General features: G+C 50.2%; 70 protein-coding genes and 2 pseudogenes. 46 read left to right on the forward strand and 26 right to left on the reverse strand.

Annotation, left to right across the window (positions count from 1 at the left end; translation table 11 throughout):
* Positions 1–94: 94 nt before the first annotated feature.
* The 6 genes from GKO28_RS18485 to GKO28_RS18510 form a co-directional block, all read right to left on the reverse strand.
* Positions 95–364, reverse strand: coding sequence for a hypothetical protein (locus tag GKO28_RS18485; RefSeq protein ID WP_182077545.1), 270 nt, complete (start codon positions 362–364; stop codon positions 95–97).
* A gap of 145 nt (positions 365–509) precedes the next feature.
* Positions 510–782, reverse strand: a complete 273-nt coding sequence (locus GKO28_RS18490; RefSeq protein ID WP_182077546.1) for a hypothetical protein — start codon at positions 780–782, stop codon at positions 510–512.
* A gap of 87 nt (positions 783–869) precedes the next feature.
* On the reverse strand, positions 870–1,124 hold the full coding sequence (locus tag GKO28_RS18495; RefSeq protein ID WP_182077547.1) for a hypothetical protein: 255 nt from the start codon (positions 1,122–1,124) through the stop codon (positions 870–872).
* A 12-nt stretch (positions 1,125–1,136) separates the two neighbouring features.
* A complete protein-coding gene (locus tag GKO28_RS18500; RefSeq protein ID WP_182077548.1) occupies positions 1,137–1,406 on the reverse strand; it encodes a hypothetical protein in 270 nt (89 codons plus the stop codon).
* 67 nt (positions 1,407–1,473) lie between these two features.
* Positions 1,474–1,680, reverse strand: a complete 207-nt coding sequence (locus GKO28_RS18505) for an XRE family transcriptional regulator (protein ID WP_182077549.1) — start codon at positions 1,678–1,680, stop codon at positions 1,474–1,476.
* A gap of 37 nt (positions 1,681–1,717) precedes the next feature.
* Positions 1,718–2,398: a site-specific integrase gene (locus tag GKO28_RS18510; RefSeq protein ID WP_182077550.1), complete on the reverse strand. Its 681-nt coding sequence runs from the start codon at positions 2,396–2,398 to the stop codon at positions 1,718–1,720.
* Positions 2,399–2,602: 204 nt separating this feature from the next.
* Here GKO28_RS18510 and GKO28_RS18515 point away from each other — a divergent pair, with 204 nt between their 5' ends.
* The 6 genes from GKO28_RS18515 to GKO28_RS18540 all read left to right on the forward strand — a co-directional run bounded on the left by GKO28_RS18515 (position 2,603) and on the right by GKO28_RS18540 (position 4,873).
* Positions 2,603–3,337 (forward strand): division plane positioning ATPase MipZ, encoded by a 735-nt coding sequence (locus tag GKO28_RS18515; RefSeq protein ID WP_182077551.1) that lies wholly within the window; start codon positions 2,603–2,605, stop codon positions 3,335–3,337.
* Positions 3,334–3,630, forward strand: a complete 297-nt coding sequence (locus tag GKO28_RS18520; protein ID WP_182077552.1) for a hypothetical protein — start codon at positions 3,334–3,336, stop codon at positions 3,628–3,630. Before GKO28_RS18515 ends, GKO28_RS18520 begins: the two co-directional genes overlap by 4 nt.
* 69 nt (positions 3,631–3,699) lie before the next feature.
* Positions 3,700–3,951: a hypothetical protein gene (locus GKO28_RS18525; protein WP_182077553.1), complete on the forward strand. Its 252-nt coding sequence runs from the start codon at positions 3,700–3,702 to the stop codon at positions 3,949–3,951.
* A gap of 34 nt (positions 3,952–3,985) precedes the next feature.
* Complete coding sequence (locus GKO28_RS18530) at positions 3,986–4,345, forward strand: hypothetical protein (protein ID WP_182077554.1); 360 nt, start codon at positions 3,986–3,988, stop codon at positions 4,343–4,345.
* A 25-nt stretch (positions 4,346–4,370) separates the two neighbouring features.
* Positions 4,371–4,646 carry a hypothetical protein gene (locus tag GKO28_RS18535; protein WP_182077555.1) on the forward strand — a complete coding sequence of 92 codons (276 nt, stop codon included), beginning with the start codon at positions 4,371–4,373 and terminating at the stop codon, positions 4,644–4,646.
* Positions 4,647–4,717: 71 nt separating this feature from the next.
* Positions 4,718–4,873: a hypothetical protein gene (locus GKO28_RS18540; RefSeq protein WP_182077556.1), complete on the forward strand. Its 156-nt coding sequence runs from the start codon at positions 4,718–4,720 to the stop codon at positions 4,871–4,873.
* A gap of 478 nt (positions 4,874–5,351) precedes the next feature.
* Here the strand turns inward: GKO28_RS18540 and GKO28_RS18545 are convergent, their stop codons facing one another.
* The 14 genes and pseudogenes from GKO28_RS18545 to GKO28_RS18605 form a co-directional block, all read right to left on the reverse strand.
* The gene (locus GKO28_RS18545) at positions 5,352–6,095 is read right to left on the reverse strand and encodes a hypothetical protein (RefSeq protein ID WP_182077557.1); all 744 of its coding nucleotides are present in this window, start codon (positions 6,093–6,095) and stop codon (positions 5,352–5,354) included.
* A gap of 627 nt (positions 6,096–6,722) precedes the next feature.
* Positions 6,723–6,926, reverse strand: coding sequence for a hypothetical protein (locus tag GKO28_RS18550; RefSeq protein WP_182077558.1), 204 nt, complete (start codon positions 6,924–6,926; stop codon positions 6,723–6,725).
* A gap of 16 nt (positions 6,927–6,942) precedes the next feature.
* Entirely contained in the window at positions 6,943–7,596 is a 654-nt protein-coding gene (locus GKO28_RS18555) for an HNH endonuclease signature motif containing protein (protein ID WP_182077559.1), read from the reverse strand.
* 139 nt (positions 7,597–7,735) lie between these two features.
* Positions 7,736–8,455 (reverse strand): hypothetical protein, encoded by a 720-nt coding sequence (locus GKO28_RS18560; protein ID WP_182077560.1) that lies wholly within the window; start codon positions 8,453–8,455, stop codon positions 7,736–7,738.
* Complete coding sequence (locus GKO28_RS18565; protein WP_182077561.1) at positions 8,452–9,000, reverse strand: hypothetical protein; 549 nt, start codon at positions 8,998–9,000, stop codon at positions 8,452–8,454. The genes GKO28_RS18560 and GKO28_RS18565 overlap by 4 nt, the downstream gene beginning before the upstream one ends.
* The gene (locus tag GKO28_RS18570) at positions 8,993–10,093 is read right to left on the reverse strand and encodes a hypothetical protein (RefSeq protein ID WP_182077562.1); all 1,101 of its coding nucleotides are present in this window, start codon (positions 10,091–10,093) and stop codon (positions 8,993–8,995) included. Before GKO28_RS18570 ends, GKO28_RS18565 begins: the two co-directional genes overlap by 8 nt.
* Positions 10,090–10,251: a hypothetical protein gene (locus GKO28_RS18575; RefSeq protein ID WP_182077563.1), complete on the reverse strand. Its 162-nt coding sequence runs from the start codon at positions 10,249–10,251 to the stop codon at positions 10,090–10,092. Before GKO28_RS18575 ends, GKO28_RS18570 begins: the two co-directional genes overlap by 4 nt.
* A gap of 115 nt (positions 10,252–10,366) precedes the next feature.
* Entirely contained in the window at positions 10,367–10,585 is a 219-nt protein-coding gene (locus tag GKO28_RS18580; protein WP_182077564.1) for a hypothetical protein, read from the reverse strand.
* The gene (locus GKO28_RS18585; protein WP_182077565.1) at positions 10,582–10,959 is read right to left on the reverse strand and encodes a hypothetical protein; all 378 of its coding nucleotides are present in this window, start codon (positions 10,957–10,959) and stop codon (positions 10,582–10,584) included. Before GKO28_RS18585 ends, GKO28_RS18580 begins: the two co-directional genes overlap by 4 nt.
* Positions 10,956–11,153 (reverse strand): annotated as a pseudogene (locus GKO28_RS20735) (DNA translocase FtsK); the annotation flags it as partial. The pseudogene GKO28_RS20735 and the gene GKO28_RS18585, both read right to left, overlap by 4 nt.
* A 117-nt stretch (positions 11,154–11,270) precedes the next feature.
* Positions 11,271–11,777, reverse strand: a pseudogene (rdgC, locus tag GKO28_RS20740) (recombination-associated protein RdgC); the annotation flags it as partial.
* A complete protein-coding gene (gene rdgC, locus GKO28_RS18595; protein WP_182077567.1) occupies positions 11,710–12,108 on the reverse strand; it encodes a recombination-associated protein RdgC in 399 nt (132 codons plus the stop codon). The gene rdgC (GKO28_RS18595) and the pseudogene rdgC (GKO28_RS20740), both read right to left, overlap by 68 nt.
* Positions 12,109–12,117: 9 nt before the next feature.
* Positions 12,118–12,408: a hypothetical protein gene (locus tag GKO28_RS18600; RefSeq protein ID WP_182077568.1), complete on the reverse strand. Its 291-nt coding sequence runs from the start codon at positions 12,406–12,408 to the stop codon at positions 12,118–12,120.
* Positions 12,409–12,592: 184 nt separating this feature from the next.
* Entirely contained in the window at positions 12,593–13,264 is a 672-nt protein-coding gene (locus GKO28_RS18605; RefSeq protein WP_182077569.1) for a helix-turn-helix domain-containing protein, read from the reverse strand.
* Between the two features lie 147 nt (positions 13,265–13,411).
* Between GKO28_RS18605 and GKO28_RS18610 the strand changes: the two genes are divergently transcribed.
* The 39 genes from GKO28_RS18610 (at position 13,412) to GKO28_RS18795 (ending at position 46,897) form a co-directional block, all read left to right on the forward strand.
* Entirely contained in the window at positions 13,412–13,657 is a 246-nt protein-coding gene (locus tag GKO28_RS18610; RefSeq protein WP_182077570.1) for a YdaS family helix-turn-helix protein, read from the forward strand.
* Between the two features lie 21 nt (positions 13,658–13,678).
* Positions 13,679–14,206, forward strand: coding sequence for a hypothetical protein (locus tag GKO28_RS18615; protein WP_203564336.1), 528 nt, complete (start codon positions 13,679–13,681; stop codon positions 14,204–14,206).
* 84 nt (positions 14,207–14,290) lie between these two features.
* The gene (locus GKO28_RS18620) at positions 14,291–15,070 is read left to right on the forward strand and encodes a DUF1376 domain-containing protein (protein ID WP_182077572.1); all 780 of its coding nucleotides are present in this window, start codon (positions 14,291–14,293) and stop codon (positions 15,068–15,070) included.
* On the forward strand, positions 15,063–15,482 hold the full coding sequence (locus GKO28_RS18625) for a hypothetical protein (protein ID WP_182077573.1): 420 nt from the start codon (positions 15,063–15,065) through the stop codon (positions 15,480–15,482). Before GKO28_RS18620 ends, GKO28_RS18625 begins: the two co-directional genes overlap by 8 nt.
* A gap of 37 nt (positions 15,483–15,519) precedes the next feature.
* The gene (locus GKO28_RS18630) at positions 15,520–15,954 is read left to right on the forward strand and encodes a Ref family recombination enhancement nuclease (RefSeq protein WP_182077574.1); all 435 of its coding nucleotides are present in this window, start codon (positions 15,520–15,522) and stop codon (positions 15,952–15,954) included.
* Positions 15,947–16,126 carry a hypothetical protein gene (locus GKO28_RS18635; protein ID WP_182077575.1) on the forward strand — a complete coding sequence of 60 codons (180 nt, stop codon included), beginning with the start codon at positions 15,947–15,949 and terminating at the stop codon, positions 16,124–16,126. The genes GKO28_RS18630 and GKO28_RS18635 overlap by 8 nt, the downstream gene beginning before the upstream one ends.
* On the forward strand, positions 16,119–16,502 hold the full coding sequence (locus GKO28_RS18640; protein ID WP_203564337.1) for a RusA family crossover junction endodeoxyribonuclease: 384 nt from the start codon (positions 16,119–16,121) through the stop codon (positions 16,500–16,502). The genes GKO28_RS18635 and GKO28_RS18640 overlap by 8 nt, the downstream gene beginning before the upstream one ends.
* 46 nt (positions 16,503–16,548) lie before the next feature.
* The gene (locus GKO28_RS18645) at positions 16,549–17,328 is read left to right on the forward strand and encodes a hypothetical protein (protein WP_182077577.1); all 780 of its coding nucleotides are present in this window, start codon (positions 16,549–16,551) and stop codon (positions 17,326–17,328) included.
* Positions 17,318–18,625, forward strand: a complete 1,308-nt coding sequence (locus GKO28_RS18650; RefSeq protein ID WP_203564338.1) for a terminase large subunit domain-containing protein — start codon at positions 17,318–17,320, stop codon at positions 18,623–18,625. Before GKO28_RS18645 ends, GKO28_RS18650 begins: the two co-directional genes overlap by 11 nt.
* 1 nt (position 18,626) lies before the next feature.
* Entirely contained in the window at positions 18,627–19,160 is a 534-nt protein-coding gene (locus GKO28_RS18655) for a hypothetical protein (RefSeq protein ID WP_182077578.1), read from the forward strand.
* Positions 19,160–19,318 (forward strand): hypothetical protein, encoded by a 159-nt coding sequence (locus GKO28_RS18660; protein WP_182077579.1) that lies wholly within the window; start codon positions 19,160–19,162, stop codon positions 19,316–19,318. The genes GKO28_RS18655 and GKO28_RS18660 overlap by 1 nt, the downstream gene beginning before the upstream one ends.
* 4 nt (positions 19,319–19,322) lie before the next feature.
* Entirely contained in the window at positions 19,323–19,634 is a 312-nt protein-coding gene (locus GKO28_RS18665; protein ID WP_182077580.1) for a hypothetical protein, read from the forward strand.
* A gap of 136 nt (positions 19,635–19,770) precedes the next feature.
* Positions 19,771–21,861 (forward strand): hypothetical protein, encoded by a 2,091-nt coding sequence (locus GKO28_RS18670; protein ID WP_182077581.1) that lies wholly within the window; start codon positions 19,771–19,773, stop codon positions 21,859–21,861.
* A gap of 54 nt (positions 21,862–21,915) precedes the next feature.
* Positions 21,916–22,092, forward strand: coding sequence for a hypothetical protein (locus GKO28_RS18675; RefSeq protein ID WP_182077582.1), 177 nt, complete (start codon positions 21,916–21,918; stop codon positions 22,090–22,092).
* Between the two features lie 77 nt (positions 22,093–22,169).
* The gene (locus GKO28_RS18680) at positions 22,170–22,748 is read left to right on the forward strand and encodes a Gp49 family protein (protein WP_182077583.1); all 579 of its coding nucleotides are present in this window, start codon (positions 22,170–22,172) and stop codon (positions 22,746–22,748) included.
* 203 nt (positions 22,749–22,951) lie between these two features.
* Entirely contained in the window at positions 22,952–23,773 is an 822-nt protein-coding gene (locus GKO28_RS18685) for a hypothetical protein (protein ID WP_182077584.1), read from the forward strand.
* Between the two features lie 30 nt (positions 23,774–23,803).
* Positions 23,804–24,814: a N4-gp56 family major capsid protein gene (locus GKO28_RS18690; RefSeq protein WP_182077585.1), complete on the forward strand. Its 1,011-nt coding sequence runs from the start codon at positions 23,804–23,806 to the stop codon at positions 24,812–24,814.
* Positions 24,815–24,860: 46 nt separating this feature from the next.
* Positions 24,861–25,247 (forward strand): hypothetical protein, encoded by a 387-nt coding sequence (locus tag GKO28_RS18695; RefSeq protein ID WP_182077586.1) that lies wholly within the window; start codon positions 24,861–24,863, stop codon positions 25,245–25,247.
* Positions 25,248–25,323: 76 nt separating this feature from the next.
* A complete protein-coding gene (locus GKO28_RS18700) occupies positions 25,324–25,965 on the forward strand; it encodes a hypothetical protein (protein WP_182077587.1) in 642 nt (213 codons plus the stop codon).
* Positions 25,962–26,483, forward strand: coding sequence for a hypothetical protein (locus GKO28_RS18705; RefSeq protein WP_182077588.1), 522 nt, complete (start codon positions 25,962–25,964; stop codon positions 26,481–26,483). Before GKO28_RS18700 ends, GKO28_RS18705 begins: the two co-directional genes overlap by 4 nt.
* Positions 26,425–27,444, forward strand: coding sequence for a hypothetical protein (locus GKO28_RS18710; protein WP_182077589.1), 1,020 nt, complete (start codon positions 26,425–26,427; stop codon positions 27,442–27,444). Before GKO28_RS18705 ends, GKO28_RS18710 begins: the two co-directional genes overlap by 59 nt.
* Positions 27,441–30,710 (forward strand): hypothetical protein, encoded by a 3,270-nt coding sequence (locus GKO28_RS18715; protein WP_182077590.1) that lies wholly within the window; start codon positions 27,441–27,443, stop codon positions 30,708–30,710. Before GKO28_RS18710 ends, GKO28_RS18715 begins: the two co-directional genes overlap by 4 nt.
* 7 nt (positions 30,711–30,717) lie before the next feature.
* Positions 30,718–31,236: a DUF4376 domain-containing protein gene (locus GKO28_RS18720; RefSeq protein ID WP_182077591.1), complete on the forward strand. Its 519-nt coding sequence runs from the start codon at positions 30,718–30,720 to the stop codon at positions 31,234–31,236.
* Positions 31,237–31,327: 91 nt separating this feature from the next.
* Positions 31,328–31,582: a hypothetical protein gene (locus tag GKO28_RS18725; protein WP_182077592.1), complete on the forward strand. Its 255-nt coding sequence runs from the start codon at positions 31,328–31,330 to the stop codon at positions 31,580–31,582.
* Entirely contained in the window at positions 31,545–31,940 is a 396-nt protein-coding gene (locus GKO28_RS18730) for a hypothetical protein (RefSeq protein ID WP_182077593.1), read from the forward strand. Before GKO28_RS18725 ends, GKO28_RS18730 begins: the two co-directional genes overlap by 38 nt.
* A 115-nt stretch (positions 31,941–32,055) precedes the next feature.
* Positions 32,056–32,208: a hypothetical protein gene (locus GKO28_RS18735; RefSeq protein WP_203564339.1), complete on the forward strand. Its 153-nt coding sequence runs from the start codon at positions 32,056–32,058 to the stop codon at positions 32,206–32,208.
* A 28-nt stretch (positions 32,209–32,236) separates the two neighbouring features.
* Positions 32,237–33,187 carry a hypothetical protein gene (locus GKO28_RS18740; protein WP_182077595.1) on the forward strand — a complete coding sequence of 317 codons (951 nt, stop codon included), beginning with the start codon at positions 32,237–32,239 and terminating at the stop codon, positions 33,185–33,187.
* A complete protein-coding gene (locus tag GKO28_RS18745; protein WP_182077596.1) occupies positions 33,184–33,684 on the forward strand; it encodes a hypothetical protein in 501 nt (166 codons plus the stop codon). Before GKO28_RS18740 ends, GKO28_RS18745 begins: the two co-directional genes overlap by 4 nt.
* Positions 33,685–33,686: 2 nt before the next feature.
* A complete protein-coding gene (locus GKO28_RS18750) occupies positions 33,687–34,190 on the forward strand; it encodes a hypothetical protein (protein WP_182077597.1) in 504 nt (167 codons plus the stop codon).
* A 46-nt stretch (positions 34,191–34,236) separates the two neighbouring features.
* Positions 34,237–34,884 (forward strand): hypothetical protein, encoded by a 648-nt coding sequence (locus tag GKO28_RS18755; RefSeq protein ID WP_182077598.1) that lies wholly within the window; start codon positions 34,237–34,239, stop codon positions 34,882–34,884.
* 60 nt (positions 34,885–34,944) lie between these two features.
* Positions 34,945–36,957: a hypothetical protein gene (locus tag GKO28_RS18760; RefSeq protein ID WP_182077599.1), complete on the forward strand. Its 2,013-nt coding sequence runs from the start codon at positions 34,945–34,947 to the stop codon at positions 36,955–36,957.
* A 1-nt stretch (position 36,958) separates the two neighbouring features.
* On the forward strand, positions 36,959–38,281 hold the full coding sequence (locus tag GKO28_RS20745) for a hypothetical protein (protein ID WP_247646860.1): 1,323 nt from the start codon (positions 36,959–36,961) through the stop codon (positions 38,279–38,281).
* A gap of 391 nt (positions 38,282–38,672) precedes the next feature.
* Complete coding sequence (locus tag GKO28_RS18765) at positions 38,673–41,768, forward strand: LPD5 domain-containing protein (protein ID WP_247646861.1); 3,096 nt, start codon at positions 38,673–38,675, stop codon at positions 41,766–41,768.
* On the forward strand, positions 41,761–42,996 hold the full coding sequence (locus GKO28_RS18770) for a PLxRFG domain-containing protein (RefSeq protein WP_182077601.1): 1,236 nt from the start codon (positions 41,761–41,763) through the stop codon (positions 42,994–42,996). The genes GKO28_RS18765 and GKO28_RS18770 overlap by 8 nt, the downstream gene beginning before the upstream one ends.
* Positions 42,996–44,072 carry a PLxRFG domain-containing protein gene (locus tag GKO28_RS18775; RefSeq protein WP_182077602.1) on the forward strand — a complete coding sequence of 359 codons (1,077 nt, stop codon included), beginning with the start codon at positions 42,996–42,998 and terminating at the stop codon, positions 44,070–44,072. Before GKO28_RS18770 ends, GKO28_RS18775 begins: the two co-directional genes overlap by 1 nt.
* 116 nt (positions 44,073–44,188) lie before the next feature.
* Positions 44,189–44,452 carry a hypothetical protein gene (locus GKO28_RS18780; protein WP_182077603.1) on the forward strand — a complete coding sequence of 88 codons (264 nt, stop codon included), beginning with the start codon at positions 44,189–44,191 and terminating at the stop codon, positions 44,450–44,452.
* Positions 44,433–44,918 carry a lysozyme gene (locus GKO28_RS18785; protein WP_182077604.1) on the forward strand — a complete coding sequence of 162 codons (486 nt, stop codon included), beginning with the start codon at positions 44,433–44,435 and terminating at the stop codon, positions 44,916–44,918. Before GKO28_RS18780 ends, GKO28_RS18785 begins: the two co-directional genes overlap by 20 nt.
* Before the next feature lie 72 nt (positions 44,919–44,990).
* Complete coding sequence (locus GKO28_RS18790; protein WP_182077605.1) at positions 44,991–45,500, forward strand: lysis system i-spanin subunit Rz; 510 nt, start codon at positions 44,991–44,993, stop codon at positions 45,498–45,500.
* Positions 45,500–46,897 (forward strand): hypothetical protein, encoded by a 1,398-nt coding sequence (locus GKO28_RS18795; RefSeq protein ID WP_182077606.1) that lies wholly within the window; start codon positions 45,500–45,502, stop codon positions 46,895–46,897. Before GKO28_RS18790 ends, GKO28_RS18795 begins: the two co-directional genes overlap by 1 nt.
* Before the next feature lie 66 nt (positions 46,898–46,963).
* Here the strand turns inward: GKO28_RS18795 and GKO28_RS18800 are convergent, their stop codons facing one another.
* On the reverse strand, positions 46,964–47,113 hold the full coding sequence (locus tag GKO28_RS18800; protein WP_182077607.1) for a hypothetical protein: 150 nt from the start codon (positions 47,111–47,113) through the stop codon (positions 46,964–46,966).
* Positions 47,114–47,288: 175 nt separating this feature from the next.
* Complete coding sequence (locus GKO28_RS18805) at positions 47,289–47,666, reverse strand: Arc family DNA-binding protein (RefSeq protein WP_203564340.1); 378 nt, start codon at positions 47,664–47,666, stop codon at positions 47,289–47,291.
* Between the two features lie 432 nt (positions 47,667–48,098).
* Between GKO28_RS18805 and GKO28_RS18810 the strand changes: the two genes are divergently transcribed.
* Positions 48,099–48,716: a recombinase family protein gene (locus GKO28_RS18810; protein WP_182077609.1), complete on the forward strand. Its 618-nt coding sequence runs from the start codon at positions 48,099–48,101 to the stop codon at positions 48,714–48,716.
* 46 nt (positions 48,717–48,762) lie between these two features.
* On the opposite strand, the gene GKO28_RS18815 is transcribed toward GKO28_RS18810, so the two are convergent.
* The 4 genes from GKO28_RS18815 to GKO28_RS18830 all read right to left on the reverse strand — a co-directional run bounded on the left by GKO28_RS18815 (position 48,763) and on the right by GKO28_RS18830 (position 50,212).
* Positions 48,763–49,035, reverse strand: coding sequence for a hypothetical protein (locus GKO28_RS18815; protein ID WP_182077610.1), 273 nt, complete (start codon positions 49,033–49,035; stop codon positions 48,763–48,765).
* 65 nt (positions 49,036–49,100) lie between these two features.
* A complete protein-coding gene (locus tag GKO28_RS18820) occupies positions 49,101–49,322 on the reverse strand; it encodes a hypothetical protein (protein WP_182077611.1) in 222 nt (73 codons plus the stop codon).
* Between the two features lie 256 nt (positions 49,323–49,578).
* Positions 49,579–49,803, reverse strand: a complete 225-nt coding sequence (locus GKO28_RS18825; protein WP_182077612.1) for a hypothetical protein — start codon at positions 49,801–49,803, stop codon at positions 49,579–49,581.
* A 13-nt stretch (positions 49,804–49,816) separates the two neighbouring features.
* Positions 49,817–50,212: a hypothetical protein gene (locus GKO28_RS18830; protein ID WP_182077613.1), complete on the reverse strand. Its 396-nt coding sequence runs from the start codon at positions 50,210–50,212 to the stop codon at positions 49,817–49,819.
* Positions 50,213–50,380: the final 168 nt, after the last annotated feature.

The raw sequence follows: 50,380 nt of genomic DNA on the forward strand, positions 1-50,380 counted from the left end.
CGTTGATAGCGGCTCTACACGCTCGTAATTGCCCTTCCACGCTTCGCGTGCAATTTCGTCCAGATGGTTTAATTGTTCTGCCATGATCTTTCCTTTAATTTGTGACTGATTGAGAAATACCCAAAACAGCGCGAATCTCACTAGCCTTTGTTAGTTGCCCTGCTTCGTGGCCTTTGGCATACGCTATATTTGCGAATTTCAACGCAGTATGGATTTGTTCATCTGTCCAGCTATCAGGGAAAGAACCAAGATAGCCACCGTCACATTCGTACAGTTTGGCGAATGGTGCAGTATGTCCAGCTTCACCGTTTGGCCGAACGATACCCAAGTCTTCGAGGTGACAAAATACAGGCGTTACATTCATCTTTCTTTCCTTTTTAATTGCTTTGCGCTACAGTGCATTGACTGCCGTACAGGCAGCTTAGAAATATGTGCAATTAGTCTTCACATTACTGCCGTACAGGCAGCGCGTTATCAGGGCCGCTAGAGATAGCGGCCTTTACTTTTTCTTATTGAGCAGTCCAAGCAGTTTTACAATCGAACAATTCAACGGCACGAACAAAAAGCGGTTTGCTGTCTGGCTCGCAAAAAGCGGCGTATTTTTCTTTATCCCAAACGAGTGCGCTCACGCCTCGAACCGGTGACGAGTTTGACTCAAGCACAAGCTTGATTTTACCGTCGCTGGTTTCATACGCCGATACGTTGACGTCGCGCCCCAAATTTTTATTATTACGCACGGCAGTTGTTGAAGCCTTGCCGACGATTTCGATGAATTTAGACATGGTTTTTACCTTTTTCAGTGCTGCCAAAATTGGCGCTGCTTGTCCAGCAGTCAACGTTGCCTGGTGAAGCCCCGAAGGGCTTAGGTTTTATTCTTCGTCGATTTCGTTTTCAGTTGCGATGATTTCAAGACCGTAATGCGCCTTCACTTCATCAACCGAATCACCAGTTTTTGCCGCTACTTTTGCCAGCAATTCGTTCAATTCGGTTTCAACAGCGTCACGCGACAAGCTGTCGCCATTGCTTGCAGTTGTTGCATTGACTGCCTCAACAATCGCATCTGCATCAGCAGCGCGAGTACGTGGCATTGAGTGAGTAACGCTAAAAGTCGTAATGGCTGGCATTTTCTTTCCTTTTTATTCGCCACCAAAGAGTTCAGGGGCTAGTTTTTCTAATTTGGCGTAGGTGTTGTCCTGCTTTTTTCTCAGCGACTCAATTTTCTTTTTGGCGCTGGCGGTTAAATGCACATCACGACCAGAAGTCCACGCGGTAATTCCACCTTGGTAATTCCGATAATCACGCTCCATACGTTCGATTTCTTCGTCGATTTCTGAATATTGCGCATTGAGTTCTTTAATCTTTGCGTCTTTCATAGCGACAGCTTTTAAATCGAGAGTAAGTGACATGGTGTTTGCCGTGGGTTGTTTGATTTGATGAACTAAGTATGAACAATAGTTCAAACACAATCAAGCATTAGTTTGAACTATTGTTCAAACCACCGACGAACGGTAGACCGCGAACAGCGTCATCCCAGTGCGTATCACGCTCGGGATTGCTGGCGATTTTGCTAATCCACGTTTCAGATTTGCCCCAGCGCACGGCAAGGGCGCGGCCAGTCCAGCCTTTGCGTTTCATTTCAGCTTTGAATTCATCGGGGAGTAGTGCTTTTACTTCTAACATAAATTCTATACGCCCAACATTTGAACATGAGTTCAAACTATAGCACATCAATAAACGCTTGGCGCAATATCCGCTTGTCTGTGTCCACATAGCGCATCGAGCAGTCAATTGATGCGTGGCCGAGCAGCTGAGCGACCAGTTCCATATCGCCCGTTTTCGCGTGAATTTTGGTGCCAAAACTTCGCCGCCCACTGTGACTAGAGCCGCCCTTGATGCCTGCCTGCTTATAAAGTTTGGTGACATAGCTTTGTAGGCTGTCGGCAGCGAGATAGTCGCGCCGTTCACCGCTGTCCAGCGTGCGTCTCTTGGTGTTGAGTTCGTAGGGGTAGCCGTTGCGTTTGAGTATCACAGGCAGTTTAGGCCGCAAGCCTCGGTATTCTGTAGCGTCCAGCGTCATACCCTGACGTTTAGCAATACGAAAGGCAAGATAGCGCTCAAGCGCTGCGAGCAGCTTGGGTGAGGCAAAATAGATAGTGCGCTGGCGGCAACCTTTTGCGATCACGGCACGAACGGACACTTCGTTTCTGAGCTTGCCGCTTGGAAACATAATGTCTGCGATGGTTATTTGAGAAACTTCGGATATGCGAAGGCCGCAACAAAACCCCAGCAGCAATATGACTGCATCGCGCTCGGGGTGATGGCTGGTGGCTTCTGTAACGCGGAATAGGTGTTTGATCTGGCCTGCCGTTAAAACGGCGGCGCGGGTGATTTTAGGCATTCTCTCTCCGTTTAGGATGAATTAGCGTTCTATTCAGAGAGAGATTTGTGCAGCGTCTTTTTCAAGCTTAACACGGCTTGAAATATGGGTTCAAAGGAAAGTGCGGCAACTCAATATAAAATATATTGCTATGTGTGATAGCTATGATATATATTATAGCTAGCTATCATAGCTATTAAAGTTATCATTCAACGTGGGGTAGTAATGATGGAACAAAACCAAATACAGCGGCGCTGTATCCTGATTGGCAATGAAAAAGGTGGGGTCGGCAAATCGACCTTAACCCGCTCGCTCGCCGTAGCTTGCGCTTTGGCTGGGCATGACTTGGCCGTGGTAGATGCAGATAAACAAGGCTCGCTCACGCTTTGGCTAGACGAGCGCAAAGAGGCCGACCAGCAGCCTTATATTCCGGGCTATCGTCTCGCGGGGCGTTGCGGCACCGAAATCATTGCGTTGGGCAAAAAATATCAAACCTTGTTGGTTGATGTGGCCGGTCGCGATAGCGTTGAGCTGCGCGAGGCGGCGATTGTGGCTGACCTTTGGCTCATTCCTACTTCGGTTGATCCTGATGATGTGGATGCGCTCGCTACGGCATTGACGATCATTCGCAACACCGAGCTAGCCACTGGCAGTAAGCCCAATGCGCGACTACTGATTAATAAGTGCTCGACTAGCTTATTCGATCAAGACGCTAATAGCCTGATCGACGCACTGGATTCTGATGCGTGGCGCGAAGTCTATGAAGCGATGCCGCCCATGTTGAGCCGGATCAGTAATCGCAAAGCGTTTCCTAAATCACGCAGCGACGGGCAAGGCGTTATCGAATACGCCCAGCGCAAAGGCGCAAGCAAAAGCGATCAATCGGCAGCCGCCGAGATTATTGCGCTGTATGAAGAAATATTCGGCGAACCATTTAAAATTGCAGGAGCAACAGCATGAACCCAAAACCACCTCGACAACTGAGCCCAGAAGCGAAGCAAGCCGCATTGCAAGAGGCTGCGCCTATCAATACTGCGGAACTCAACGCCAAAGAAACCGGCGGCAAGCCGTGGCTACTGGCGGATAAGAAAACCAAATTCACCTACTTGGCGCGGCTTGATGGTGATATTAACGCCAAGCTGGAATTTATCCTTGAGCAAATGGGGCGCGGCGCGAGTAAAAATGCGCTGATTAACCAAGCGCTGGATGAGTTTGCTAACAAATGGCTACAACAGAATGGCTTTATTTCTTAATTTATATTGCTATGATAGCTATGATATATATAATAGCTATGTGGTATATCTAATCTTTAGGAGAAAAGCATGCGTAATCTATTTAAAGCCATACAAAAATATGCAGCAGTACGATATGTAGAAAGGCAGATGCGCGCTCATGTTGCAAAAGGTGGCTGGCTTTCTCCTCATTGGGAAAGGTATGTTTCTGGCCCATTTGTGAGTCTACAAGACCGCTACGGTATTGAAGTTTTAGATTTAGCATGGGAGCGATGTGTTCGCAGTGGAGTTATTGGCCAATCCGAGATCAATCTGAAAACGCTTGGAGATGTCCCATTTTGAATTAAATCAATTTAAAAAATCTTAGGAGAAGAACATGGAAAGCCCCTACGTTGAGGCATTAACACTGGTGAAACAACACAACGGCACTTCTGGCCAAACCGCATTGGCCAAGTGCATTTTGTCGCTTTACAACTCGCTCTATGCGTATTCAATGAGCGAGATTCTGGCGCCGCTGGATGAGCGCTATACGCGTGTGGTGCTGGCGATGGTCAATGACTACGCTAAGTTTGGTGAAACACCGGAATTGATTACGGCAGGGCAATGGGTGCGTGATGATTTTCCGCGCATGATGGAAATGGCCATCGTCACACAAGATGCCCGTAATCAATTACGCTCAAAATGGGAACGCGAGCGCGAAGAAGAAAACCGTCGTTTATATCCAGAGGAGTATTAAAAGTATGTGCAATTGTGCAAAAGAAATGATTGATGACTATATCAAACGGTTCACAGCCATAGACCCAATAGGAAAATATGCTGTTGAGGTCAAAGCAGATTACAACTGCGCTAATTTTTATGAGGATAAACCAGGAGAAGTAAAGTTTTGTCCTTTGAATGCCAATGTATTAATTAAATATCAATTTCCAGAAAACGGGGAGTTAGTTGATAAATCGAAAGATGTTGTATTTGAGGTCTACCCGAAATTTTGCCTCATTTGTGGAGAAAAGCTAGAAATTGAAGATGAAGACGAAGATTAATAAAAATTGCCCAAACCATCGTGGGGATGGAATGGGCGGTGTGAGCAGTTCGACAACTTAGGAGAAGCAAAATGTCACAAAGCCATTTTAATGCAAATCAGGCCGCAGCGCCTATCAAAATCCAGCGTAGCGACTGGCAGCGCTTGCCAGCTTGGTTTAAACGCCAAATTGATGGCGTACCTAGCGTGTTATCAGTCGGTGGTTTTGTACCGGTGCAAATTTTGTAAAGATCGATTACAACGCTGCTCATTATTGGGCGGCGTTGTACGCATTAGGCGACTGATTATTAAGTCAGCAACAATAGCGTTTACTGCCAAATAAACTAAGCACCGCCCATCGAGCATCAAGATGGTTAAATGGCCTGCCCATGAGCGGCACGAAGCCGCTCAAACGCTGTATGGCCCCCCGGATGGCTGTTTCAGGCCGCGCCCCAAAAAACCGCGCTCGCTGCCGGTTCAGTTCTCGCACTGCCTTTCCGCGCCTAAAAACTGGTTTTTCGTTGGGTAATGCATTGGGTTTTCGGGCAAAGCCCGCACTTAGCCCGTTGTTTACCACCTCGGGCTTGCCCGAGCGGTAATAGTGCGCCTTGGCGCTACTCATTGCTTCTGTTTTTATCTATGTTTTTAGTCGTCCGGTACGGGCGCACTTATATTAGGTTTTTTAAAACCTTATGTAATAAGGTAGGCAACTGGGCAAAAGTGTTCCTCACGCATAAATACAGGCTTTATTGGTCGATTTTTGGTGCTCCGCGCAGATTTTTTGCACTTGTTGGGCAGTCAACCGCGAGCAATTTGCGGCAAATTCAAACCCATGTTTTTTTGCAATGGTGACTATTTCTAGTATGTAGCTTTCTGTTAGCCTGGCTTTGGCAGGTGGTTGGTCAGCAGGAATCCCCTTGATGCCAATTGCATGTGTCGGGTTGCCTGGCGGTTGTTGGGTGTCGATAACACGCTCTTGCTTGGCTTTGCCGCGCAGCAGGTTCGATTCGGCAAGTCGGCGATAGGTATTGTGTAGGCTGGCGGCACGACGCGCCAAGCGGCTGGTAGCGCCATCTGTCGCTTGCTTGAGTGCGCCAAGCGCTGCGGTAGCTAATTGCTTACCTTTGCGCCACAGAAAGAGCATGGGGGCCAATTTATAGGTGTTATGCACCCGCATACCGTCTTTATCGTAGTGCATGTGAGTGGCAATCAATCCCATTGCTTCCAGATCGCGGATGTCATAGCGCAAAGCGCGCACTGATTTACCCAAAAGTGCCGCAATATAGTTTTGTGGCTTGTCGATTTCGCCGTTTTGGTGAAGATCAAGAAACACGCCAACGGTAACAACCAGTCGGCCTAGCGTTTGCGAGCGCAGTTTTTGTGGTGCTGAGCGATGATCTTCGATTCTGATCCGATCAAACATCAATTTTGCCGCTTCTTGAATGACAAACGACACATTCGAGTTGGGCATGATGTTGTTGCGTTTTTTGGGTTGCGCCTGCGGAGTGCGGTTAAATTTTGAGGGCGTGATGATACGAGCAGAGATTTGCTGCTGATTTTTTTTGGGGAATCATAGGGTTATCCGTAAAAAAAGCGTGAGTAGGCCCGGACTACCTGCTTGACAAGAAAAAATAAGCACCCTATGATTCAAGGCATTGTGTGGCCTTGAGTGTTTAGAGATTTCAGCATGGGGATGCTGGCTTACTTCTAAATAGTCTTTCGGTAGTCTAGGTTTCTTGAATTGCCCCGCCTTTTGGTGGGGCTTTTTCTATTTCAGCGGTTTAATGCTTCAAATTGCGCGGCTCCAAATCTTTAAATTTAACAAAGTATAGCTTAGCCAATAAAATGCCACAATGCACGATGCTGATATTACATTAATTTCCGCGAGTTGCCTTGCGTCATCATTTACTTTTTGTCAGACGCGACTCAAATCTGCTCAATGGTGAATATCACCGCAGCAATTATTGCTGGTGCTGCGCCTGATGCTTGAGTTTCCGAACAAATTCCGCATAGTCATCGTTTATTCGCTTTTTTGATGGGCAGTGGTGAGGGCTTGGATTACTTGGGTCATTGCAATTCCTTGTTTAAGCTAGCCTGTTTATTTAATTTGGTGAGTTATGCGGCCGGTTGTCGCGGGCTGAATTAGGCCATCGACTTGACGGCCAGTATGTTTGACATAATCTACTTCGACCCGAGCCGTGTTGATAATGACTTGGCCGATTTCACACACCACTTTGGCGCGCTCTAAATCCATCTTGCCGCTGCCGACATCTTCTAAGGCTTTGAATAGGTGCTCGCGCAAATCATTGATGTGTTTTTCATGGTTTTTTTTCTCTATGGTTGATTTTTCGGACTAGCGCAGCGCGTAGCTGGATGATTTCATTGACTTCTTTTGGGTATCTCGCATGGCGGGTATTGCGCTGCATTAGCTCGCTACGGGATAGGCACTCAAGGTTGTTGATGTCGATATTGCTTCGATCACCGTCAATAAAAATCAGTGAATAGCCTTTTGGTCGGGTGCGGTCATGCATGCGCCAAACTAATTCCTTGATGGTGACGTAGTCATGCCTGGTAATGCCGGTGTCAGAGATTTTTCGCTCTAACTCTCCATCATGGCGCTGGCGATTACTGCCAATCGGTTGCCAATTGCGGGGCTTTTGCCCTTTTTTAAATTGTGTTTCTTTGCCGCCAAGATCGAGCCCTTTTTGACCTTTATTCCACGGCTGATGCCCGGCACCAAAACGTGTTGCTGCGCCGACTTGGCCTTTTAACCTGCCGCTGATTGCATCTTGTTTAAACGCCTCGCTTTTGCCGATATTGAGCTGCGTGGCTTTGCTGTAAATCTGCTGTAGTGAGCAGCCAAAAACTTGGGCGCATTGCGCGGCAGTGCGATCAGGGTAGATGGCGCGTAGCTGAGCGACTTCGGCAGGGGACCATACTTTGCGGGGCTGGTTCACGCCTTTGCTTTTCATGTGTTGAGCCTCAGCGTCAGGTCGACGTTAAATGGGGCAGTTTTGAAAACAGCCCACCACATTGCGATCACCAGTGCGATCACAATTAGGCTTGACCAGCGCGATTTAAAGCCATAACCCATTGCGGAAGCAAAAAGAATCACGCCGCTGATGTAGGTGCTACCAATGGCGGCAAGGAGAAAAGCCACCCAACCGAGCTGAGTAAACAGGCACATGCTTCCCCTCCGTCGCTTTCAATTTCGCAGCCGAAACGTGCATAGCGGCACTTAACCAGTTGCGCGTCAACGCGAGCTTTGACTTCCTCGGTCTTGCGCTGGCATTCCTCATTCATATCTTCGTGCGGGTGGGCGCGGTGGCAACCGGCGGCGAGCTCCGCTGGTGCTGGCTTGGTGACTTCACGTGCTTTTTCGATCAGGCGACGGATTTCAATCGTCTGTTGTTCGCCGGCACAGAGCGTGCCGTGAAAGTGCGTTGTTTCTTGCCACCGATAGCTGAGTTGTACTGATGTATTCGATTTTTCAACCTTTGCATCATCATGCTCTAGCATCCAGTTCAGGCGCTCGGTGTCGTCTAAGCCTTGTTTTATTTCGGGGCTGAGGTCGTATACGTCTTGGGTTTTGTCGCAGCAGTGATCGATCAGCGCTTCGCAACCCATTAGCACGCGGCTAAATCCGCCTGAGTAGTTCAGATTGCCTAAAATCACTGCTAGATATCGGCGTAATTTCAGCGGGCAGTTTTCAAAGTGTTCTTCGAGTTCCCATTGGGTGAAGTCGTAACCGAGATTTTCAGCGGCGCGGTAGATGCGCCATAGGCGTTTGAAATCGTCTTTGGTCGCAATGGCAATATGTACGCCGCTCATTTGGCCACCTCGGCGAGTTCGGCTTGAAGGGCGGCTTGTTGTTGGTTTAGTTGGTCTACATGCGCTTTAATTTTGGCCGCTTGCTGCTGTTTTTTGGCGATGGTCAGCGTTTGTCCATGGGCCCCGCTAATTAAACCCATACGAACTAATTCATAAGGTAAAAACACTTCGTCAATTTGGCGCAAGGGTTCGGCGCGTAGGGTGCATGATTCACAATCGTCGTTAATGTCACCTTCAATAATGAAAAACGTGCCATCAATAAACACGAGTACCGCCGCTTCGTCGGAAAAGTAGGTGCTTTTGATGGTGCGGCCTTCGGCGGTTTTGACGTGCATCGCTTGTAAATAGTCTTTAATGCGCTGCGCGCTGGCTTCGGCTGGCGGTAGCGGGGCGATGGTAAAGCTCGATTCTAAAAAAATGCTGGCGCTGTCATTACGGCGCGCTACGCGGTCGATTTCGGCGCTGTATGTCTCGCCCAGCTCAACGACCACGGGCATGCCGATGGGTAGTTGGGCGATTTGTTCTAATAAATCCTCTCTAAGCATGGCATTGGCTCGCTATTTGGGTTTTGGTGTGGGTTTTATTTTGGTTCTCTAGCCACTGTGGGTAATCCGGGTGCAAGCTATTGGCAAATTCAATGGCGTTGCTGTGTTTTTTGCCGGTTGGCCGAATTAATCCTGGGCGGGTTAGGGCGCTGCGCTTAAAGCTTTCGCCGTTGCAATAGTCCGGTCGGCAAATTTTGTCGGCGGTGGCGCTGGTAAAGAGCAGCGGCAAGCGCTCAAGCACTGTAGCCAGTCGCTCGTCGGCGAGCTCGCGCAGTCTTTGAATACGGTACTGATCGCTATTGGGTTTCTTTTTGGTTTTTTTTTGCTGGTGCTGGCGCAGCGGCGAGCGTTTGGCCGTCAACAAAAAGGCGTTGGTCCATTTTGGCTTGGCTTTTTCCTGTGCAATCGCCTCCGCCTCAGCAGCGGCAGTGGCCACTTCATCGAGCTCTAGCGAGTAGCGGGTAATGATATAGCGCTGAGTTGAACTGGCCTCGACGCTGGCTTTTATTCCGGTAATCACCGCTATGAATTGCTCATACGTGATGTAGGGCTGGCCGATCTCGGGCATTTCACCAAAAGCCGCGATAATCCCTGACTGGCGATTAATGTCGATAACGCTTTGACGTGCGTGGTTATAAGACTCGACAAATTGATACCGGGTGCAGTGCTGAATGAGTCGTTTACTAAAGCCATTGAGTTGATCGAATGCTTTTTTTTGCCCGGTGCTTAAATCCAAAAAATCGAGCTTGCGATTAATCGCGTGTAGCGCCGAATCGTGCAGGGCTTTATTGGCGGCATCGCAGAGCTCGGGGCTGATTTGTTTGAAACTGGCAAGGTTTCGTGACAATTCAATAAAAAAAAGCAGGATATCTTGCGATATGTTCACATCCCGCTTGCCTTTAATGAACACGGTATGCACGTCACTGAGGTTATGAAAATGCTCAATCTCTTGTGCAACGAGGGGCGCGCTAGCAATGGCCTGCATTTTAGCTTGCTCATTGGCTTGCTCATTGCGCTGCTTGCTCTCGATCAATAAGCGGGCGTGCTTCGTCGGGTCGTACTTCTTTGCCCGCTTGGGTTTAGCCTTGCTCATTTTTCCCACACTTCTCGGTTACGTTGGCGCATGAAGTTACGATCTTCGATGGCGTTGCGTACTTGGCGTTGCGTATCGAGCTGCGGCTTCATCGCTTGTGCTAGCGCGATATCGGTTTTAACGCGTTGTTGGCTTATGGCTGGGTTTATCGGGTACATGAATAGCCTCTCCCAATGATGTTGGTGGATTTGCAGAGCGTGCAGGCGTTGGGCATCATATTGCCTTGGCCAAATTCGCGGCGGCAGGTGCGGCAGTAGTATTTAACTGGCTTGGTCATAACGCCCCCACGTTGGCGATGGCTTTACGGGCAACGGTGCTAATGGGGTGATCTGGCTTGGTATAGCGCTCAGTCCATTCAGCAATAGCTTCCAGCGCGGCCAACAGCTCGCCGCGCTGCTGAACCAATCGCGTTGTGCAGTTATGGTCACCACTATGACCATGCCGCCATGTATGCCCGCACGTTGGGCAAGTGTGTGAGACTGGATTACTCATGATTCGCGCTCTCCTAGATCGCCAGCTGTAATTTCACGCTCACGCGGATTGACGGCCGTAAAGAAATTAACGCTCACTTTTTTATCAAGCCAGTTACTAATTAGGGCATTAAGTTCTGCTTCTTCATCGTCGCTTAAATCAGGGAAGCCTTCTGCATGTTCGCCAGCGTCGTCATCGGCTGCGCTCGCCATGTTTTCGATCACGTCTTCAATATTGAAGTAATGGCTAGCGGGGTGTTGCACCAAGTCGTATTCGATGTATGGCGCACCGACATCTAGCTCGTGGATGGAAATTAGCTCTTGCAGTTCGCGCACACAATGGTCATCTCCTTCGCGTGAGTAGCAAAGGTCAGGCTTTTTCGTTTGTTCGCTCATTTCGCACCACCTTTTGGCGCCAATACAGTGCGCGAGCCGTTCGATTCCATTTGGCTCACGATGCCGTCAGTTTCCATTTGCTCGATCAAACGCGCTGCGCGGTTGTAGCCGATGCGGAATTGGCGCTGTACAGCTGAAATACTGGCGCGTTGGGTTTTGCGAACAAATTCAACGGCGTCTGCATAAAATGAATCGGCTTCATCCTGCATAGCCTTGTTCTCGGCCTTCTCTGTCACGGCAGCAGGTTCAAGTTCTCCGCCCAAAATCTCTAGCAGTGCCGGAATAAACAAGCGCAATTCGCCAATGAGTAGCGCCATTTGCGACTCGAATAGCGCGTCTTGCGTTTCGGCGTCCATGTCCTTGATTTCGTCTTTGAGTACATCGAGCATGGCCAGCGATTTAACTTCGAGCGCTTCGGTGAGCGTGAAGGTCAGGCGTTCGCCAAAGGCCATATCGAGGCGCGTCGCGATTTTACCGACGCCTAAATGCTGGCGTACTTCGTCGCAGTCCATCACTTGACGCTTGAAGCGGGCGATTGAGCCTTCATCCCCTGGTACTTTGAGTTCGGCACCTTGGCGAATTGAAAAATTGTCGGGGGCTTCGGTAGTGAGCCAGTCGGTCATGGCCATCGCCGGGCTGATTTCGGTATCAACCAAGCGCGTTGGCAAGCTACCGAGGGTTTCGCGCAAGGTTGAGAGTAGGTATTCGGCTTTGGCTGCGGATGCTGCGTCAACGATAACCAGCCCCCGCTCAAGATCGATCAGGGCGCGTTGCGTGCTGCTTTTGGTGAGCGCACGGGGAAGCAGCTCGTCGGTGATGCGCTCTTTGAGTCTTTTTTATTTCTTTGCGGCCGCATTTGCGCTTTTCTTCCGCTTCGATGTGTTGCACGCGTATATCTAGCTCGTCTTTAACGGCAGCGGCAGGGAGTATCTTGCTTTCGACCTTGAGTGCAATCAGTACCGCGTCTTGCCGCGTAAAGGCGAATTCCTCAAGCGCGTGCCGTGCTGGCGCTACCCAGCCGCAGCTTTCCATATCCATCGCGCCACACGCCACGAAGGGGCGCTGCAATAGTGCATCGTTCAGCGCTTGGGCGTTAATGGTGTGTTCCGCGCTCAGGCGGTAAAAAATGAGGTTTCTAAACCAAAGCATGATGAATCCTTATTGTGGCGCGCTGGTGCTGAGCTGATTAATTAAGCTGTAGACGCGAACCGTCTTTTTTTGGTCAGCGAGGTAGATTTTTTTGGCGCTGATGCGTTTTTGGTCGGCTAGCTCGCTGAGTGCGCCGGTCAGTCGTGATGGGGTAACGCGGGCGCGAAAGCCGAGGGTGACTAAATCGAGAGGGGCTGACGTGGTTTGGAGGATGCGTAAAATCGAAGCTTTGAAATGGTTGTGAATTTCTGCGCTGCGGTGGGCATGTTTTTGCGACAAAGGGGAGTCAAATCGGGGCATAAGCCGCTGTCCTCTGGTTAAAAAGGTTACGGCTTGCGCCGCCAAGCGAATATTTTTTCGCACTGGCGATATATTGCTATGGAAATAAAATAATTACAAGTATGCCAATATTAAAAGTCGCAAAAAGGGGTAACTTTATTGTTAAAGCTATTTTTAAATTGTGCAAATATTGGTTACAGTTCGGTTACATGTCAAATTTCGCTACAACTCTACCGAGAATACGAAACGGCAATGCCTTACCTGACTGCACTACACGATCTGGGAAGTGGGTTTTATTTGGGTTATCGCAAGCCACGCGCAAGCTTTCGTCTAGCTCTCGAAACAGTCGGCGCAAGGTCAGATTGCCATTGAGGTAAACACAATATAAATCGGCGTCTTTAATGCTTTTTTGTGCCGTATCAATCAGCACAATCGTTCCCTTGGGGCGATCTGGCGCTGCTGCAGCGTCTTCGACGGCATAAAGCAGAGTGGTGGTCGGACAAAAGTTAAAGTGGTCGGCCATCCATGGTGGGATGGTCATGCTGATATCTTTATTGGTTTGGTTTTCGCCATCGTCGCTAATGCCGACCAGGGAGTAAATCATTTGCCAAACATCGGTACCGTTGGCGGTTTCAACGCGCATGGTGGCGATGTCGGTGCGTTGCTCTGGGTCGCCAATGCCATATTGCAGCCATTCGGGCGTGGTATGTAGCACGCGAGCGATGTCAACCCAATAGGCGCTGCGGTAATCGGATTCGTCACTTTTCTCCATGGCTGACCATGTGCCTTGCGACAAACCGGCTGCGCCCGCAGCTTGCGTCTGCGTCAGTTTGAGTTGTTTTCTCCGTGCTCTAACGCGTTGCCCCGGGGTGTTCATTCGGTCGTTCTCCTTGCTGAAAAAATAGTGTTGTTTGTCGTTATATTATTGCTTAGCAAATAAAACGCAAGCAAAGCGCGGCTTGCGGGGTGTAAATATAAATTTATTTTGGCTTTAAAAAATATCGTTTGTGCTATATTTTGAGACATGAAAAAATCTTCTCCTGATGGCCCTTTGGCCGCATATATCAAATCCTATACCGACAATGGCGGCATTCAGGCTGAGCTAGCGACGGCATGGGGCGTTAATCAAGGAACGATCAGTCAGTATCAATCTGGCGGTCTGCCGGGGGTGGTGGTGGCGGTGCGTATTGAGCAAACCACCGGCGGCAAGGTGACGCGAAAGCAGATGTTCCCGACGTCGTGGCATTTGAAGTGGCCCGATTTACTTTAAACCCAGCATAAGCCGTTGCCTGTGCAGCGAATAGCAAAATATTTTGCACTTGAGAGCGAAGAAATGTCATTTGCCGATGAATTAAGACGCAGTCAATACACTGTAAAGCGTGAAGTAGCCGCCGCCGCGATAGAGAGTGACGTGGGTACGGTGACGAGAATTATGGAAGGCACTCGCTCGCTCAAGCTGGATCAAGTTGAGCCGTTTGCGGCGGCGTATGGCTGGCAGATTATTCCGGTGGGCTTTGCTGCGATTGATCCTGCTGAGCTCGCCGCGATTCGCGTTTTAGCCGAGGCGTGTGTATTGCATGCTGAAAAACTGCCTGTTACGCCTGAAATTCAGCAAGCGATGGCACGTATTGCGGCAGGTATGGCGCAAAAGATGCTGAAAACGGATTGTGATGATGCGTCTGATGAAGTGATTGCGGCGCTGCGGGTTTTAAATATGAGTCGTTTGCAGTCGTCATTAACGCCTGCGAATGCCAGCGAAGCGCTGGCCAAGAATAATCGCCGCTTACGTTGCAGTCGTCGTCGCAAGGGAAAAGCATGAGTGTTCGTCATCGGATTATGCGTCAAGCACTCTGCCAGCGCCGCCGCGTGCGGGTGCTGCAGGCGAGAAAAAAGGCATTGAGTCATGTTTAACCGTAAAAAATCAATGCATTTAGAAACGGGCGTGTTTCTCACTGATGTGGTGGGGTTTACGTTGGTGCAGCGCGCTGCGTATCACGCTTTGCTGATTGCGGCATGGGAAACCAAGGGTGTGCTGCCTAATGATACGGTTCAATTGGCGGCGACGTGCTGCAATATGCCGCTGCCTGAGTTTGAAGCCAATCGCGCCGTGTTGATGCAGCATTTTGAGGTGCGCGGCACGCACATTATTCACCCGCGCATGCTGGCACACTTTGCGAGCGCTGAGCGCCGTGCGGTGGCGAATCGTTTAAATGGCCTCAAAGGTGGCCGTCCTAAAAAAGCACAATCAAGCGAACAATCTGCTGGTGCTGCTGAATCCAATTTAAAGCCAATCCAAACCCAAGTGGCGCCGATTGCTGGCGACAAAGCGGCCAAACTCGCTTTAGCGCGCAGTGCTTTGGCGGCGGTACAGAATAAAACCAAAACAAACCCAATTGCAGTTTTACCCCCGGTGCAAGATTTTAGTTTTAATCCTGCCGATTTACCGATCCCTGAGCGCCGCCTTGCGATTGCTCGCTTGATTCGTGGTTTGGAAGAAAAGCGCGGCGTTAATCCTGAGTTCGTATTCACTTGCCCTGAAACTTTGACATGGGCGGTGGCTGGCGTTACCGATGATGCGTTGATGACGGCGTATGCCGCCGCGACAGAGGCTTGGCCGAATACGGCATTACCAGCGTCGGTGTTAAGCCAATACCTTGGCCAATACCTGGTGTGTGATGAATGACTGCTTAATGACGGCCAATGAGCTGGCTATTTTTAAGGCTAAGCAGCCAGATTTGGCGGAGGCGTTGCACATTGCGCGCTATGCCGACCGATTCCACGCGGTACAGATTCAACGCACGATTGAGATTTTAAAAGCGCGGCGCTGGATATTGCCCCGCACTTTGATTGCGCGAGCTGGTGCTGTTGGGCTCGATGGCATGCTTCGCGATTACATTGGGTATCGCTGGCTGGCCGAGTCGGTACAAGCGCGGCATTGGTATGTGGGTGCAGGGCGTTACCCATTAACCAGTATGAAATCCGCAGCCCAGCTATGGCATAGCAGCGAAGAATGCCAAGCATGGTGTGACGATAAAGCAGTTGAAATGAATATGGATGTGTACGCCCAGCCGGTCTGGCTGGATTTATCGCAGTAACCATCGTGGGGATGGTCACAACTTAGGAAAAGGCATCATGTCATCAATAGCAGCAAGTAAGACGCAACAATCGAAGGTTTGCCCGCGTCCGTCGTCATGGGTGGCCTGTAGTGCCAGTGGGGATATCCATGCCAAACCGGCGCCCTCGCAAGTGCTGCCTAAGCGGGCTAGCACCGCCAAAACTACGGCGGAGTGTGAGTATCACGCGGTCATCGCAGCGCGGCCTTGTGTCATTTGTAATGCTTTGGGGATGCAGCAAGAAACGCCAACGTCGGTACACCACATGCGTTCGGGTGCCGGTTTAAGTCAAAGGTCATCGCATTTTTTGGTGTTGCCGTTGTGCTATGAGCATCACCAAGGCAAAAGCGGCATTCATGGTAATCGCAGCGCTTGGCGCTTGGCCAAGCTGGAAGAAATGGATTGTTTGGCGCTGATGATTGAGCAGAATCTTTTGGAGCAGGGTTATGTGTGATGTATCAGCGCCGCCGATTAAGCCAGATCGTTTTGATCGGCGCGAGTTTGATCTTTATTTGCAAAATGCTGGGCTTTGGCGACAGCCCGACTCGGTGAAGGATGTACTTCAATCGGCATTTATGGCCGGTTTACGCATTGGCGAATTAAGGGGCAAGGTAGATCGTGGCTAAAGCGCGTGCATTAACTTTAATACTGCCGTTTCCCCCGAGCATGAATAGCTACTGGCGGCACGTCGGTGAAAAAGTGCTGATCAGCGAGAAAGGCCGCGCTTATCGTAAAGCGGTGATTGATTGCATCTGGCAAGTGGTGGGCGCTAAACAGTTTGGCGATGCACGCGTAGCGGTGACACTGCAATTGATTCCACCGGATCGCCGCAAGCGCGATATCGACAATTTTAACAAAGCCTTGTTTGACGCGCTCTCCCATGCCGGGATTTGGAACGACGACGAACAGATTGATGATTTGCATGTAATTAAACAGCCCGCGAATAAAACAGCGGCCATGGTGCGCGTTGTCATTACTGATTTAGCACAGATCGCGGTATGAGTTTTTCTGGCTCTCGTTCTCACGTTCCAAAAGGAAAAACGATTTAATGGCGGCTGCTTTTGATTGGTCGGCATTTGATCTGGAATGCATTGAAGCTGATTTTCGTGCGGGGATTTTATCGCTGCGCGAGATCGGCACTAAGCATGGTCTGAGCCATGTGAATATCTCACGTAAAGCGAATAAAGAGGGCTGGACACGCGATTTACTGGCGAAGTCGAACGCTCGCGCTGATGAGATAGTAACGGCCACAATGGCCAATGCTGGCACAGTAACAACACCGCGCCGCGCTGTAACAAAAAAGACTGTAACAACGGCTGTTACAAGCAGCGTAACAGACGAAAGTGTTTTAAATCAAGCGCCTGCTGCCGCTCAATCTGTGCGGGTTGTAACACAAAATCCAAAAAAACAGAACCTTACAAACCCAACTCTGACAGAGAATGAAATTATTGAAGCGGGGGCGCAAGCGATTGCGAACGTCAAACTATCGCATCGCACTAACATCAACCGCTATCGCCTCTTGCTGGATAATTTAATGGGCGAGTTGGAGCATCAAACTGATAACCGCGAGCTGTATTGCCAGCTGGGCAATATGATGTATGAACCGAATGTGTATGGCCGCGACCCGCTGAATGATTTATATCACCGCGTTATTGCACTACCTCAACGCAGCAAGATCATTGTCGATCTGGTCAACACCTTAAAAGTGCTGATTACGCTCGAGCGAGAAGCGTTCAATATTGATAATTCCCGCCAAGATGAAGATATTGCACCGGCTACACCGGTACAAATTGTGATTCAGGTTGAGGACGCCAGCCTTGTTGATTAAGCCGCGCCTCAATATCCCGCAAGCACAGTTTCTAAACATGCCGCATAAGTTTCGGGCTTATGTGGCTGGTTTTGGCTCGGGTAAAACATGGGCGGGTACATCCGGCATCATGCGCCATGCATGGGAAATGCCGGGGGTTAACGCGGGGTACTTTGCACCGACGTACCCACATATTCGAGATATTTTTTACCCTACTGTCGAAGAAGTGGCCTTTGATTGGGGCTTACGCACGACGGTACATGAATCGAATAAAGAAGTGACAATCTATGAGGGCAATAAATACCGCACCACTGTGATTTGTCGCTCAATGGAACGACCAGAGAAGATTGTCGGTTTTAAGATTGGCCACGCGCTGATTGATGAACTGGATGTGATGGTAGAAAAGAAAGCCGAACAAGCATTCCGAAAGATCATTGCGCGGATGCGCTACTTGATGGATGGACTTAAAAACGGCGTCGATGTCACCACCACGCCCGAAGGATTTCGGTTTACTTATGCGCAGTTTGTGCGACAGCTCGCGGCTAAGCCTGAACTGCGCGCTCGTTTTGGCATGATTCAAGCCAGCACGTATCAGAATGCTAAGAATTTACCTGCTGATTACATCCCATCGCTACTGGACTCTTACCCAGCGCAATTAATTGACGCGTATCTGCGCGGTAAGTTTGTCAACTTGACCAGTGGCGCGGTGTACCCCGACTTTTGCCGCTTTAAGAATCACAGCAATGAAACGATACAGCACGGCGAAGAACTGCATATCGGTATGGACTTTAACGTGCGGAATATGTCGGCGGTGGTCTTTGTGGTTCGCGATGGCCAACCACTGGCACTGGAAGAATTTGTCGGCCAGCGTGATACCACCAGCATGGCCGAAGCGATCCGCGTTAAATACGAACATGGGCGCCATGAAATCACGATTTACCCGGATGCGTCTGGGCAAAACACATCAACCAATAACAGTACACAGTCTGACCACGACATTTTGCGCAAGGCGGGCTTTAGCGTGATGGTGAATTTAGCCAATCCCGCTGTGCGCGATCGCTTGAATGCAGTTAATACCGCGATTTTAAATAATAACGGCAGACGCTTATTCAAAGTTAACACCCATGCCTGCCCTAAATTGACCGAATCACTGGAGCAGCAAGTTTTTACTGCTGGCGGTGAACCGGATAAATCCGCCGGTAAAGATCATTGTAATGATGCAGCGGGCTATTTCATTGTTCGCAAATTCCCTGTTTTATTTCGCCACGAAACCAAACGCATTATTCACCATGCTGGCGATACCTATGGAGGCTATTGATATGCATAACGATACAAAATGGGTCACAATCCATTCGTTAATCGCGTGGGCGTTTCGGCAAGAGGCGCACACGATCCAGCTGACGAAGTTTCAGCCGCTTGAGTCTGGGCGATTTGGCGGCTGCGACGCACAGCGCGCTAAGATCGCAGCCAGCGTGATGCTCGCGATTAATCTACTGCCACCGGACCAGCGCGGCATTGTGTGGTGTGCATTTGCCGGGCGGATTACCGATGTGATGAGCGTGGCCGGTGAATTACCGCAGCAGGTTTATATTCGTAGCAACGGCGGCTTAACCCATTGCCCGGTACCGTTGCAATTACGCAATGCCATTGTGCGTGAGTGGCTGGGTGGTGATTGCGTGAATACTCGGCAATCGGCGGTATTGATCAAGCCGCACAGCCACATGGCCGTGCAACGCCTCAAAATTAAGCTGATGCGTGAGCTCGACCGCGCTTTATTGCGTGCGGTGTGCGCGGTGCAGACGGATTTAATTGATCTGGTGAGTAATCCCGGCATGTGTGGGGAGTTGTTTTGATGGACGATTTAAAACGCGAGGCGCGATGCGAGGCGATAACAAACGAGCACATGGCTCGCGCCCGAAAAGCAAGCGACGAAATATACCGCGACCTGTATTTTCGCCTGATCCCTGCTTTTGCGCTGTTTATTATTGTGATTTACTGGCTGGTGGGGTGATTTGATGCAAACTAATTTCGGCAAAGTGCCTGAGAAAAATATGGCAGCATGGGAACTAGAAGCGTGCGAACGTGATGCCAAGCTTGAGCGACTGCACGACCAAGTGATGGGTAAAATCAATACGCTAATTTTAAAGCGCCGTGCCATTGCTGAGGCCGCGTATATCGAACGCAATCCTGATGTGCTTGTTAATACATTGCATTACACGTTCTATATTCGTGGATTAAAAACCTACGTTGGCAAGATCGCAGACGGCTTTGCCGGTGCTGAGCTGTTGTATGATGATGAAATCAAGTTTACGAGTAGTGAGCAATGAGCGTTACACACCACAAATAACCCGCGCTAATCCCTAACAATCCCCTTAATCATAGGGGATTTTTTATGTTCGCTGAGCAAGCCGAAGTTGATGATGATTTGCAAGAGCCCGACGAGGCGCAGGCGCGCAGGCCGAATTGGCCGAGCGTTTATCTGGGATTGGCCAACGGCTGCAAGGGCAGATTACCGAGTTAGTGATTGAGCGCGATAGCATTGAACAGCGCATGCTGACTGATTTACGGCAATACAATGGCAAATATGAAGCCGATGTATTGCTATCGATCAAGGCCACTGGCGGCAGCGAGGCGTTTGTTAACTTAACTCGCGCTAAAACCAATACCCAAATCGCCCGGTTGAGCGATACGGTACTGCCAACCGATGATAATAATTGGGGTATTGCGGCCACACCGATTCCAGAACTGGCCGATTTTGCTACATCGACCAAGCCCATCGGCATGACGCCCGAAGGGGCTGAGATTCAAGAGCGCGATTTGGCCCAAGGCACACAATCCGCAGCCGATGATTGCGCCGCCAAGATGCAAAAACTCATGGAGGATCAGCTCACTGAATGCAATTTCAATGAGCAATCGCGCTTAGTGATTAATGATGCGTTGATTGTCGGTACCGGCGTGTTAAAAGGGGTGGAAATCACCGCCAAGACTGAAACCCGCTGGAAGAAAATCGCAGGGTTAAACGGTCAATCCATCCGTGAAATGGTCAAGGTAATGAAACCGAAGCCCATCGGTCGGCGGGTTGATCCGTTTGATTTTTTTCCTGACATGTCGGCAACGTGTATTGAAGATGCTGAATTCACCTTCGAGCGCCATTACATCAGCCGCAAACAGTTGCGCGAGCTGGCTAAAGACCCATCTTTTCTGCGCGAACAAATCCGCTTAATCCTTGATGCTGGCGAGGCGGGTAGTAAAGAGCCGACCCATTTACAGCAGCGCCGTGAAATGTCGGGTACACAAAGCGTTAAATCCAATCGCTATGAGCTGTGGGAGTATTACGGCTCACTCAAGCCCGATGATTTGGCAGCGTGTGGCTGCGAGGTCGGGGAAGATTATGATTCGCTGGATGAAATACCGGTGTGCCTGTGGTTTTGTGAGGGCAAGGTGATTAAAGCCACGCAGGCCGTTAGTGATACTGGCGATCTACCGTACAGTGTTTTTACCCCAGAAACCGACGGTACCAGCTTATTTGGTTATGGTATTCCGTATGTGATGGCCAGCTCGCAGCGCGTGGCCAATTCGATTTGGCGCGCGGCACTGGATAATGTCGCATGGGCGGTGCGCGGGCTGTGGGTGGTCGATGCCAATGCAGGTATGAGCATCAATACCATTGACGGCAGTTTAAGCCCCGGTGCCGTGGTGACTTTAAACAGCAGTATGTCGGTGGCGGATATTCCGTTTCGCCGCATTGACGTCAACCCCCACGTTGACCAATTGCTCGCGCTGTTTAATTTAGCCAATCAATTGATTGACCAAGAGACGCAAACGCCGTTGATTGCCCAAGGTGAGGGCCAGAACTATTTGAACCAAACGGCCAGCGGCACGTCGATGATGCTCAATCAAGCCAATACCGTGCTGCGCCGGATGGTGAAACGCTTTGATGACCAACTGACCAAGCCGTTTATCCGCCGACTGTATGACTACAATATGCAATACCACGAAGATGACAGTATTAAAGGGGATTATGAAGTGGTGGCGCGCGGCACGTCGGCGCTGCTAGAAAAAGAGCAGCAAGCCATGGCGCTGATGGGTATTTTGGATCGAATCGACAATCCGGTGATTGCGAGCGGTGTTGATAAAGAGGGCTTACTGTCTGAGCTGAGCCGCGTGATGCGCTTGCCTAAATCGACCGTCAAGAGCGCGGATAAAATGGCACAAGAAGCACAGCAAGCACCGCCACAAGACCCACGAGTTGCCATTGATCAGCAGAAGTTACAACAGGGCGAAATGAAGCTGCAGCTCGAAGGCAAGAAGATCGAGCAAATGGCGCAAGATAGCCAAAACGATCTGCAGCGCACGATGCTCACGGCGCAAGGCGCAGCAGAAAGTAATCAACTGCAATATCAATTGGCGATGGCTGAGCTTGCCGAGCGGCGCAATATTACCGTACAGCAACTAGAGCAAGAGTTCGGTATTAAGCGGATGGAGCTAGATAATGCCAATCAACTATTCAATGCCGAGGCGCAGCTTAAATTACAAACCGGGCATGGCATTTGAGCCATGATGTTTCACCAGTGAGCCTAAATAGGCTCACGCAACAAGGATGCAATAATGCGCCATATCGACCCACAACCCTTGATTGATGAACTCACTAAAGAAGTATCACTGTGTTTAAATAAACTGGCACTACTTGACCCCGTAGCCAATCCAACCGAGCTGGCCAGAACGCAGGCGCGGTATGCTGAAAAACAAGCCATGATTGAAAAGCTGCGTAAATTGGCAGAGTGATTTGCGTTACACAAAGCCTCGAAGGTGAAGCGGCGACCAATAATCTTGGCGTTACTTCACCTTTTAGGATTAGCCTCATGCCAGAAAATCAAGACACCGCCATCGAGCAAGAAATTCAAGCCAAAGGTAAAACCGCCCCACGTATTACCCCTGATCATATTGAAAGCGTGATTTCGATCGAGAATTATTTCACAGCAGCCGATGGCGTAGTCGGGTCAAGCGGTGATACATGTGTTTATCCAACCGCATTGTGCTTACTGACCTTCTGCGTATTAACGCTGAATAACGGCTTTACTGTTACTGGCGAATCAGCCTGCGCCTCGCCGGAAAACTTTGATGCCGAGATTGGCCGCAAGATTGCCCGCGCTAATGCCGTTAATAAAATCTGGCTACTAGAAGGCTATTTGCTCAAGCAAATGCTGTATCAAGCTGAACAAAAGATGAACGAAACCTTTATGGATCGTTTGCAACTGGAAGCCAATGAACTAAAAGCCAAAATGGATGGCCTTGATGCGTTTATCAAAAACAGTCCAGTCTATCCGACACTCTCTGACGCACAGCGCGACTTATTGGTGGTCCAACACTGCGCAATGAAAGAATACGCCGCTACGCTGGATCAGCGCATTGCTTTACTCACGACAGCTATCATCGGTTAATTCAGTCAGTTCAGACACCAACCCAACCCGCCTTGTGCGGGTTTTTTTTACGCCTGTGCCACAGAGTTTGGCCTTGTCTGTCAGCCTCAGCTCAGCGTTACGTTACACGCAGCATATCTAGCCCCGATAAATCCCATTATTCCCCCGAAGCCGCGCATATCGCGCCGCACTAACCAATGCCGCACACGCCGCAAGGGGAATCCATGACTGACACCGTGCAAGACCCACAATCACTTGAAGATTCTTTTTTCGATGCCGTCGAGGGCGCAGCGAATCAGGAAATCACCGATCCATCAGCCGCCAATGCCGCTGGTGATGATCAGTCTCAAGACTCTTTAGCGCACACCGAGCACGCCCAAGAGCCAGACGTCGCCGCACCTGCCGCGACAGACAGCAACGCAGCGTCGCAAGGTTTAACGCCTGAACAGCTTGAGCACCAAATCAAGTCGGAAAAAGGTCGCACGGCGGCACTGAAACGTAAAAACGCTGAGGCATTGGCCCAGCTAGACCTATTGAAAAAGCAAAATGCCGCCCTTCTCGCGCAGCAAGTGCCGGACTTGCAATCGCTCGGGGATGACGTAGACCTTGCGCCCAATATCGCCGCCTACGTTTCAGCGCAACACGCATCACAAAAACAGCTTCATCAGACCCATCTCGATATCAATCAACAACAACTGACATTGGCCGAGCAACGCGCTAGCGCCATTGCACATGAGTACGTTAACGAGAGTGTACCGGGCTGGCAGCAGGATGTTCAAACGCCTGAATTTGTCGAGTGGATTAGTAGTCAATCCCCCGGCATTCAAGCCCTGCGTAGTTCCAACATTCCTGATGATGCTGTTTCCCTCATTAGCCTGTTTCGCAGCACCGTTAATCCACAAGCCAATCGAGTGGCCGACACCGCACAGCAACGTCAATCGCGTTTGCTCAATGCAGTTTCACCAAAGTCGGCGGCAAAGCCTGTGCGAAAAACGACCAGCGAAGCATTCAACTCAGTCGAGGACGCGTTCTTTGCTCAAGTGTGAGCTGAGCGCGCCTATTAAGGGGAATTAGTTATGCCTGGTGCAACTTATCCAACCCTCGGTTTTAATACCGATGGTTTTGTAGTGAAAGAATTACTGGCTGCTGCTGATTATGTGTCATGCCTGCAGCGCTATTGCAAGCCGATTACGATTCCAAAAGGCGAGACGAAAAAGGTCAATCTTGCTCGCCCGAATAACTTTTCGGTTTCAACCACGGCGGCAACCGAAGGCGTTACGCCTGCCACTGAGGCGTTTTCATTCACCTCAAAAGACGCCACTTTAGCGCAGTACGTGCGAATTGCCGAAGTGACCGATCAAGCGATTGATCTATCAAAACGGGAAGTATTAACGCCTTTGGTTGAGCGTTTGGGCATGGCCTTTGGCCAAACCTTTGAGCAATTAACATGGATGACCGCCACGGGTGGCGCATCGGTGTTTTTTGGTAATGGCGTGGACCGTACTTCGGTAACAACTGAATTGTCAGCCTCGATTTTGCGCCGTGCCACCGTGTTGCTGAAATCGAATAAAGCCAAGCAAATTGGCAAGTTAATTGCCGCCGGTCCGTTGATCGATACCACGCCAGTAGGTAAGGCGTACTACGCTTTTGGCCACACCGACATGGAAGTGTCGCTGCGTACCATCTTGGGTGATGCGTTCACGCCAGTTGAGAAATATTCAAGCGCCATGAAGGCCGAAGAAGGTGAAGTGGGTAAGTTTGAGAATATCCGCTTTATTTTGTCGCCTGAGTTCAAACCCGTGAAAAGCGCGGCGCATGCAGTCAATGCAGCAATGCGTAGCACCGGCGGCAAGGTGGATATTTATCAGCTGCTTATTTTGGGTGAGGACGCGGTGGGTACGGTCATGCTCAAAGGTGATAAAGCCCAAGGTACAGTACCGGTGAAGCCTTCAATCATTCCGGTTAACTCGCCTTCTGCTGCTGATCCAGCCGGTCAACGTGGCTATGTGTCATGCAAGGGTTACTTTGCGTCATTGATTTTGAATGACGAATGGATGACTCGCGTTGAAGTGTGTGTATCTAACTAATCATTAAGTTTGGGAGGGGTTCGCCCCTCCGTACAGGGGTGACTCCATGACTACGGCAAAGAATAAAGAACCAGCGACAACAGAAACGCAAACCACGCAAGAAACTCAAGCAGTACAAGAAACACAAACAGCTCAAGCAGTACAAGAATATATTGCCCCGCCGCCAGCGCCTCGCTTTGTATCATTCCAAACCGTGGGTGAAGATAACGCCGATATCATCGTGGCAGTGAATGGTGATCAACGCCAATTTCAACGCGATATCGAAATTCAAATCGGTGATGGTCCGGGCCAAATTCCAGAGCACTTTGTTAGCTTCTTAAAAAACTGCAAAGCACCGGTGCAAAAGAAACGCCGCAATCGTGATACCGGCAAAGACGAAGAATATCACGACGAAGTGCTGCGCTTTCCGTTTACGATTTATCAATCAGCCTGAGCTAACCAAAATGCCCCGTTACACACGGGGCTTTTTTGTATCTGCTGCTTGAAAATAACCGCAAAGTGAGGTGAGTATGAATTTTCTACAGTTGGTACAACGCGTACAGCGTGAAGCGGGGATGGCCAATCAATTAATCCCCAGCATTGCAGCCGCCGATACTTTATCGCCACTGCATAAAAACATGGTCAATTGGGTGATTGACGCGTGGCATTTCATTCAAAATGAAATCAAAAGCGGCGGAGAATGGCCGTTTCGCCAACAGTTTATCGATGTCGTCATTCCTGCTGGCGTCAACCAATTGGCCCTATCGGCGATCCCTGCGATCAAGGTAAAAAGAATCTGGCTCAATGGCGCACCCTTATGCCAACGCGCCCGGCTCGAATATGTACTGCTGCCAATGGCCGCCGCGCCTCGGTATTTTTGTACCGACTCTCGATCTGGCTATGTGCAGTTTAACAATGCCGCCACCAGCCCGATCACGCTCAAGCTCGATATTATCACCCCACTACAAACGCTCGCGCTCGATACGGACGTACCGATGATTGACGATGATTTGCAGATTCGCATTGTTTGGCGCGCTTTAATGCTATTTGCGAGCGCCGAATCTATGCCCGACATTTATAGCATGGCGCAAATCAATGAACAGCAAGCGGCGGCAAGTATGAGTGCGCGCTATGGTGTACCCATGAAAGTACGCGGGGGGTGCTTCGTTTGAGAAACTCTGCCCCGATTTTACTCAATGGCGGCTACCGTGATGATGTCGGCATCATGGGGATTGCTGCGAATGATTTAAGCCTATGCCGTAATTTTGAGCCCGCAGCGCAAGGCGGGATTGTCAAAACTGGCGATTTTGAGCGCTTTGACGGCCAGCCCGCACCCAGCCGAGCCGGTAAGCCCAGCGATGCCACCGCACGCCGCGCCTTAATTCAAACCGTACCCGGTGAAGGGCGGATTTTGGGTTTGGGATTTTATGCCGGCGCAGTCATCGCCGTGCGTAATGTCATCGGCAATAGCTCTTGTACCATGTACCGCAGCACGCCGACCGGCTGGCAAGCGATCAAAACCATGTTGCCGCCCAATGGTTATTACCGTTTTGCCGTGGGTAACTTTTACGCTGGCTCGAACACGCTCACGCTGTATGGTGTATCGGGTACCCATCAGGCGTTTGCGTGGGATGGCACGACGTTTATTTATTTACACACTGGCAACCCGCAATTTATTGCCATTTTTTAAAAACCATTTGTTTTTATCGTTTGCCGGTGGCCGCTTTGTGCATTCGACGGTTGGCGATCCAACGCTCTACGGAGCAGGCGCGAGTGAGTTTGGTTTGGGCGCCGAGATTACCGGATTCCGTTTATTCAAGGGTGGCTTGATTATCACCACTGAAAAATCAATTCATACCTTGTTTGGCAGCAGTAAACAAGATTGGCAGCTCGACACTTTTACTGATCAAATCGGCGCACAAGCTGATACCGTGCATGACGTGGTGGGCGATTTATTCTTTTTCCATAAATCCCAAGGCTTTAACTTTAAAGCCGCCCAAGAGTACGGCAAATTTGCTACCGATAGCATCACCAAAAAAATCAATAACTCACTGGCCACGGTTGGCGTTAAGTTTTGCTTAGTCTCTCCCACGCGCAGCGCGTATTTAATCCAAGCTAACGATAAGCGCATGTTTTCCATGATCAAAACGCCAGATAGTTTTGACTTCGGCATTCGCTCATATCCATTTAATGCTAATTGCGGCATGGTCAGCCCTGATGGCGCCGTGTTTGTCGGCACGTCCAGCGGATTTATCTATCAGCTAGATCGCGGCTACTCCGCCGATGGCGCGGCGATCGACAATTTAGTTCGCACCGGATTTATCACCCCAAAGTCAGGCAAGATTTTTCGGCTGCATAAAATCGCAGCGATTTTTTCTGGTCAGGCATCGGCGTACCAGTTGCGCGTTGATTGTGATTTTGACGAAAGCAGCGGCACACCAATGAGCGTACCCGCGCCAAGTGGCGGCGCGCTATGGGATTCGGCGCAATGGAATGGCTCAATTTTTGATAGCTACCCAGCTGCCCGCGTTGAAACCTACCCCAGCGCTACCGCTGAATCGTTTGCCATCATGCTCAGCCATAACGACCTACTACCCATGCGCGTACTGTCATTTGAATTTACGCTCTCTCTACGCGGCGCCAAAAAATGACCAAATACTTTGAGCATACCAATCCATTCACACCCGGAACCACGATTCGCGCCGAGGAAATGAATGCCAAGCTAGACCTGATTGCCGATGGGTTTGGTGAAGCCAAGGCCGCAACCGATTATTTACGCATCGAGAATGACGGCACCAAAGTGCTGGCTGAAAATATCGTTAAACGCCTTGAGGGCGACGGTAAAACGACCAGCTATGAAGCGGTCGTCACGCGGCTATCGACTGCTGAAACCGAGATTGGAAAACGCGCTCAAGCCAGCGACTTGGTGACGGTAGAAGCGAAGATCAAGCAGGGTGACGATGCCATTGATGCGCGCATTACCACTGAAATGAATGCGCTAGCAACCCGTGAAGCGGCTCAAGCCACGCTCAATACCAGCATCAACGCTAAACTCAACAGCAACGAATCTAAAATCAACACTGAAATCACCGCCAGAACAACGGCAGATAGCGCATTATCTCAGCGGATTGATAATATCGTGGCTTCTGCAGGTGGCAGTACCGCGGCCATTGATACCGAAACCAAGGCGCGTATCAGTGCTGATGATGCCCTTGCATCGCAAATGACCACCCTATCAGCCCGGATGAATACCGGTGGTGATATTAAAACTGCTATTGATGCTGCAGCACAAAAAGCCACGGCAGCACAAACCAGCGCAGATGGTAAAGCCACCGCTTCTGATTTAACCGCGCTACGCGCTCGAATCGATGGCAACGGTACGAGCACCAAGTACGAAAGCATGATTACCCGCATGGCCACCGCAGAAACAGAACTCGGTAAGCGGGCGATGGCCACTGACGTGGCCAGCATGACGACGAAGATCAACGATCCGACGACAGGCTTAGATAGCAAAGCCGCTGCATCGACTGTCACCACATTGTCGAATACCGTTGCCGGTAAGGCCGATGCCAGCCGCGTGAGCACGCTCGAAACCGCGATTAACCACGCGACAACTGGCCTTGCATCAAAAGCCGCCGCTTCTGACTTAACGACGCTATCGAATACCGTCACCGGCAAAGCCGATGCTAGTCGCGTGAGCACGCTCGAAACTGCCGTCAATCACCCAAGTACCGGGCTCGCAACTAAAGCATCCGCCAGCAGCGTCACCACCCTAAGCAACGATGTCGCCACCAAGGCCGCCGCAACGCGTGTCGATGCCCTTGAGAGCACCGTCAACAACGCCACAACCGGCCTTGCATCAAAAGCCAAAGCATCAGACTTAACCGCCCTAACCAGTACCGTCGCTGGCAAAGCTGACGCCAGCCGAGTCACCACACTCGAAACTGCCGTCAATCACCCAAGCACCGGGCTCGCCAGCAAAGCCGCTGCTTCTGATTTGACCGCACTAACGAGCACCGTCGATGGTAAAGCCGATGCCAGCCGCGTCACCGCCCTTGAAACTACCGTCAACAATCCAACAACCGGACTCGCTAGCAAAGCCAAAGCCTCTGACTTAACCACGCTATCTACTACCGTCGCCGGTAAAGCCGATGCTAGCCGAGTCACCACCCTCGAAACTGCCGTCAATCATCCAAGCACCGGCTTATCGACTCGGGCGAGCCAAACGCAACTCAATACCGTGATTACCGATGTGGCTGGTAAGGCGTCATCAAGTAGCGTCAATACGGTATCAGCCAACCTAGCGCAAACCGAAACCAAGGCCAGTGATGCGCTCGCCAATGCCGCCGCCGCCCAAAATGCAGCCAATGCGGCGCAAACCAGTGCCAATTCAGCAATCAGTAGCGCCAATACGGCCAATGCCACACTGGCTGACATTGCCGCTGATAATAAATTAACAGCCATTGATAAACAGGCTGCCCGCAAAGAATGGGAAATCCTCATTAGCGAAAAGGCCGGTATTAACACGCATGCCGTTACTTATCCCGCTGTAGCCAGCAAAAATACCGCATACAACACCGCCATGCAGGCGCTTGGCACTTACCTTAATAACAATGCGGCTTATACGCTCAGCACTACAGTGCCACCGTCGTGGATTAATGATGCCAACCTTGCCAGCGTAACCACCATTGTTGGGCAAACTTTTAGAGATCAATTTGAGGCGGTATATGTATGCCGCCAAGATTTACTCAATGCCGTAGCCATTGAAGCCGGTAAATTCGCCACATGGTCAGGTATTAATGGCGCGGGCAAACCCGCCGACAACGCCACCGTCGGTGCCCCATCTGGCACATTGGTTGGCAGTACCTTAGCGCAAAATGTGGAAGCCAATGCCTCAACCGCACTGACGGCCACCAGTAATATTTCTGGAAAATTGCTTGCTAGTTGGTCGCTCACGCTCGATGCCAATAAACGGGTTAGCGGTGTCAAAGCTTACAACGACGGTAGCACTAGCGGTTTTGATATTTTGGCGGATGCATTCCGTGTCTCTAAACCTAACGATACCGCCGCTGGCCAACTGATGTTTGAAGTCGGCATGGTCAACGGCGTTTCGACCGTCGGCATTCGCGGCAATGCATTAATCGATGGCTCAGTGACGGCTAAATCGTTGTCTGTCACTAACTTGCAAGCAGTCACAGCCAACACCGGCACGCTGTATGTAACCGGCGATTTGCACATGACCGCTGGGGCGATTTTGGGCGGCGCTCGTGCGGGCTGGGTTTGGCCGGTGAATGGCGCGCAAAATATGTATGTCGGTCCGAATGGCTTGCTACTGGGTAATTACTACGCCGGTGCGTCGCTGGAATACAACGTGAGCAACGGTATGTTGTATATGAAGGGCGGCACATTTACAGCTAGTGATATTACTGCAGGCAGAATTAAAGGGGGTGCATATACCGGCTACGCATGGGCGGCAGGGGGTTATTACCTTGGCCCAGAAGGTCTATTGATGGGGAATATCAATACCGGGCAGTGGCTGCAATGGGATCAAGCATCTGGCACTTTGGCGATTCGCGGCAATGTACATGCAACATCAGTCACAGCAGGCATTATCACTGCTGATCATATCGTTGCAAGGGGTATTACTAATGCTTATTCATCGAGTAATGGCCAGCTATGGATTGAGGTGCCAGCAGGGGCTTTAGTCGTTGTTTTTGTTAGTGGATCGACAACCATCAGCGGCGGATCAGGTGGCTCAACAGTGATAGCGACATCATGCACGGTGTATGGTGCTGGCCCTACTCGTACTGGGATCAACTTTGTTGCCGGTGTGGATTTTCCGGTGGGAACTTACCCGATTTCGTGTTATGCCGGCGGCACAAAAACCGAAGCTATAGCAATGGTGTTTAGACGATAGAGGGCGTATGGACTACTTTTTTTATGATTTAAGCACCGGCGAAGTCACACAAGTCGGCCAGACCTCGCCCGAGGTATTCGAGGTGATGGTTTACGCTGGACGGCAAAAAGTCGCCGGGGTGGCAAAGGTCGGTCAGCGTTATATCGACGGCGTACTGGTTGATGTTGTGCCGGTGGTGACGCGGGAACACATCGCGGCAAAGATTGCTGATACCCGATGGCAATATGAAACTGGCGGTACGATCTGGCAGGGTAAACCGGTCAATACCGAGCGCGACGCAGTGGCCTTGTTAAAAATGGCGGTCGATGATGGCAGAAGCTCTGGGATTTGGCCGCCCGAGTGGAAGCTTGACGATGGCGTTTTTTACCCGCTTAGCGCCGGTGATTATGAATCGCTACGGGTAGCGGTGCGCGTGCATATTCAAGCGGCGTTTGCGTGGGAGGCTACCGAGCTGCAGCGGCTCGCTAGCGTTGCTGATGCTGATTTAAGTCATTTTACAATGGCGCAATTTGGCGCAGTTTTATAGCGCTACGGGTGACGCGTTGAGGTTGAGCGTTACACGGCGGCGCTGACAGCTTTAATTCTGCAAAACTCCCTAAAACAACGGGAGTTTTTTTATGTTTAGCCTTACTGAAAAGCCAAAAGAAAACGCCTTTTCAAGCCCGAACGGGAATGTGGCAGCAGTCGGTCAGGGTGGTGGCGACTATGTAAAACAAACAGCTTATGCGCTGGATGCCGGTAATCCTTTGATGGAATCAGCCAAGCGTAAAGCAATGGAAATCGCCAATGCGCGAGGACTGGTTAATTCCACCATTGGCCAAGCCAATGCGGTGGATGCGATGGGGCAAGTCGCAGCAACACTCGGGCGCTAAAAATGCCGATGCAAATAATCAGCAAGGCATTATTCAGTCACAAATGAATAGCAATCTGACGCTCAAAGATAAAGATCAAGTCTTTAGTGGCGGGCAAGCGGCACTGGATCGCGAGCAACAAACCAGTATTGCGGATAAACAACTGAAAGCCGAAGCGGATCGACTGGCTGGGCAGCAAAATTTTACTGCCTCGCAGGCTGAAAAAGATCGCTTGCAGCAGCTTACTGTGCAAAGCAATCAAAACAACTTTACATCTTCGCAGTCCGAAAAAGACCGCTTTCAGCAACTAGAAGTACAAAAAAAATCAGCAGGCATTTCAAGCGGCGCAAGCGGCGCAAGATCGCGACGTACAGCTTAAAACACTGCAACAACAAGCGGCACAGTTTGGCGCGACCAATCTGATCGATCAGCAAAAGCTCGATATTGCCAAGCAAACTTTTAGCCAAAATACGTTTACTAATTACACCGCGCAGATGATGTCAATTGTAGGTAGTCAGCTCACACCAGAGGCAAAAAAAGAGGCGCAAAACACGTTAAACGCACTCTATTTTGGCGAAGCACGGCAAACCCTAACCAACAACGCAGGCGGTGGAAAACTCGACCCGCGTACCTTGATGGGGGTTTAAATGGCCGAAGGCGAAGCAGGTGCGGGCCGTGGCCGTGGTCCGGGGAGTGGGCGATAGTAGTGGCATGGGGGGCGGCGGTCATTCCAATGGCGGGGATGGTCGCGGCGGCAGCGAGGCCCGAGGCTATGGCAGCGACGGCGAAGCTGGGGCAGGCCGAGGCAACAGCCAAAATCAAAGCGATGAGGCCGCAGGTAGAGAAACGGGCAGCGTGTCGCAAGCGATATCCAATTACATCGGCAAATCGACTGAAAACCGCAATCAGTTCCAAAGTTCAATCATTAGCGCCAATCGTGAGCTCGGGATTGGTGATGCTTCGACGGCCGCAGAGCTGGCCACCTCGGGGTATCAGTATGGGGATTTAGCCGGCTTTAATCAGCTCGGTCCTTACGATGCGCTAGGTTCTAAAATTAGCCCCAGGGTTTTGGGATTAGTCGAAGGAGCCGCTAGCGCATTCAGTCCAGTATTGGGGGTGGTTAGTCGGGCGGTCGATTTATCGCAAAAAGTAGCCAGTAATGGCGTGAGCTCGCTCACGGTGGGCGATGGACTCTCTATGGCGGGCTCACTGGCACCGTTATCGAGCATTAAAAATGCTGGGCTGATGGTGAAATGGGCATTTGCCGCCAATGATGTGGCCAATGGCGATACTGCCAGCGCTGCAGGGCGGGTGGCGGGTTTAATCGGCGGGCAAATGTTTGGACGTGCAGCAGCGCAGCTGGGTGGCGAGCTGGGCGGCAAAACCGGCGCGCAAATCGGTGGTTTTTTGGGCGGTAATTTTGGCAGTATCGCGGGCCGTGCCTCTGCCGCCAGCAAGGGTGGCGCAAAAACCAGCCCCGCCAGCAACGCACAAAACAATCAGGCGGTCGGCGGCAAGGTTACGCTGGCAGTCAATCAAGCGCGAGCGCCGAGTGTGGCACAAGAACGTGCAGGCTATGAGCAGCCAGCAATGAAATATCTCAATACTTCGGAGTACATGGCATGAGTGATTTTAACCCCGTTTTAGATGGTTCAATGCTAGATAACTATGGCGGCGCAGTAGATAGCAGCGGCAATACAGCCACCACATTCGATACGTCACAAGGCAGTTCTACTTGGGATGGCTTTGTAAATACCGGCGCTGATTATGATAGCCGCCAAAATGTGCCAACGATGTTTAATCCAGAGAGCGGCATTGGCAAGGCGCTGAACGAGGCTAATGGCGGTGATGTGAGTCAATCCATTTTTAGCGCGATTTCTGGGTTTTGGAATGGCGACGGCGATAAACAAACCGCCGCCCGTAATCAAGGCTTGATCGGCTCGATGATGGCAGGGGCAGGCTCAAGCTTATTACAGGCACAAGCGAACAAAAAAGGCGTCAAGGTTCAAATCGATGCAATGCGAGAAAAGCAGCGCATGGATGCCGCCGAGCGTGAGAAATACAATTCATTGCCAGCTGATTTTGCTGGTGGTGCCGCCAACCGTTCTAAGTTTGGAGTTTAATCATGGGTATTATCGACAGCCAAATGGCGGGCTCAACGCCAACCGCTACCGCCACACCACAGCCATCAGCACAGCCATCAGCAGCGCCATCCAGCGCCGCGCCAGACTTTGGCGATGCCGTCTTAAAAGAAGCCAATTCGATGCTCAGTGGGGCCGGTAAAGACGCGGTATTAGGGCGTTTTGGCGATGGTGAAGGGGATGTGATTGATGAAGTCGGCGAGACAGCGGCTCAAATCACCCGATCCGTCGTAAAAACATTGGCCAATGAGGGGATGAAATTAGTACCCCCTCAGCAAGCCGAAGCGTTGGCTTTAATTAAAGACATGTTGTTAGAGCTATGCATGCAACACAAAATTTTAAAAGAGGCAGATAGCGTACAAAATCGCCGACTCGCTGCTGCTGCTGCTGCCAAATACTTTAAAAAGTTCAATCAGCAAGAAGCGCAACGTCCAGCCGCCGCACCAGCTAATAGCGCCCCGCAAGCGGAGCCACAAGGAGCAATGTAATGGGCATTATCGACGGCGTGTTAGGCGCAATGAAAGGCGGCGGCGAATGGACCGCGAAGCAAGCGAAGATGATGATTTAGCCAATATTCGCCAGCAAGATATTGAAAACGCCCGGATGGAAAATCAAAAAATACTCAGTCAAATGGGGTTTGACCATGCGGATAATCAGCGCCGTGCTAGTGAACAATTCCAAGCGGGGGAGAATAAATTAACGCGTGAGCAGCAATTAAAACTGCAAAGCGATTTACAGGCATTCCAAGCCGAGCAAAACGGGCTTACCCGCGATCAACAATTGACCATATCTAAAATGCAAGAGAATGGCCAAAACAGCCGCAGCGGGGCGGCGCTGGCTTTGCAGAAGTATGGTCTTGATAAAAAGGGTGAAAAAACTGCAGCGGATCAAATGTTTGGCGTGTACCAATCATCGAAAATGATTATTGCCGGTATCGATCCATCAACAGGCAGGCCAATCCCTGCCAATACCCCGGAAGAAAAAAAGGCGCTAGCGGTGTATAAGGCCAAGGCGAATGAGCAAGTAAAATCGCTAACCCCGACACTCACTGAAATGGGCTTACTCAAAACCGGAAAACCAGCAGAAACGCTGACTCTCGATCAAGTACGCTACAAAATGGAGAACGCTAAAACCGACGAAGAACGCACAAAATACCAAGCCATGCTTGGCGGCGGTTATTAGACTGCGTTACACGCCACAAATGCAATGCCTTCATGATGAAAAATGGAGGCATTCTTTATTGTGAGCCGATCATGTCAAAAAAAAAATAACCGTGCTGCCCCTGTCTTTGGCTTAGATTTTTTTGATGCCCTACCTATGCCCGAAGGCGCAGAGAGCACGGTCGCGTCGCAAATTGAGCAATGGCAAGCCGATAAACAAATCCCCCCTAAAGCAGTGGTAACACAAAGCGTTACCAGCAAACTAGACGCAATTAATCGGAATATTTCAGGGGCTTTAGCCGGTACAGTCGATAGCCTATTGCGCGCCCCCGAGGCTGCAGGGATTGCGCTGAGCGGTTCAAAGATTCCAACCGGCATTATTGCGGATGCAATGAAGGCCATCGGTACTGGCGTTGATGTTGGCAACTATCACGTAGCGGGTTTAAGCGATCTGGCCGATGCTACGAGCGCCAAGCTGCAAAACTATGCACTCAATAGCGACAATGTGCGCGCTCAAAAATCAGCAATTGCCGATGTAGAAAAAAAGGTGCTTGATGGGCAGGTTGGCGCGCTTGGGGATTTGACTTGGGATCAAGTCGCCGGTGCCGTTGCAGGCGCAGTGCCTTCGCTGGCGCTTTCTGCGATTGCCCCTGAACTGGCATTAATTACCGGCGGCGCGCAAGGCGCAGGCGGCGCATTAAAAGACGCTCGCGATTATGAAAAGCGCACCGGGCAAAAGCTCACTGACGAGCAAATGGCTAAATCCATTGCAGTCAGTGCAGCAGTCAATTCGATTGGTGAAAAAATCGGCGTAGATGCTGCAATGGGCAAGCTGGGTGTGAATAAGCTTATCAGCGATAAGCTGGGCGCAGGGATTATCGCTCGCGCCGCAAATGGCGTCGTCGGTGCGGTGGGGGAAGGCGGTACCGAAATCGCGCAAACAGTGGGCGAAAATTACGGCAAACAAATTGGCTATGATGCCAATCAACGTCTATCTGAGGGCGTGCTTGAGTCGGCATTGGGCGGTATCGGTGCCGGTGGTGCAATGGGGGCAATACATCGCCCAACAGCCAGCCAAGCTACTAATGCGCGTGAAGCGGCAACCATGCCAATGACTGAGATCATGGATGACGTCGGTATGCCATCGATGCACGGCCAGCGCTACGTACAGCCCATTGCGCCTATTACGCCGGTGAATGTCGATTATGCCGCAGCAGCAGCCACAGAAACCGCGCTATTGGCCCAGCAACAAGCGGCTGATTTAGGCGAAAGCATGGCTGAAACACCCGCGCCGACAGCGACAACTGAACAGCAAGACACGGCACAGCACAGTACAGCACAGTACAGCACGGCACAGCCAAGCTTAACGCTAGAACAGGCACATACTCGGCGTAGCGCGGCCAATAAACTGATTGAACGACTAGAAAGCAGCGCAGAAAACGAGACTGCATTAACGGCCATTCAACAATCACCGGTTTACCAACGAGCGCAAAACGTATTAAACACAGCGCGCCAAGTGATTCATGAGCATGAAGTGCAGCAACAAGCACAAGCCAAACAAGACAGCGCCGAACTCGCCCAGCGGATGACGCAGCGGATGACCATCGATCCCTACCAAGGATTGAGTAATCAACAGCAAGTCATTCAAGATGTTAATCAAAGCCGTATCGCTGATGCCTTGGCGAATTACGAGGCAGATAAACAAGGTGATCTAGGCGCACAGATGGCCAATTTGCGCCAATTGCCGCAACGGATGAAGATCGATCCATCGATGGCGCTCAGCGATCAGCAGCAGGTGATTAATGAAGTGGCCGCAGCGCGTAAAGATGGCACTTTATTACCCGAGTTAAAAGACAGCATGGCGGATGGGCGCCGCAAGCCGACCCCTCACACGATGACGATTGACCCGTATCAAGGGTATAGCGATCAGCAAGAAGCTGCGTTTCGTGCCAAAGCAGTGGCCGATACGACACTACAAAAACAAATGGCGGATGGGCGTGAGCAACTAGAGCGTAAACGTGACATGTCGCAAAAAATTAAAATGGGAAAATATCCCAACATCGACCGACCCAATCCGCACTCAAGTGATGAATGAAATGCGCGGCAACAGTTCGGCAGTACCGAACAGCTCAGCGCCGAGCATCGACCCTACAACAGGCGAAGTGCCAAACATTCAGCCGGCGCAATCGGGCGTATTTAATACCCCTACGCCCACGCTTGAGTCGCAAGATGTAGAGGTCAATAAAGCCTTGACGACTGAAACGCAAAGTCAAGCACTGGCGTCAAATGATATCCCCGACAAACAGCAGCCAAAGAAATACAACCCACGCCCTGACAGCAGCCAAGATAGCGCACTGGAGTTTATCGCCAAGCATGGCGGCATTGATCCATCAGACCAGCAAGCCAATGATTTACGCGTATCAATTGGCGCAGAGCCGAATAAAAACGTGCGGATTGTTGGGATTCGCAACCTATTTGCGGGTAAAGGCAAGGGCATGAAGCTCGATGCTGCTGCACAGTTGCTTTGGCAACATGGTTATTTAGATGAGCATGATTCACAAGCATTGCTCAATAAATTACTCGATAATGGGGATTATCACGGCCATGAATATGATCATGCTGCTGACTATGCTGCAGGCCAGCAAGAATGGAGCGCGCAAGAGAATGAATCACCAGTAACAACCTCAGCCGATGAAAGAAAAATCGTTGATGCGATTGTCGATTCGATTGATGATGATTTTTTTGAAAATATCCCATTTGATTTAACCAGCTCGCACGCGAGCGCAGAATTAGAGGCATGGCTTAATGATGACCAAGGAACAAATTCGCAAGAAGCTCAACGCGCAGACGCCAGCAATGAAACAGAAGCTATTGGAAATGATCGTGCAAGAACTACGCCGCCGCAAAACCAAACGCGAGAAAACAGCGAATTCACGCTAAGCAGCGAAACCAACGCGCAAATACTCGCTCGCGAACAAGCTGCACAGCGTCAGGCCGAACAAGCACGCCAGCGCGATAGCGCCCCATCCGCCGATGACTTTACGCTCAGCGGCTCTAAGCGTGATGCCGATGTGGCAGCGGCCAATGGCGCACAAGACCTGTTTGATTCAACATCGACCCCAACACCGCCAACCAACCGCACTGCTGGCGCTATTACTGCCGATGGTAAAGCACCGCTCGATCAAGTGTTAAAAATGCAAGGCCGCACGGAATTCGACGCATCACTTGAACCTGTCGATGAGGCGCAGCTTAGTTCGCTACGCAATAAAAATGCAGCACAGCACAGCACAGCACAGCACAGCATTACCCAGCACAACACCACAGAATTTCCAGCATCAGTTGGTCGTCAAGCCAAAACCGCAATTCCTATCACACCAAGCGAAGCTAACACCCCAGAAAAAAATCGACGACTATGGTAAAAAGATTGGTGGCGCAGCAAAAGACAATCGTTTTAAATTCACCAAATCACTGAGCGATGATCTGCCAGCAGATATGGTTAATGTGTCATTGGCGAAGCATTTCCCTGAGCCAAATTATCAAGCGCTGATTGATAGCGGGACCCCCATTGAAACACTTGCTGCAATTAAAGCGCTACGCAGCATTATTGAAGCTAAGCCGCGCGTTACAGGAAAACTCAAGCGCTGGATTTCTACGTTTACAAAAATCCGAGAAATGGCCAGCGAGCTAATGACCGGCGAGCTATCGATTGAAAATCTCAAACGCGCCGCCGATATGGTGAGTCAAACCCGCGAAGGGGCAAAACTCAAAGGTCGAATTGATCTATACGCTAAGCTGGGCTATCCCGCATTTATGCACGCGGGAAAATCGTCGATTGTGGATGCACAATTTTCAGTGTTTGAAGGCCAACGCGGCAAAATTGATAAGTCAGTACTCACACGCCCCGATGGCAGAACCGATTATTTCGACACGAACGATCAGGCTTTTTCCGCCCTAAAGCAAATCATCGAATCAACAATCAAACTTAGCGAAAACAACGCAAAAACAGGGAAAGAAACCAAACTTGATGTCTATAAACTGCGCGGCAGTCAGGGCTATATCGTCGGTAAAAAAATCACATCAGGTAAATTCATTGATCTGAAAGGTGGGTTTGCAACAGCCAAAGAAGCATTCCAGCACATCGAAGATCATCATGGCGCATTGGTCGAGCAACTGGAAGCACTAAAGCAACGCCCAAGCGAACGCCGCGCAATCAATAATGATCGCATCGGTGTAGAACGCCGCAGTGGCAATGTGTCAGCAGCCCAGTTTGCCGCCGCATTTGGCTTTGATGGCCGTGTTGAATTCGGCAACTCAATGCCGCAGGATGAGCGACAGCGCAATCTGAACAAGGCATACGATGCATTTGCTGATTTGGCCGATGTATTGAATATTCCAACAGAATCAATTTCGCTAAATGGCTCACTAGGTATGGGCTTTGGCTCTCGCGGCAAGGGCGGCATTGGGGCTTTCGCGGCACACTTTGAGCCCGACACTCTGGCGATCAATCTGACGCGCAATAATGGTGCGGGCAGCTTAGGCCATGAATGGCTACATGCACTAGATAATTACTTCTCACGCATGGATGGTGATAAAGCCGGTTTTATCAGCAACAACCCAAGACATCCAAAATTGGCTGGTAATGCAGTGCGCCCAGAAATGCGGGCTGCATGGAAGCACGTCATGGCTGAGATTCATGCAAGTGCGATGGCAAAACGCTCAATCGTCGCCGATAGCACGCGCAGCAAGGACTACTGGTCTACCGATATTGAAATGGTTGCTCGCGCATTTGAACGCTATCTAATCCAAAAATCCGAAACCAAGGGAATTACAAACGATTACCTAGCGAATATTGTAGAGAAAGACACTTGGGATTTTCAGGAAGCAACCGGGCTTGATAGCTATCCGTATCCAACGCCAGAAGAATCAGCGCGGATCAACGAAGCGTTTGATTCAATGTTTACGGCACTGCAGGTAAAAGAAGAAAATGGGCGCAAGGTCTTACACTCGAAATCGGGTAAATCGCGCACAGCTGAATTTGATGCTCTAGCCTGGCATGAGCGGAGCACGAACCAAGATGGCCCAGTGTATAAGAATGATGAATTTATCATTGCCGCATCAGCGCACCTAGCAGACGCTCACAACGGCGACTTTGCTTCTGATGATGGCTTGCCGATGGGGCACGCGGCCTACCTGCATGAAGATGCGCAAGTGTATGACTTTGGTATCTTTGACATTGATGGGCGTCGTGTTGCCGAAATGACGGCACAGGTTGACGTGTTTGGGGATATTTCCGCCATTCACGACATTGAAGTACGCAAAGAATTGCGCGGCAGTGGCATGGGGGCTAAGATTGTAAAAAGTATCATCGCCAATCAACCCGACGGCGTGCAGATTATTGATATGATTCCGCAAGCGCGGGAATTTTGGCGAAAACTAGGGGTAGATTATGAAACAACCGGGTCTGATAGCTTCATCCAAAATGGCACACTCACACGAGACACCTACCGAGGGGATGATCGAGGCCAGTCGCGAGCGCTTCAGAGCGCGACGCCACGCCGGAGTTTTGGAGCTAGAGCGCCAAATGGTGCGGGAATCACTAGCGAAACGTCTAGCGGAGCGCAAAGCAGCGGGCAAGAACGACTAGATTCACAACACACCATTGAATCCATCCGCGCTGACTTGGTCAAGGCCAACTCAGCAACAGCGCGACTGATTCAAAATGGTAAGCTGCAAATTGTTCAATCGGTCGCAGAGTTGCCCGCCGATATTCGCCAATCTGTCGATGGCGAAACACAAGCCTTTTATGATCCACAAACCCAACAAGCCTACATCGTCGCTGATGGTCTACAAGATGATGCCTACCCCGTATTACTACATGAACTAGGCCACGCCTCTAAAGAAGAAGGCGGTATCTTTGCAACGCAGGCTAAAACGCTGAGCAAAATTCTTGATCAAGCCAGCACGACTCAAGCGCTGCGCGATGCCGTCGATGAACGCCTTGCTGATGCCGATTTAGACCCATCTCATCCAGACTATGCCGAAGAACGCTTGATGTATGCCGTTGAAGAAGCGGCGCAGCGTAATGATATTGGCAGCCGTACCTTTATCCGTCGGGCTTTGGATGCGATGCGCGCTTTCTATGTAAAGGCTGCGCTCAAATTTGGTTTACCAACTCAGCTCACCGAGCAAGACTTGTATCGCTTGGCCGAAGCGGAGCTTAAACGCATGGCCAAGGCCAAAACCCCATCAGACAATGACCCATCAGGACGCAGCACAGAACAGCACAGCGCAGCACAGCACAGTACAGCACAGCGCAGTACAGCACAGAATAGCAATACCGGTATTTTACAATCAAAAGCCCCCAACGAAGCTGCGCATAAGGTGGCTCAGTCTTTGCAGTCCACCGGTTCGCTGTTGGCGTCGCTCAAAGAAATGGGCGCGGATGCGTTTTCTTTAGGGCTCAAGGCCGTGCCTTTACATCATCTCGTCGAGATTTACCAAGATTGGATGCCAAGCTTAAAAGCCATGCGGCGACATACCGAGCAAATGTTTGGGCGCCAAAACAGTCTATTGGCCGAATCAGACCAAATGCTGGTGCGCATGCAAAAAGCGCGTAAAGCATTTGGCCAACCAGACATGGATAAGCTCGCGAGTGTGATGCATTCGGCGACAGTCTGGGGGATTGATCCTAGCAAAAAATCAGAGGCGAGCTGGACGTATGAATGGCGCGCTGCACATGGCCGCTTGCAGGCCAAGTACAAAACATTGCCCAAAGAACTACAGCAGCTATTTGTCGATGTGCGCGATCATTACAATCAACGCAGCGAACAGGTTAAAGACGCTTTGATTGAGCAAGTCGATGCGGCATTAGGTGCGACGGCGACGGCTGGCCGCGTGATTGGATAAGCTACGTGATGAGTTCGATAAGCGTAAAGAAGATGGGATTTACTTTCCGCTAGCGCGGTTTGGTAAGTATGTGATTACTGCCGATGGCAATCAGATTGTGATGCGTGCCGAAACCCAAACCGAAGCCGACGAAGTCACTGCTTGGCTGCAGCAGCAGGGGTATGCGGATGCCAAAAACAATGAAGAATCAGTACGCCTCGATGCTAACCGCAGTGTATCGCCACAATTTGTAAAAGAAATGCACGACAACATTACCGGCAAGTTGGGCGAAGATAGTCCAACAGCACAAGCGATGCTCGATGAACTCAATCAATTATTTATTGAGTATTTGCCGAATCAATCCAGCCGTAAAAACATGATTCATCGCAAAAACAAGGCCGGTTATAGCAATGACATCATGCGTAGCTTTGCCCGCACGACGTCGAATATGGCGCGTGATATTGCCAATTTGGAATACAGCCATCAAGTCGGCGAGGCGCTGCGCGATGCTGAAAAAGAAGGCCGCAAGCTAGCTAGTACCGATGAGCAGCGTGAAGCGCGTAAAGTGATTAATCATTTATACGAACTCGAAAAAGACGAGCTCACGCACCAGGATTCTAGTTTTGTGCGTAAAGCCAATGGGCTGGGATTTTTGGCGACGATGGCATGGAATTTATCTTCCGGGCTGGTCAATTTATCGCAAGCGCCGATTTTGGGTTTCCCGATGCTGGCCACCCGCTTTGGCGATGCGGCGACGATGCGCGAAATGATGAAAAGCTTTACGACCACGCTTAAATCTGGCCGATTTGATGCGTATCTCTTTGACTCAACTCGCGGGCTAGATGCCAATAGTGATGAATATAAAGCCCTGAAAGAATTAGAAACGCTGGGTAAGCGCGATATGAGCGCGATGATGGAAATCCAAAACGCCAGCTCTAGGGCCAGCGCCACCTTAAACTCTAACGCCGATCGTTGGCAACGCATTGTAGATGCGGGCAGTATTTTTCAGCGGGCGTCGGAATTAATGAATCGCGACACGATTGCGATTGCGGGGTATCGATTGGCACGTAAAGGCAGCAACACCGTGGCGCCGATGAGCCATAGTGCTGCCGTCGATTATTTGGCCAAAGTGCTGGATGAAACGCAGTTTGATTATTCGCGTCAAAATAAAGCGGGTATGCAGCGCAGTAACACCGGGCAATTTATTTTATTGTTTTTAAAACCTATGCGATTAATTATTTTAATTTAATGGGGCGGCAGCTGAATCTTTCTGTGCGCGGTGGCGACAAAGCCACGCGTAAAGCCGCACGCGGTTTTATGCTGCGCTACGGTGTGATGCAAATGCTCGCCACTGGCGCAATGGGTTTCCCGTTGTGGCTACCTGCTGGGGTGGCGGGTGGTTTTGCTGGGCAAGCAGTGGCCAAAGCCGCTGGCACCAATCAACGCACCGGCACGGCCATTGGTGCAACGCTGGGCATGGCGCTCATGACGGCATTTGCCGCTGGCTTGGGTGCAGATGATGATGAGCCTTGGGATTGGAACGCCGAGTTACGCAGCTTTTGCCGCCAGCTGGCTGAGAAAATCACCGGCGATCAAGTAGTGATGGGCAAAGGTGATGACAATCACAGCGCAGAAGTGCTGATGGATTTACTCAGCAAAGGCATGCCGGCATTGCTCGGTTGGGATGTGTCCGGGCGAATTGGCGCCAATGATTTGCTTTGGCGTAATGACGACAATCCACGCCTAAGCAATGAGCAGGGCTTTGTTGGCATTATGCAAAGCTTTTTGGGGAGTATTAATATTTGGGGCGGCAAAATCACTCGCGCTGTCGATCAAGCGGGCAATGGGCAATATGGCAAGGCCACTGAACAGCTATTGCCGACCGCCGTAGCCAATCCGATCAAGGCCGCACGCCAAGCTATTCATGGTGTGACAACCGGTAATGGTGGCAAACGCCCGATTGAATTTGGCGTGTATGATTTTATTAACCAAGTTGCCGGTTTAAGCCCAGTAGCAGTACGCCGCGAGCTCGATTATGCGCGAGATGTCAATAACCGCAGTGTAGGGTTAGCGATTCGCCAGAGCGATATTAAAGAAGCATGGGCCAATGCCAATCAAGTGACTGATCCTGAGTCTCGCGCCGCTGAAAAGCGCGATGTGATTAAAATGATGCAACAATTTAACCAAGGGAAAACCATTGATCGACTGAGCCGCCGCGAGCTTGATGGCTATTTGAAATCACGCCGTCGTCAGCAGCAAACTTTGGATGGCACGCGCCGCGCATCACGCAGTCAACGCGAGGCCGAGGCGTCGTTAGATCAGTAATATTGTTGATTCAGCTTACAAAGCGCCACCTTCGGGTGGCGCTTTGCGTTACAGGCGCACTATTTTATTTTGCACCGTTCAATACTCTGCTTATGACATTTAGCTGAGTATTTGTAATGAATCAAGACATCACCGATTCCGCCGTAACCGCCGCCGCTTCTGCATCTGGTCTTGTCAAAGCCGCGCCGCCCGTGGCCGTCAGTGGCGCATTTTGGGCTGGCGTGAGCGTGCCGGAATTGATTCAGTATTTAACCTTGTTGTGGCTGCTGTATCAAATCACTGATTCGCTCTGGACCGGCTATCCAAAATGGCGGGCGCGGTTTGTGTCGATTAGCAATGGCTTTAAAAAATGGCGGCGCAATGGCAAAGCTAAACGCTAAAACGATTGCGGCGACAGTCGCCACGCTTAGCCTTGCCGCGACGATGTTGGTTAAGCCGTTTGAAGGTAAGCGCAATGTGACGTATCTGGACCCCATCGGCATTCCAACTGCCTGCTATGGGCATACCGGACCAACCGTGCGCGTAGGGCAAGTGAATACCGACGCGCAATGCAATGCCTTGCTTGAGGTTGATTTAGCCTCTGCCTTGGCCGATGTGGATCGTTGCACGCCTAATTTGGCCACTTCGCCCCGGGCGGCTTTTACCTCATTGGCTTTTAATATTGGTGGTGCGAAGTATTGCGCGTCTAGCTTGGCTAAAAAAGCCAATGCCGGTGATCTACGCGGCGCTTGTGCTGAGTTGTCGCGCTGGGTTTATGCCGCAGGTAAGCCATTGAATGGTTTGATTAAACGCCGTGCTGCAGAGCGTGCCATCTGTGAGCAAGATATGCACAGGCGCAGTGGATAAGCTGGGGCATATCACCCTCAACATTAGGTTTTAATTGGCCTCTATGGCCTTGCTTAAAAAGGAAGCGAACGGATGTTCGGAATAGAACGTATTACATTGCTCTATCAAATTTTAATCACGCTATTTTTGCTGGTGCTGATGTTTTTTGCCGGCACATGGCAGGGCGCAGCCAGTATGGACAAATCTTGGCAACTTAAAGATGCCCAGCGTGATCGCGATGAGCGAAAAGCCGCCATCAAAGCCTATGAAGCCAAACTAAAAGACGCCGCGTTACAAGCCAGCCGCATTGCCGCCCTTGATCAAAACTACCAACAGGAATTAAACCATGCCCAAACTGAAAACGACCGCCTTCGCCGTGATATTCGCACTGGCCTTATCCGGTTGTCAGTCAAATCAGCAAAGCCAGCCGGTATCGCGATCAATTCAGCCACCGCCAGCAACACTGATGCAGCCGCGATCTGCGAACTTGACGCAACGACTGCTGATGACCTTATCAGCATCACAAGCGATGGCGACACCGCGATCCGACAACTGAGCGCGCTACAGGGCTATATCTCAACCATTTTAGAAGGACAGCCATAATGCCGGGGCTTTATTTAGATCAAGCAAGCCTGCCAGCAGGCACGGTTCAAGTATTCCAGGAGACAGACAAACCCGATCCAAAGGTGCTTGGTGGTCGCAATTGCTATGTGGTTGAAAGCGGCACAAAGTACTGGTCGAATGGCGAGGAATGGCTTGTGGAGGCGGGGAGTGGGCTTGGTGCGAGTAGGGAAGTGACTTACATTACTGTTGCGCTTGGAATCTTAGGGCAGTCCAACGAATTAGGCGCTACGTGCAATTTTAACGCGACAGCCAACAAGTATTTTTATGGGTCGGCGGCTGCGCCATCTCAGGGGATTTTTGAACCAGTCAAGTTAGCACCTCAAGGCTTCGGCTCAATGTTCACTTACGCGGCTGATTTGCTTGCTAGAGATGGTATCTCGGTGCGGCTAATGAACGGCAGTTTGGGTGGCGCAAGTATGCTCAACGAGTTTACGGGATTTGCGTGGGTAGCAGGTCGTGCGAATAGTACAAACTATCGCGGTAAACGGACTGCATCACTTGGCGCTGGAGACCTCGGCCATCGTGGGGATTTCGTTTTTGAGAATGGGAGGCTTTACGAATGCACTGTCGGTCGTTCCGACTTAGCATTTCTTGACTCTCTGACACCGATCATGTTTAACGGCGTGCCGTACTACAGCACATCGTCCATAGTGAGAGGTGCAGCGGCGGCACTGACAGCGGCATCCAAGCCCACGTTTTCAGCATCAGCAATTGTCGGTGATACAGTGGTGGATGGTGCTATTACATGGACTTGCGTTAGTTCCACGACTACCGCTGTAGATCACGGCAACGGGCTTTTCGTATTCAAGTACGACGACTCGAATTTTGACCCGTATTACGCCTGCGCTCGATTAGCGACCGAGCTTGTAAAATATGGCAATGATAACAATCCAGCCCCCCTCTCACCCAGAAATCAATATGTCTATTTGCAAAACGGGCAGTCGGATGCGGGAATTCTATCTGCGCTATACACTCGCGCAGTAGCTCAAGTCGCAGCGTATTTTTCGAATAAAAGAATCAGTGTGATTTGTGGTCTGTCAGTATTTTCGACAACTATCGGTCAAGCGGCATATGACACGCTTGAAACGTCATTTGGTGGGGGGGGGTTGGCGAGTACGCCCGACTATATAAATGGACCGATCAGCACGATGCTGAGTAGTATGGGTTTTGGTAAGTTTAAGAATCCGTCAGATGTTGATGGGTTCTTTGGAAACATCTACTTTGGTACTTCGCTATATCGTGCATTAGGAACTTCAATTGATGGCTTACTATACCCAAATGGACCTGCACGGATACACGTAAACTCCAGTGGAATGGTTGCGTGTGCCAAGGCATTAGCTCCGCGTCTAAGTAAAATATTACGCAGATCAGATTAATTAGCCAATCAATTTCGCCAACGGTAGCTCCAATCACAGCGAGCTGGCCGCTTTTTTATTGACTCATTAAATGTGATGACTCCCGCCCATTAAATACCAAATCAAGCCGATAACGATTAAAACCACCATGAGTTGAAGGTATTCACCCACGATAAACCACAGCATTGCAGCAAAATCTTTAATTTGCATCGCGCATCGGCGTTGCCAAGATTGCATGATGAATCCTTGTTGTATTTAAGAAATGATGCGGGGCAAAAACAGTACCTGCATCAAGCATTAGCATATACTTATTCGCCGCGAAATAAAGCTGTCAATAAGTCGAGCGAGTTATTGACAATAGCGCCTGTTTATTTGCCTCGTTGGTGGCAAAAACAACAAACTACCGCTGTTTTTATGTAAAATTACCACGTAATAATTCGCTCACTTTATCTGTGATTGCTTTCTTTGACTCTGCCGACTCAAGTAAGCCTGAATCATGTAAAACAGATAAAAGAATATCAATTAATTGTGCGTCGCGCTGTTGAAGTTGTTGCTGTTGCAGCTGTTGTTGTTGCTCAATGGTTTTGCTGAGTGTGTTGATGGTAGTGGTCATCGCGTTAAAGCGTTGCACTAAATCAATGCGTTCATCATGTTCAAATGACTGTGCAATTCGGAGATTGAGTTCGGCATTCATTCGATTGCCATTTTGTTTGGCGGCAGCGACCAGTTTTTGATGCAGGGTGACTGGCATACGATACTGCGATTTAACAATATTGATATCACGCATCATTGAATCCGCTGCGTGTTTTTTTTGGTGCGTAGTTAGTGGCCTTTTGGCCACTAATTTTTATAAGAGAGCTCAAAGTGAAGATGGGATTAACAAAAAAAACCGATGACGAATATCGTTGTCATGGCCGAGATAAAGAGCCCCCTAGGCAAAATCAACTATATGCCGACTTGCCTATGTCAAAATGAGTCTGAGTTGAGTAAAGAACTAGCAAAAATAAAATTGTCAGGCAGTGCTGGCAAAATCTTACGCTTTAGCTGAGCTGATTAATTTCGGCGCAAGAATAGCATTGAATTCATAAAATCCAAAATATGGCAATGTACTAATTGGTTTAGACTGGCTAGTATGGGTGTTAATTAGCTGGCTGGCTCGTTTAAATCGCGCATTGACCTAAATAGCCACCTTAGCTAAATTGGTGATTTTGGGGATACCCCAATGCGCCATCAAATCGCCCGCGTCTATCTGCGCGCATCTACTGACGAACAAGATTTAACCCGCCAACATGCGATTACCGAACGCGCTCGCGCTGATGGTTATTATATTGCGGGGGTGTATGCCGAACACGCCAGCGGCACGATTGCCGACCGGCCCGAGCTCAAGCGCTTGATTCAAGATATTCAGCCCGGTGACGTGATCATTGCGGAAAAAATCGACCGCATTAGTCGCCTGCCTTTGCCCGAAGCCGAAGCCCTGATTGCCCAAATGACTGCCAAAGGTGCGCGCTTATGTGTGCCGGGGGTGGTGGACCTGTCTGATATCACCGCCGCCAGCGATGGTATGGCCAAGATCGTGCTGGAAGGCGTGCAAGCCATGCTGCTACGCTTGGCGCTACAAATGGCGCGGGATGATTACGAGACACGCCGCGAACGACAAAAGCAGGGTATCGCTTTGGCTAAGATCAAGGGCAAGTATCAAGGCCGCACGCCAGATTTAAAGCTACACGCTAAAATTAAACTATTGCGGCCGCATCATTCCATCGCAAAAACCGCAGAGCTCGCGGGGTGTAGTCAAGCCCTGGTGAAGCGGATCATGGCGAAAGAAAAAAACCGTTAAATGATAAAACCCGCGAGTGCGGGCTGTGGTGGTTGAAGATTACAGCTTAACGATCATCCAAGGCCTTGTTGACAGCTTCTTTGATTGCTTCTCTGCCTTTACCATAATTGTAAAAATTACGAACCTCGCTTTCGATAGCGGTTTTAATTTCACGACTCGCCGTTTCCTCGATAATCTTGGCTATATGATCTGGTTGGCAGATTGCATCTACTGACGCCTTAATCTGTTCATCCATCTGCAATAAATGCTGCTGCAGGGCAACACAAATTGTGTGCTTCATACCTTCGACTTCAAGGCGAATCAGTGGCATAGCTGACATTTTCTGTCCTTGTAAAAAATCCCGCGTGTGCGATCTGTGGTGGTTGAGGCGACGTTCCTTTAAATTTAAGGGAGCACACGATCTACCCAAATACGATAAGCTTCTGGCCATATTTTGCCGTCCAGAACATCGCAGCATGTTTTATATGGGATATTCAATTCGTGTGCAATTGTGGGTACTGCTTGGCAAATATCAGGCATGAAAGATCGTTTAAAAATTTCCATTGCCTGCTCATAAGTCACGCCTTGCTTTGGAACGGCCTTAAATTTTACGGTATGCACAGACACGGTGACTTTCCTATCGTTTTGTTAATTTATGCGACCAGTCGTTGAAGCATGATTCACTGCAACACGTCATCCACCATTCATCTCTGAGCTGGCCGCAGCCATTGGCGCAAAATTTATTGCGCTCAACAATCGCTTTGGCGGTCTGGTCGGCCTGTAGCCTCAGTTTTTGCTTCTTCTTTTTGTGCGCGGCGCGTTCTTTAGGGTCTGAAATGGTGCGCTCTGAAATATAGTTTCTGCCCACTTCAGCTTTCCTTAGTTAAAGAGTAACGATGCGAACATCTTTCGCCCAAGATTTGCCTTCCAAATACATGCCGACATTGAAATACTTATTTTTTTTCAAATTGAAGATAACTTCTGTGCCGTCATGCTCTGAAACTTTTACTAGCTTCGCTTTTGCTTGGGTTATTTCGCTACCGTTGCTGATAAGCAATAGATCGCCAGTCTTGATCTGATCGATCTGAGTTAGTGGATTTATTTGCATCAGCTTTCCTCGGTTATGTAGCTTGTGCAATCAATGATTCGATTTCTGTCGAAGCATCTTTGCCATTAATTGCCCTAGAAACAATCCGAAGTGCCTCTGTCAAAGCTGCATTTCTCGCTTCACGGGCAATATCTTCTGGTGTATCGTCACTGATATAAGCTTGATCGCTAACAATCTGAACGCCAACATCTTCTACATCATCAAGACGCCAGCAGCCTTCGTCGTGGTCGTATCGTTCTCGGTAATACGATCCATTCTGATCTTTTTCAGGGATGGTGTAGCTGTCATACGGACCGCCATAAGTGGGAACGCTTTGCCCTGTCGCGTGATGCTCAATCCACATAAAAAACGGTTCGCTTGTGATTGGGCAAACATCAGGACACCAAGGGTTTGACATTGTTTGTGACATTTCAGCTTTCCTTTAGTTTTTTGATTGCGGCTGGGAAGAATTGCGCCACACATCAAGCATGTGCTCCATCCATTCCGCCCCAACACGATCAACTGCATAAGCAATAGAATCGGCAGGACAAAGCTCACGCATCCGGCCAGATGCCAAGGCGACATACAAACGCTCGCC

This window comes from Deefgea sp. CFH1-16, assembly GCF_016881365.1.
Taxonomy (GTDB): Bacteria; Pseudomonadota; Gammaproteobacteria; order Burkholderiales; family Chitinibacteraceae; genus Deefgea.

What these genes read in the sequence shown, in the direction of transcription:
- GKO28_RS18520 (WP_182077552.1), top strand. Translation starts at nt 3,334, where the DNA reads ATGAACCCAAAACCACCTCGACAACTGAGCCCAGAAGCGAAGCAAGCC.
- GKO28_RS18535 (WP_182077555.1), top strand. Translation starts at nt 4,371, where the DNA reads ATGATTGATGACTATATCAAACGGTTCACAGCCATAGACCCAATAGGA.
- GKO28_RS18815 (WP_182077610.1), bottom strand. Translation starts at nt 49,035, where the DNA reads ATGTCAGCTATGCCACTGATTCGCCTTGAAGTCGAAGGTATGAAGCAC.
- GKO28_RS18600 (WP_182077568.1), bottom strand. Translation starts at nt 12,408, where the DNA reads ATGCCCCGATTTGACTCCCCTTTGTCGCAAAAACATGCCCACCGCAGC.
- GKO28_RS18610 (WP_182077570.1), top strand. Translation starts at nt 13,412, where the DNA reads ATGAAAAAATCTTCTCCTGATGGCCCTTTGGCCGCATATATCAAATCC.
- GKO28_RS18575 (WP_182077563.1), bottom strand. Translation starts at nt 10,251, where the DNA reads ATGTACCCGATAAACCCAGCCATAAGCCAACAACGCGTTAAAACCGAT.
- GKO28_RS18750 (WP_182077597.1), top strand. Translation starts at nt 33,687, where the DNA reads ATGGGTATTATCGACAGCCAAATGGCGGGCTCAACGCCAACCGCTACC.
- GKO28_RS18765 (WP_247646861.1), top strand. Translation starts at nt 38,673, where the DNA reads ATGCACGCGGGAAAATCGTCGATTGTGGATGCACAATTTTCAGTGTTT.
- GKO28_RS18505 (WP_182077549.1), bottom strand. Translation starts at nt 1,680, where the DNA reads ATGTTAGAAGTAAAAGCACTACTCCCCGATGAATTCAAAGCTGAAATG.
- GKO28_RS18660 (WP_182077579.1), top strand. Translation starts at nt 19,160, where the DNA reads ATGGACGATTTAAAACGCGAGGCGCGATGCGAGGCGATAACAAACGAG.
- GKO28_RS18605 (WP_182077569.1), bottom strand. Translation starts at nt 13,264, where the DNA reads ATGAACACCCCGGGGCAACGCGTTAGAGCACGGAGAAAACAACTCAAA.
- GKO28_RS18565 (WP_182077561.1), bottom strand. Translation starts at nt 9,000, where the DNA reads ATGCTTAGAGAGGATTTATTAGAACAAATCGCCCAACTACCCATCGGC.
- GKO28_RS18580 (WP_182077564.1), bottom strand. Translation starts at nt 10,585, where the DNA reads ATGAGTAATCCAGTCTCACACACTTGCCCAACGTGCGGGCATACATGG.
- GKO28_RS18500 (WP_182077548.1), bottom strand. Translation starts at nt 1,406, where the DNA reads ATGTCACTTACTCTCGATTTAAAAGCTGTCGCTATGAAAGACGCAAAG.
- GKO28_RS18485 (WP_182077545.1), bottom strand. Translation starts at nt 364, where the DNA reads ATGAATGTAACGCCTGTATTTTGTCACCTCGAAGACTTGGGTATCGTT.
- GKO28_RS18525 (WP_182077553.1), top strand. Translation starts at nt 3,700, where the DNA reads ATGCGTAATCTATTTAAAGCCATACAAAAATATGCAGCAGTACGATAT.
- GKO28_RS18735 (WP_203564339.1), top strand. Translation starts at nt 32,056, where the DNA reads ATGATGTCAATTGTAGGTAGTCAGCTCACACCAGAGGCAAAAAAAGAG.
- GKO28_RS18715 (WP_182077590.1), top strand. Translation starts at nt 27,441, where the DNA reads ATGACCAAATACTTTGAGCATACCAATCCATTCACACCCGGAACCACG.
- GKO28_RS20745 (WP_247646860.1), top strand. Translation starts at nt 36,959, where the DNA reads ATGCGCGGCAACAGTTCGGCAGTACCGAACAGCTCAGCGCCGAGCATC.
- GKO28_RS18780 (WP_182077603.1), top strand. Translation starts at nt 44,189, where the DNA reads ATGAATCAAGACATCACCGATTCCGCCGTAACCGCCGCCGCTTCTGCA.
- GKO28_RS18655 (WP_182077578.1), top strand. Translation starts at nt 18,627, where the DNA reads ATGCATAACGATACAAAATGGGTCACAATCCATTCGTTAATCGCGTGG.
- GKO28_RS18785 (WP_182077604.1), top strand. Translation starts at nt 44,433, where the DNA reads ATGGCAAAGCTAAACGCTAAAACGATTGCGGCGACAGTCGCCACGCTT.
- GKO28_RS18560 (WP_182077560.1), bottom strand. Translation starts at nt 8,455, where the DNA reads ATGAGCGGCGTACATATTGCCATTGCGACCAAAGACGATTTCAAACGC.
- GKO28_RS18805 (WP_203564340.1), bottom strand. Translation starts at nt 47,666, where the DNA reads ATGATGCGTGATATCAATATTGTTAAATCGCAGTATCGTATGCCAGTC.
- GKO28_RS18585 (WP_182077565.1), bottom strand. Translation starts at nt 10,959, where the DNA reads ATGAGCGAACAAACGAAAAAGCCTGACCTTTGCTACTCACGCGAAGGA.
- GKO28_RS18825 (WP_182077612.1), bottom strand. Translation starts at nt 49,803, where the DNA reads ATGCAAATAAATCCACTAACTCAGATCGATCAGATCAAGACTGGCGAT.
- GKO28_RS18630 (WP_182077574.1), top strand. Translation starts at nt 15,520, where the DNA reads ATGTCATCAATAGCAGCAAGTAAGACGCAACAATCGAAGGTTTGCCCG.
- GKO28_RS18810 (WP_182077609.1), top strand. Translation starts at nt 48,099, where the DNA reads ATGCGCCATCAAATCGCCCGCGTCTATCTGCGCGCATCTACTGACGAA.
- GKO28_RS18645 (WP_182077577.1), top strand. Translation starts at nt 16,549, where the DNA reads ATGGCGGCTGCTTTTGATTGGTCGGCATTTGATCTGGAATGCATTGAA.
- GKO28_RS18775 (WP_182077602.1), top strand. Translation starts at nt 42,996, where the DNA reads ATGGGGCGGCAGCTGAATCTTTCTGTGCGCGGTGGCGACAAAGCCACG.
- GKO28_RS18690 (WP_182077585.1), top strand. Translation starts at nt 23,804, where the DNA reads ATGCCTGGTGCAACTTATCCAACCCTCGGTTTTAATACCGATGGTTTT.
- GKO28_RS18695 (WP_182077586.1), top strand. Translation starts at nt 24,861, where the DNA reads ATGACTACGGCAAAGAATAAAGAACCAGCGACAACAGAAACGCAAACC.
- GKO28_RS18790 (WP_182077605.1), top strand. Translation starts at nt 44,991, where the DNA reads ATGTTCGGAATAGAACGTATTACATTGCTCTATCAAATTTTAATCACG.
- GKO28_RS18730 (WP_182077593.1), top strand. Translation starts at nt 31,545, where the DNA reads ATGCGATGGGGCAAGTCGCAGCAACACTCGGGCGCTAAAAATGCCGAT.
- GKO28_RS18515 (WP_182077551.1), top strand. Translation starts at nt 2,603, where the DNA reads ATGATGGAACAAAACCAAATACAGCGGCGCTGTATCCTGATTGGCAAT.
- GKO28_RS18495 (WP_182077547.1), bottom strand. Translation starts at nt 1,124, where the DNA reads ATGCCAGCCATTACGACTTTTAGCGTTACTCACTCAATGCCACGTACT.
- GKO28_RS18570 (WP_182077562.1), bottom strand. Translation starts at nt 10,093, where the DNA reads ATGAGCAAGGCTAAACCCAAGCGGGCAAAGAAGTACGACCCGACGAAG.
- GKO28_RS18720 (WP_182077591.1), top strand. Translation starts at nt 30,718, where the DNA reads ATGGACTACTTTTTTTATGATTTAAGCACCGGCGAAGTCACACAAGTC.
- GKO28_RS18710 (WP_182077589.1), top strand. Translation starts at nt 26,425, where the DNA reads ATGGCACGACGTTTATTTATTTACACACTGGCAACCCGCAATTTATTG.
- GKO28_RS18490 (WP_182077546.1), bottom strand. Translation starts at nt 782, where the DNA reads ATGTCTAAATTCATCGAAATCGTCGGCAAGGCTTCAACAACTGCCGTG.
- GKO28_RS18675 (WP_182077582.1), top strand. Translation starts at nt 21,916, where the DNA reads ATGCGCCATATCGACCCACAACCCTTGATTGATGAACTCACTAAAGAA.
- GKO28_RS18555 (WP_182077559.1), bottom strand. Translation starts at nt 7,596, where the DNA reads ATGAAAAGCAAAGGCGTGAACCAGCCCCGCAAAGTATGGTCCCCTGCC.
- GKO28_RS18625 (WP_182077573.1), top strand. Translation starts at nt 15,063, where the DNA reads ATGAATGACTGCTTAATGACGGCCAATGAGCTGGCTATTTTTAAGGCT.
- GKO28_RS18755 (WP_182077598.1), top strand. Translation starts at nt 34,237, where the DNA reads ATGGACCGCGAAGCAAGCGAAGATGATGATTTAGCCAATATTCGCCAG.
- GKO28_RS18510 (WP_182077550.1), bottom strand. Translation starts at nt 2,398, where the DNA reads ATGCCTAAAATCACCCGCGCCGCCGTTTTAACGGCAGGCCAGATCAAA.
- rdgC (WP_182077567.1), bottom strand. Translation starts at nt 12,108, where the DNA reads ATGCTTTGGTTTAGAAACCTCATTTTTTACCGCCTGAGCGCGGAACAC.
- GKO28_RS18700 (WP_182077587.1), top strand. Translation starts at nt 25,324, where the DNA reads ATGAATTTTCTACAGTTGGTACAACGCGTACAGCGTGAAGCGGGGATG.
- GKO28_RS18725 (WP_182077592.1), top strand. Translation starts at nt 31,328, where the DNA reads ATGTTTAGCCTTACTGAAAAGCCAAAAGAAAACGCCTTTTCAAGCCCG.
- GKO28_RS18665 (WP_182077580.1), top strand. Translation starts at nt 19,323, where the DNA reads ATGCAAACTAATTTCGGCAAAGTGCCTGAGAAAAATATGGCAGCATGG.
- GKO28_RS18530 (WP_182077554.1), top strand. Translation starts at nt 3,986, where the DNA reads ATGGAAAGCCCCTACGTTGAGGCATTAACACTGGTGAAACAACACAAC.
- GKO28_RS18680 (WP_182077583.1), top strand. Translation starts at nt 22,170, where the DNA reads ATGCCAGAAAATCAAGACACCGCCATCGAGCAAGAAATTCAAGCCAAA.
- GKO28_RS18540 (WP_182077556.1), top strand. Translation starts at nt 4,718, where the DNA reads ATGTCACAAAGCCATTTTAATGCAAATCAGGCCGCAGCGCCTATCAAA.
- GKO28_RS18685 (WP_182077584.1), top strand. Translation starts at nt 22,952, where the DNA reads ATGACTGACACCGTGCAAGACCCACAATCACTTGAAGATTCTTTTTTC.
- GKO28_RS18635 (WP_182077575.1), top strand. Translation starts at nt 15,947, where the DNA reads ATGTGTGATGTATCAGCGCCGCCGATTAAGCCAGATCGTTTTGATCGG.
- GKO28_RS18800 (WP_182077607.1), bottom strand. Translation starts at nt 47,113, where the DNA reads ATGCAATCTTGGCAACGCCGATGCGCGATGCAAATTAAAGATTTTGCT.
- GKO28_RS18620 (WP_182077572.1), top strand. Translation starts at nt 14,291, where the DNA reads ATGTTTAACCGTAAAAAATCAATGCATTTAGAAACGGGCGTGTTTCTC.
- GKO28_RS18545 (WP_182077557.1), bottom strand. Translation starts at nt 6,095, where the DNA reads ATGCCCAACTCGAATGTGTCGTTTGTCATTCAAGAAGCGGCAAAATTG.
- GKO28_RS18830 (WP_182077613.1), bottom strand. Translation starts at nt 50,212, where the DNA reads ATGTCACAAACAATGTCAAACCCTTGGTGTCCTGATGTTTGCCCAATC.
- GKO28_RS18745 (WP_182077596.1), top strand. Translation starts at nt 33,184, where the DNA reads ATGAGTGATTTTAACCCCGTTTTAGATGGTTCAATGCTAGATAACTAT.
- GKO28_RS18795 (WP_182077606.1), top strand. Translation starts at nt 45,500, where the DNA reads ATGCCGGGGCTTTATTTAGATCAAGCAAGCCTGCCAGCAGGCACGGTT.